Genomic DNA, 54,548 nt, shown 5'->3' on the forward strand with positions numbered 1-54,548 from the left:
TCCTCCACGATCAGCAAGACGATCACGGTATCGACGGAGGTCCTGTATACGAAGGACCAGTACGACAAGCTGTTCAAGCCGGTAGGCGGCGTATTCGGGGTCGATGCCAAGTCGGTGCTCGATATTCCGACCGTATCGTATGACTTCCACTCGGAGCCTTCCCGCTTGATCCGCAGCAACAGCCCGGAGCGCTGGACGAGCGAAGGCATCGCTTACGACGATCAGTTCTCCGGCGACATCCGCCTGCTGTTCCACAACGTGAACAATATCGGATATCCCGTCAAGATGTATCTGATCGCGACGAATGAAGGCAACTACACCGCGAAGTTCGGCGTGAAGAATTTCGGAGCCGGCGGGCCGGACCAGTACGAGGTCAATACCGGCAAAATGTCTACGGTCCGGTATTTGAACTCCGTCATCTCGCCGAGCCCGATTACGTATACGAGCATCAAGCCGGGACAGTCCGTGCAGGTGCTGAAGGAAATCTCGGCTTCCGCCATCAAGTCGAATCTGATCTACTCGGCCTACGCCGACGTGACCTCCGATCAGACGCTGCGGTTCCGTGTCGTCGTTGTCGCGGAGAAGACGGACCCGCTCAAGGTGCTCGAGAGACTGCCGCTCATGGATGCGGACGGCAAGCATACCCGGGGCTCCTTCAACAACGCGACGCGCGCGATCGACGTTCCCGGCGTGCTCGGCTACACTCCGCAGCGCATCGTGCTGGGAGACAACAAGCTGGATCCGTATCTGGACGGGTACGACAATACGACCGGCTCCCTCCAGCTCAACATCGGCAACTTCGGCGTTCTGTACAAGATGAACATCAAGCTGTCGCCGCGGACGCTGGTCGCCTTGAACCCTCGCGGAGGCTTGTACACGGGAGCGTTCGTCGTCAACGGGCAGCTGATTCCCGTGCCGGCATCCGGAGTGCTCAAGGATCAAGGCGAAGCGATGGTGCTGTACCGTTCCGGAGACAGCACGGAGACGATCAGTCTCGTCTATCTGATCGCATCCGGCAGCAACCTGCCGATCACGATGATCTTCCAGCCGCTGCCGGCGATCAAGAATTAGGCAAGAAACCGGAAATGGACTCTTTGCCGCATCTCGACTCGAGATGCGGTTTTTTTGCGGAAATTTCCAGCGGGCGGATGTACAATGGAGCCATGGAACAGGAGGAGGGACAGGAATGGAAACGACGGAAAAGGGGTACGTGTTCAGCGACAGCAAGGATCGGCTTGATCCGGCGTGCATTGAACGCTTTTTAGGCGAGAGCTATTGGGCCAACGGGAGAGACAGGGCCGCGATCGCGAAGTCGATTGAGAATTCCCTCTGTTACGGCATTTACCGGGAAGGCGCTCAAGTCGGATTTGCCCGCGTAGTGACGGATGACGCGACGATGTACTGGCTGTGCGACGTTTATATCGATTCCGGACATCGCGGCCATGGACTCGGCCGAAGGCTGGTCGAGCTGATCACGTCCTCCGACAGGCTCCGCAAGCTGAACGGAAGCCTGGCGACGAAAGACGCGCACTCCCTGTACGAGGAATACGGATTCGAACGGTCCGGGCCGATGTTCATGAGAAGGCCTGGGACGAAAGGATAAGGAAGGAGAATGACGATGACGAAGCCGATGGAAGTGTTGTTCATCCGCCATGGCCAGGGAATCCACAATACGGGTATTCCGGATCGGCTCGGGGAAGCGGGCATTCACATCATGAAGTGGACGGAGTGAATCAACTTGAAGCTTGACGGCATGAACCACATCTGCTTTTCCGTGTCCGATCTGGACAGATCGATCGCGTTCTACGCCGAGGCATTCGGGGCGAAGCTTCTGGTGAAGGGGCGGAGCCTCGCTTATTTCGATCTGGGCGGGCTGTGGATCGCTCTCAATGAAGAGAAGGAGATTCCCCGGGACGAAATCCGGCTGTCCTATACGCATCTTGCCTTTTCGATGCAGGCTGTCGAGCTGGACCATGCGGTCCGGCGCCTGGAGGCGATCGGTGCCGAAGTGCTGCCCGGCAGGGAAAGGGATGAACGGGACCGCAGGTCGGTCTACTTCCGCGACCCGGACGGCCATCTGTTCGAGTTCCACAGCGGGACGCTGCAGGACAGACTGGATTATTACCGGGAGACGAAGCCCCATATGGTCTTCGGCGAGCTGGACTATCCGGCGGAGTGAAAGGCCTATTTTTCATTGTAGCCGATCGGTTCTGTTTCATCGGCTCCACCTCGTCGAGCTCCGCAGATAGGCGCTCAGCCTCAAAAGCCCCGCAGCCGCGCTTTAGCGGCTGCGGGGCCCGTTTCGAGCCTTGCGCTCCCTTGGCGATGCCGCAAAGGCACCAGGGGCTGTTCCAAAAGCCATAGGCTTTTGGAACAGCCCCTCTTTGGCCTCAGTCGGATTCCGGATGAAGCTCATCCCTGCGGCGGCGCCGACGGCGATCCCATAGAGAGAGCAGGATGATGGACCCCGACAGAATCACATTGATCCACAGCGCCATCATGACGACGGCGTACGAGGCGGAGCCGGGCTGCACGGCCGTCAAGCTGAGCAGGCAGAGCAGCAGCAGGACAAAGGACATGGACAGGACGATGCGGCCGAGCAGGCGCAGATCGTCCATCAGCTGTCTCTGGAGGCGCGGATCGCCGCCATCCTCTCCTGCCAGCCGGCCAGCGTCTGCTCGGCCAGATGGCAGGCCGCCTCGCTGGCGCCGACGGGGCGCAGCTGCGGCTCCTCCTGCGAGCAGAGATCGATGGCATGCGGGCAGCGGGGATGGAAGCGGCAGCCGGCAGGCGGCCGGGCCGCATTCGGCATTTCGAGGCTCCGCAGAGGCAGCTCCAGCATCGCCTTGGCGATGTCGGGATCCGGCGTCGGCACCGCGGACAGCAGCGCCTGCAGGTAGGGATGCCTCGGCTGGCTCAGCACATCGTCCACGCCGCCGAGCTCCATGACGCGGCCGAGGTACATGACCGCCATGCGCCCTCGTTCGGCGATGTAGCGGGCCGTCGCGAGGTCATGGGTGATGTAGACGATGGCGATGTCCAGCTTGCGGTTCAGCTCCGCCATCAGGTTGAGGATCGAGATGCGCAGGCTGACGTCGATCATGGAGACGGGCTCGTCGGCGACGATGACCTTCGGATTCAGCGAGATGGCTCTGGCCATGAGGATCCGCTGGCGCTGTCCGCCCGACAGCTGATGCGGATACTTGTCGAGAAAGCGGTCCGGCGGCGTCAGTCCGACCGTCTCCAGCAGCTCGATGACGCGGGCTCTGGCAGCCTTGCGCCCTTTGACGATTTTGCGCTGCAGAATCGGAGCGGAGAGCGACTGATAGATCGTCCGCATCGGATTGAGCGCCGCATAGGAATCCTGCTGCACCATCTGCACGCCGCCGCGGAAATCCTGGTAACGCTCGCCCTTGAGCCCGGCAATGTCCGCCCCCTGGAACAGCACCCGTCCCGAGGTCGGCTTCGCCAGCCCCGTCAGGACGCTGCCGAGCGAAGTCTTGCCGCAGCCGCTCTCGCCGACGAGGGCGATGATCTCGCCCGGATAAATGTCGAGATCGACGTCGACGACGGCGCCGACCTGCTCGGCCGGAGCCATCATACCGCGGCGCCTCTCGTAATACAGGCTCACGCCCTCCAGGCTCATCAGCGCCTGCTGCCCGTCGGCGCGGGCCAGCTCCCGGCTGCGCCGAAGCGGCTCTCGCTCCAGCTCCAGTTCTCTGACGCTCATGATGTACGCACCTCCGCGATCGATACAGTCTGGGAATCCGGATGCAGATGGCAGGAGGCCTCATGGCCTCCTGGCCAGACGACGCGGGATGGCGAAGCTTTCCTGCACGCGTCGAAGGCATGCTCGCAGCGGGGAGCGAACGGGCAGCCCGGGGGCATGCGCAGCAGATCCGGCGGCGAGCCCGGAATCGCCTTGCGCTCCGACAGGTCGTCGTACAGGCTGGGAACCGCTTTCATCAGCTTGGCCGTATAAGGATGCTTGGGGCGCTTGAACATGTCGTAGACGCTGCCCGCCTCCACGATATTGCCGGCATACATGACCCCGACCCGGTCGGCGGCTTTGGCGACGACGCCGATATCATGGGTGAGCAGCAGCATCGTGATGTCCATTTCCTTGTGGATCTTGACCAGTATGTCGAAGATATACGCCTGCGTAATGACGTCGAGCGCGGTCGTCGGCTCGTCGAGAATGACGAGCTGCGGATCGAGCAGCAGGCTGAAGGCGATCATGACCCGCTGCTTCATGCCTCCCGACAGCTCGTGGGGGAACGCCTGCAGCACGCGGTCCGGCTCCAGCCGCACATAATCCATCAAGTCGCGGGCCTTGTCGACAATTTGCTTCTCCGAAGCGCCGCTTCGATGAGCCCGGTACGTCTCGATGATCTGATCCTTGATCCGCACGACCGGGTTCAGCGCGTTCTGCGCGGCCTGGAACACCATGGATGCTCTCTCCCACTTGTACGCCTGGAGCTGCTTACGGCTCAGCGCCAGTATGTCCTCGCCGTCGAAGCGGATCGTTCCGGCGGCGATGCGGCCGGGGCTGGTTACCGCTCGCATGACGGCGGACGCGAGCGTCGACTTACCGCTGCCGCTCTCGCCGACGAGAGCCGTGATCTGGCCGCGCGGAATGGAAAAGTCGGCTTGGTTGACAGCCTTCAGAGTACCGGCGCGCATCGGAAACTCGATCGTCAATCCTTTTATTTCGACCAGATTGTCCATAGCTGCTCCTCCTTTCTCAGGGTGTTCAGTTCGATCTCAGCCGCGGATTCAGCGCTTCCTCCAGACCGTTGCTGAAGAAGATGCAGGACATCTGGAACAGTCCGAGGCAGAGAATCGGCGAGATCAGATAGATGTATCCTTTGGGGTTGAAGATGCCGCCCGTGTTCTGCACGGCGAGCTGGATCATCATGCCCCAGTTCGTCGGCGAGTAGGGGGCGAGGCCGAGCATCATGAGGCCGACGCTGGCTACGATCGCCCCCTGCGCCGCCATGATGAAGTTGATCGCGAGGTAGGGAGTCAGGTTCGGCAGGATTTCGCGGGACAGGATGTAAGGCATGCGCAGTCCCATGATCCGGCAGGCGACGATGAATTCCCGGTTTTTCAGCGACAGCAGCTGGGAGCGGACCGCCCGGGCGAGCGGAGCCCAGGACCAGACCGCGAGAATGAAGGAGAAGGAGACGGGATTTTTGATCTGCACGAGCGCGGCCACGATCATCAGGACGGGAAAGCTCGGAATGGTGAGGAACAGGTTCGTGACGAACATGAGCGCCGTGTCCGTACGGCCTCCGGCGAAGCCGGATACCGCTCCCACGACGAAGCCGATGACGAGCGTGAACAGAGCGGCGAACAGCCCGATCGTCAGCACGTCGCGCGACCCGTAGACGAGCTGCAGGAGGGTGTCCCTGCCGCCGTAGTCCGTGCCCAGCCAATGGGACCAGGAAGGGCTTGCGTACCGGTTGTCGAACTTGACCGTCATGTCCAGGCTGGCCAGCATCGGCCCGAAAATCGCCATGAAGATGAAGACGGCGAGGATGATGACGCCGCTGAACGACTTCTTGTTGCGATAGATCGTTCTCCAGAAATCCGCGAATCCTTGGCTCATGATTTATCCCTCCTCCAGCTTGACGCGCGGATCCAGCCTGGCATAGATCAGGTCCGAGGCGAGATTGGCGACGATGACCGCGACGCTCGTCACGAGCAGCAGTCCCTGCATGAGCGTATAATCCCGCTGCTGGGTCGCCTGGCCGATATAATAGCCCATGCCGGGATAGCTGAACACGTTCTCGATCAGCGGCGAGCCGCCCAGCATGAAGCCGAAGTTGACCGCCAGCGTCGTAATGAGCGGCAGCATCGCGTTGCGCTTCACGTACTGGCTCATGAGCGTGCGCTCGGATACGCCGCGGATGCCGGCGGCGACGATGTAGTCCTCGCCGAGCACGTTGACGGCGCTGCCCTTCATCGTCAGCGCCCATGTTCCGAGCGTCGTGATGACATAGGTCAGAATCGGGAGCGCCCCGTGATAGAGCACGTTCGACAGGAAAGGCAGATTGAAGCCGGGCTCCACGACGGGATCGTAAGCTCCGTTCACGGGGAACCAGCCGAACTGGAAGGAGAACACGACGAGCAGCAGAATCGCGACGATGAAGTTCGGGACGGACGAAGTGATGATGGCGTAGATGGAGACGATCGGATCCAGCAGGCTCTTCCTGCGGAACGCCATCATCGCGCCGAGATTGATGCCGATCAGAAAGCTGATGACGAGCGAGATGCTGAGCACGAACAGCGTCCAGGGCAGCGCGTTCGCTATGATCTCATTGACCGATACGTTCTGGTAGATCATCGACATGCCGAGGTTGCCGTGCAGCAGTCCGCCGAGATATCGGCCGAGCTGAGTCAGCAGCGGTTCGTTCGGATTGTAGTTGATCATGGCGGTGATCTGGCGGTACGCCTCTTCCAGGCTCATCCCGCGCTGGGTCGCGTAATCGCGCGCCCACGAGTCGATGGCGCTGCCTGGAGTCATGCGCAGCAGCACAAAGGTGAGCAGCATCGCGAGCAGGACGGTGACGGCCGACATTCCGATTCGTTTGGCAATTCCTCTGGGGCTCATGACTTGCACCTCCGTCGTTAGTCGTCAGCGGGGCCAGTATTCTCTTGGCATGAAGGTAGAGTTGAAGCCGTGGTTCAAATGGGTGACGGCCAGCCGGTCCGCGTCGGTTTCCGGCAGCGGCATATCCCGTCCGCTCTGGACGATCTGGTCCATCATCGGATAATTGCCGGCCATCGTGCGCGTGTTGATCCAGGCGCCGGTCACGTTCTGGAAGAAGTTGACCCCCCAGCAGTTCTCGTTGGCGATCCAGGCGAGGTTGTCGATGATCGCCTTGCGCTCGCTCTCCTCCTGGACGTAGGGGAAGCGCCGCATCTCCTTGTCGACGTCCACCGTCTTTCCGTCGATGCCCGCCACTTTGAGGTCGAGGCGTCCCGTATCGATTTCGGAGCCGTCCGCGCCTGTTTTCTTGACGTTCGGGAAGCCCACCTTCTTCTTGGTGCCGTCCCAGTAGACGACCTTGAGCGAGCTCCAAGGATTTTGGAAGCCCCAGGAGACGTCTACCCAGTCCATGGACATGTCGTAGAGGCCCTTATCTGCGTTGGCGAAATAAATCGTGCTGTCGACGGCCTTAAGCTTGGTCGGGATGCCGAACCTGGTGAGCTGCTCGGCGGCGATCTGCGCGGAGTTGACTCCCGGCACCCAGTTGTTCGGCGCGCCGATGATGAACGACGGGACATGGCCGCCCGGATCCCTCCAGAGGCCGTCCGGGCCTTTGCTCCAGCCGATTTCCTGCAGCAGGGAAGCCGCCTTCTCCGGATTGTGGGTGTAGTCGGTCATTTTGCCCAGCGCCTCGGCGCTGAGCTCGCTCTCCAGAGAGGAGGGCATGATGCCGGTCATCGAGATTTTCGGATATTCCTTGCCGTAGTAGTTGCCGATCTCCCTCAGCTTGCTCTTTTCAAACACATAGGTGAGCGCCTGCCTGAACTTCACCTGCTCGAACGGCTTGCGGCGGATGTTGTACATGAGGCCGACGCTGGCGGGATCGTACATGCGGTAATGGAGCAGGTCCGGATTCAGCTTGAGCAGCGACTCCAGAATGTCCTTGGGAGGCGTGCCGTCGTACCAGTCCAGCTTGCCGGATTTGACCAGGGCATATTGGGCGCTCAGCTCGGGAACGTTCTTGATCCAGATCTTGTCGTAGTTGACCGCGTCCGGCTGCCAGTAATCCGGATTGCGGCTCAGCAGCATGTCGGTGGTCGTCACCTTTTCGAACTTGAAAGGGCCGGTTCCGACCGGAACAGCCGGTCCCGAACGGGTGAATTCATTCCAGTTGAGCGCGATCTGCTTGTTGAGCTCGTCGGGAATATCCAGATGGAAGGGGCCGTCTTTGGAGCGGTCCGGCAGCGGCTTGGCCTGCTTCAGCAGCCCGTCGGCCTTGTCGACGTATTTTTGATACAGATGGTAAGGAATCTGTCCCTGCAGGTCTTGGGCGAGCAGCAGCTTCTTGAGCTCCGGATACGGAGCGGGATCAAGCCAGCGGAATACGACCGTATAGTCGTCCGGAGTTTCAATGGAGGACAGGTACTTCGTTACGTCCGCTCCGTTGTTGAGCCGGTAGTAGGCCCACACGTCCTTGCTCGTGAACGGAGCGCCGTCATGCCATTTCACCCCTTTATGGAGATGCACGGTCGTCGTGCCCGGTCCGTCCTCGGTCGATTCGGCGAGCACGTTGTAGACGTCGTTCGTCGATCGGATGAAGACGTACAGGCCTTCGAACATGTAGCGGTTGTTCGTGTCGCCGATTCCGCCCGACCCGAACGGATTGCCCTGGTACAGCGGAGGCTTCGGCCAGCCGCCCAGCACCCGGAATATTTTCTCCTTGTTGAATTTCAGCTGATCGTCCGGCACGGGCTTCTGCGCCCCCTGCAGCTCGCCGGCTTCGATGCGCGCGGCAAGCCCTGGCGAGGAGGCACCGCAGCCTGACATCGCCGCCACGAAAACGGCCAAAGCAAGCGTGGCCCATGTTTTGCCGCTTCTCAAAAGGTTCACCTGATTCTCCTCCCATCTGGATCCACTTTCCTCCGGCTGCCCGTTGGAAGTGCTTTCATTGTATTCTTGGCCGAGGCTGGCGTGTTGATAAAAACGCTTTCATTATTCTGCCGGAATAGGGCGGAAATTGCTTGAAAGGAACGGTCGGAAACGGTTGCGGCAAAAAGGGGAATAGAAGGTGAGTTGGCGGAAAGGGAGGATGAAAAGAGGGAGAGCGGGACAGAAATTGAGACGTTGAAGTTGGGAGAGTGGAGAAACAGGAAGACGGACAATCAAAGAGAGCGGGAGAACAAAAGGGAGAATTGGGGAAATGGGGGATGCAATGAAAAGGGAGTCTGGAGAACGGGATTCCAGCCATGGCTTGGCAGGATGGGAAGGGAAGCCGCCGGAGATGCAAGTGGAGCGGAACAGACGGCAAACAGGCCGCCCGGCCAAAAGGACCGGACAGCCTGCCTGGAATATCGAAACGATCAAAACGGAGTCTGGAAGCCAAATGCGGAAAAGATGCGGGATGAATTCAAGCCTTACTGGCCTTCCTTGCGCCATTCCAGAGGAGTCATGCCGACGTTCTTGACGAACAGGTCATGGAAGCGGCTGGAGCTGCTGAAGCCTACCTCCGAGGCGATGAACTCCACCGGCTTCGCGGACAGGCGGAGCAGCCGCTTGGCTTCCTGCAGCCGCAGCGAGATCATGTACTGCTTGGGCGAGAGGCCGGTCCGCTCCGAGAATTTCTTGCGGAATATGCTTTCGGACAGATAATGGCTCGCCGCCAGATCCGAAACCTTGAGCGACGTGTGGTATTGCTGATGGATCTGCTTGATCGCATCCTTGATGAGCTGCTCCTCGCCGGTATCGCCGGACGGCTCCGCCACGGCGCTGTCAACCGCGCAGACGTGGAAGGCCAACAGCAGCGTCTCCAGGGAATTGCGCAGCAGATCCGGCAAAAATTCCTCTGAACTCGGCTCGCGGCATTCCTGCGCGAGCTGCTTCATCGCGCCGGCTGCCCGCTCGAGGTGGACACCGGTCAGCCTGGCTTTGAGGATGGGGCCGGTGCGCTGGGAGAAGGCTTGCTGGAACAGGTACTGCGGGTAAGCCGGCATCTCCAGCTCATGCAGATGCAGCGAATAGCCTTCCCAATGCTTGATGCATACGTAGCTGTGCGGGGCTGCCGAGGGGATGAGGATCATATTCCCGGCGGACACCCTTGCATTCTGCTCGCCGGAGGCATAGTACCCTTCGCCCTTGATCAGAAGCGTGATTTCTGCCTCCGGATGCCTATGGGTCTTGAACTGGCCTATTCGATCCTCTTGATTCGGCGTACGGGAGCTGAAGGCTGTGACATGATCGATAAATCCGGTTCCCATAAGAAATCCCATGCCTTTTCTTTGAAAATGGAGGCGCTATCTTCCGCTGACTGCGCATCTGCAAGGATAGGGAGACGAATGGCTTCCTCGCCGCCGCAAGCGAAAGGGCGGGGGCAGCTTTGCGCCGTCTTCATCCGGTCTCAGCTCTGCTCTTGGAAGGAAACTCTCAGACAGGCTCCGCCTGCTGGTCCTCGGGAGCTCCCCCGGCATAGTCCGGAACTTCAACGCTCACTTCCGAACGCAGCTCGGCGGAACGGATGACGCCGTCGATGATCGCCTGCTGGATCAGAATCTGCTCGCCCGGAATCGGAGCGCCGCGGCCTTCGCGGATCGCATCGACAAAGTCCCGCACCTTCTCCCGGAACAGGTCGAGCTGATGGTCGACGAGCGGAATTCTCGTGCTCGTCTGGCCGCCCATGAAATCGTGGAACATCTCGATGTTGCCGACTCGTCCGTCCCAGACGCCGGACCAGTTGCCCGAGCCGAACGGGGTGATCTTGAGTCCGGCGTCGGTGCCGAGGAAGTTGGTCGTGCCGAGAGAGTCGAGATGCATCGCCCAGCTGATCTTGAAGTGGAGCGTCAGATCGCCTTCGAAGCGGATCATCGCCGCTCCGAAGTCCTCAACGTCGAATTTGTCGGCCTCGGCGTGATAGAGAGGATTGCGGCCGAAATGGTTGAAGGTGCTGGCGGAGACGGTGAGCGGCTTCGGATAGTCAAGCGCGTTGAGCGCCATATCCAGGGAATAGCAGCCGATGTCGGCCATGGCGCCTGCGCCTGCCAGCTCCTTGCGGATGAACGTGCCTCCCGGCATGCCGCGCCTGCGGCCGCCGCCGGTCTCGACGTAATAGACCTTGCCGAGCTTGCCGGAGCGCACGATCTCCTGGATCAGCTTCATATTGGGGTCGTAGCGCGGCTGGAAGCCGATCGTGAGCATGCGTCCGCTGCTGCGCGAAGCCTTCACCATGTCCAGTCCCTCTTCCAGCGTGACGGACATCGGCTTCTCCAGCAGCACATGCTTGCCCGCGTTCAGGGAGTCGACGGTCGGCTGGCGATGGGCGGAGTTAGGCGTGCAGACGCTGATGCCGTCGAGATCCATCGCGAGCATTTCCCGATAGTCGTCGAAAGGAGCGGTGCCGATGAGGTCATGCTTGCGGATGAACTCCAGTGCCTTGCCGGGGATGGCGTCGGCGACGGCTGCGATTTCCACTCCCGGGATGGTTTTGTAGGCGGCGGCATGGGAGCCGGCGATGCCGCCGCTGCCGATGATGCCGATTCGTATGGTCGATGTGGACAAAGGTTTCTCTCCTTCCGAGTGGCGCGCCGCTAAGCAGGGCAGCGCGGACAGCCGGCTTTATACGGGCTGGCTGCGCATTTGTTCCCGGTAGCGGCTCGGGGTAAGGCCGAATTTCTTGCGGAAAACGTAATGAAGGTAGCTGCCGCTCTGGAAGCCGGTTTCGGCCGCGATCTGCTCGATGGAGCCTTGATTGCGGGCGAGCGCTTCGCATACCTGTTCGAGGCGGCAGCGTTCCAGATAATCGCTGAACGAGACGCCGCCTTGCTCCTTCATGATCCGCTGCAGCTGGCGGCTGCTGACATGGATGCGGTCGGCCGCATCCTGGAGCGACAGGGGACTGGAATAGTTGTCCCGGATGAAGCGGGTGATGAGCTGGTAGCGGTAGAGCGACATGTCCCGCTCGGGATGGGCGACCTGCGGCAGCGGCTGCAAAGGGGCGCGGGCGGCACGGAGCAGAATTTGAATGACCGCCTGCTTCACCGTCGTACCCCAGCCGGGCTCGGCCTCCTGGACGGCTTTGTAAGCCGTCAGGAACCAGGGCATCGCCTGGCAGCGGTCCGGGATAGGATGCGGTCCGAGCGCATCCAGGGCTGCGATGCAGTTCTCCGCCTCCTGGCGTTCCCATTCGTCCTCCCCGGAGGCGGCCGGCTCATCCTCGATCGGAACGATGTCGATATGCAGGCTGAGCTCCTCCGTACCGTCCGGACGGCCCGCCAGCTGCTGGTGGAGCACGCCGGGGCCGGTCAGATAGAACATGCCTTCGCGGAATTCATGATCGCTGTCCTCGAGGGACAGAGTGCCGGAGCCGCGGGCGATGAAGTGGAATTCATATTCCGAATGCTTGTGGTAGCGAATGAGGCGATCCTCCGGGAAGGAGGCGAGATGAAAATGCAGCACCCGAAGCCGGTATGCTCCCCAGCGGAACCGGAGCTCCAGCCGGTCCATGGCATCCCGCTTCTCCATCATCGGGGCATAGGGAAACGGCTTGGAACCCGGCGTTCTCATTGCGCTGCGCCGGCCAGGTCGATCCGCTTGCCTTCGGCTGCGGAGCGGTTCGCCGCTTCCAACAGCCTCGTCAGATCGGAAGCGAGAGCGATGTTCTCCTCGCCCTCGGTGCCGTTCTCGATATGTCCAACCCATTGGCTGAACGCATTCGGCAGCTTGGTCCCGAGCGGAATCTCCTTCCATTGCTCCTCGAGCTTCGTGCTGCGCACGCTGATGACGTCGTCCGGATTGCCGTACAGCAGCGTACCTTCCGTGCCGAAAAGCTCGATCTGGAAAGGAGAATGCTTGCTGGCGAAGCCGGCCTCGACGACGCCGATCGCTCCATCCGCGTAAGAGAGGACGGCAACGGCATTGTCTTCGACTTCGCGTCCGGTCACATGTCCGTACGTTGCGGTCAGGCTTTCCGGCATGCCGCCAAGGAACAGGCGGGTCAAATACATCGGATGGCAGCCGAGATCGATGAGCGCTCCGCCTGCCGTCTGCTCCGCCGAGTAGAAATGCTCCGGCAGCCAATTGGCCAAGGCGCCGTCGTGCGCAAGGCGGACGTGGACAAGCGTGAGCTTGCCGAGCAGTCCCTGCTCCAGCACTTCGCGGATGGCCGTCGTATAGCCGTCATTGAGGCGGGGGAGAGATACCGTCAGCTTGACTCCGGCTTCTTGAACCGCTTTCAAAATCTCATCCAGCTCGGCTGCCGTAGGCGCGATGACCTTCTCCGTGAAGATATGCTTGCCGGCTTTGGCCGCCTTGACCATCACTTCGGCATGCATCGTCGTCGGCGCGTCCACGATGACGGCATCCACATCCTCGCGCGCGAGAACTTCGTCCAGGCTGCTTACGAACGGAACGCCGAGCTTGTCGGCGGCTTCCTGGCCGCGTGAAGGCACTTCATCCCATACAACCGTAATTTGCGTGCCGGGATGCTCGTTTGCGTAGCCCGTGTATTCCCAAGCATGGACATGCCAGAAGCTGAGTTTTGCGATTCGAATCATAGCGGAAAGGTCCCCTTTCATAATGGAAGCAGACTGTAAGAATGCGACATGGCTTTAAGGTAACATAGGACAATGACTACGAACAGTGTACAAATATGACATCCGATATGTAAAATGGCGACATTGGTTCCGGTTTGATTTCGGAGTTGTTAGGCCTCAAAATAGAAGGAAGGCGAAATTCTCGGCCTGGAAATGGGGTCCGGGACATGCTGGCATCTGGGGAAGGGGGCGGAAGCATGAGGATGAGAAGAGCCGTGCAGGCTCCCATCCATCTCTACCGCAAGTTCATATCGCCGCTGAAGCCGCCGACCTGCCGCTTCTATCCGACCTGCTCCGCCTATGCGCTGGAGGCGGTGGAGAAGCATGGCGCGGCCAAGGGCTCCTATCTGGCGGCAAGACGCATCCTGCGCTGCCATCCGTTCCACCCGGGAGGCTACGATCCCGTGCCATGAGCTTCCTTGACATGCACAGGGTCGTTTCGGTATGATTACGACAAATACAGCTTACCCGATGAAGGGAAGAGTAGTTTCCGCAGCTGCCGCATCAGAGAGCCGGGCAAGACGGTGCAAGCCGGCCGGGGGCGGGAAACGAAGATGGTCCCGGAGGATTCCGCTCCGAACGGCAGCAGCCTGGCGCTGAAGCCGCAAGGTACGGACGCGCGCAGCCGGCGTTAGCGGCTTGCCGTTCTTCCAGGAACGGCTTCACTAGAGCTTCCCGTCCGCCTCGAGCCAGAGGCAGGGAAGGAATTTGGGTGGTACCACGAAGCGCTCTCGCTCTCGTCCCATAGCGGACGGGAGCTTTTTTGCATGTCCATATCGATCCGGAGGGATTCCCATGCCAGAGAACAACAACAGCTATTACATTACGACACCGATCTATTACCCGAGCGGCAAGCTCCATATCGGGCATGCCTACTGCACGCTCGCTGCCGACGCGATGGCGCGCTACAAGAGGGCGCAGGGCTACGACGTCAAGTTCCTGACGGGAACCGACGAGCACGGCCAGAAGATCGAGCGCACGGCCAAGGAGCTCGGCATGACGCCGATCGAGTTCCTGGACGGAACGGTCGGCGAGATTCAGAAGCTGTGGAAGAAGCTCGAGATCAGCCACGACGACTTCATCCGCACGACCGAGGAGCGCCATAAGAAATCGGTTGAGAAGATCTTCAAGCAGCTGCTCGACCAAGGCGACATTTATAAAGGAACGTACGAGGGCTGGTATTGCACGCCTTGCGAGTCTTTCTTCACGGAGCGCCAGCTTGTGGACGGCAAATGCCCCGATTGCGGACGTCCCGTGGAGCTGGTCAAGGAGGAGAGCTATTTCCTCGGGATGAGCAAGTATGCCGACCGGCTGCTGCAATATTATGAGGACAATCCGGATTTCATCCAGCCGGAATCCCGCAAGAACGAGATGATCAACAACTTCATCAAGCCCGGCCTCGAGGACCTGGCCGTGTCGCGGACGACGTTCGACTGGGGCATCAAGGTTCCCGGAGATCCCGAGCATGTCATTTATGTATGGATCGACGCGCTCTCCAACTATATCACCGCGCTTGGCTACGACTCGGAAGACGATTCCCAGTACCGCCATTTCTGGCCGGCCGACGTTCATCTGGTCGGCAAGGAGATCGTCCGCTTCCATACGATCTACTGGCCGATCATGCTGATGGCTCTCGACCTGCCGCTGCCCAAGAAGGTGTTCGGCCATGGCTGGTGGCTCGTCAAGGAAGGCAAGATGTCCAAGTCCAAGGGCAACGTCATCGATCCCGTCGTCCTTCTGGAGCGTTATGGACTTGACGCTCTCCGGTATTTCCTGCTTCGCGAGGTGCCGTTCGGGTCGGACGGAACGTTCACTCCCGAGGCTTTCGTGGAAAGGCTGAACTTCGATCTCGCCAACGACCTCGGCAACCTGCTGAGCCGCACGGTGGCGATGATCGACAAATACTTCGGAGGGGAAGTTCCGGCCTATGCCGGCGCCGTGACCGAATTCGACGGCCCGCTGCAGGCGCTCGCGGCCGAAGTCGTCTCGTCGGTAGAGGCTTCCATGGATCGCATGGAGTTCTCGGTCGCGCTGTCTTCCCTCTGGCAGCTGATCAGCCGCACGAACAAGTACATCGACGAAACCCAGCCATGGGTGCTCGCCAAGGATGAAGCCCGCCGCGGCGAGCTCGCCTCCGTCATGTACCATCTGGCGGAATCGCTGCGCATCGTCTCCATCCTGCTGACGCCGTTCATGACCCGCGCTCCGCAGGAGATCCGCCGCCAGCTCGGCGCGGAGAACGACGCTCTTGCCGCATGGGAATCGGTCCGCTCGTTCGGCAGCCTGCCGGCCGGAACCCGCGTCTCGAAGGGCAGCGCCCTGTTCCCTCGTCTGGATGCGCCGGAGGAAATCGCTTATATCGCTTCCGCCATTCTCGGCGGAGGAGACAAGAAAGAGGAGCCGGCAGCCGAAGCCAAGCCGGAATCCGCTTCTTCCGCGCCTGCCGCTGCCGTGACGGCTCCGGAGCCGAAGGAAGAGATCGGCATCGACGATTTCGCCAAGGTCGAGCTGCGCGTCGGGCAGGTGATTGCAGCCGAGCCGGTGCCGAAGGCCGACAAGCTGCTCAAGCTGAAGCTGGATCTCGGCTATGAGCAGCGGCAGGTCGTCTCCGGCATTGCCAAGTTCTACAAGCCGGAGGAGCTGGTCGGCCGCAAAGTCATCTGCGTGACGAACCTGAAGCCGGTCAAGCTGCGCGGCGAGCTGTCCCAGGGAATGATCCTCGCCGCATCCGTCGGCGACGAGCTGACGCTGGCGACGGTGCCGGATTCCATGCCGAACGGCGCCATCGTCAAATGATCCGAACCAAAAAGCAGGATGCGGGCGACAGCCCCGCATCCTGCACCTATTAAGGGAGGCTGGTTCAAACCATGTCCAGCGTGAACATCGGCTTGGCATTCGCCGCAGGCATCGCGTCCTTCGTGTCGCCATGCTGCCTGCCGCTCTACCCTTCGTATTTATCGTACATAACGGGCATATCGGTCACCGAGCTCAAAAGCGACAATCCCGGCCGCGAGGTGAGGCGCCGGACCATGAGCCATACGCTGTTCTTCATTCTCGGGTTTTCGCTTGTCTACTACACGCTCGGTTACGGAACGAACCGCTTCGCCGAGGTGTTCGCCGATTACCAGGACCTGATCCGGCAGCTGTCCGCCATCCTCATCATGCTCATGGGACTGTTCCTGATCGGGCTGTTCCAGCCGAAGGCATTGATGAGGGACTTCAAAATGCCGGTGAAGCTGCGGTCGGGCTATCTCGGATCGTTCATCTTCGGAATCGGCTTCTCCGCCGGCTGGTCGCCTTGCGTCGGTCCGATCCTGGCGGCGATTCTGGCTCTTGCGGCATCCGATCCGGGAACATGGTTCGGGCTTACGACCGCTTATGCGCTCGGCTTCGCGATTCCGTTTTTCGTGCTCGCATTTTTTATCGGCTCGACGAGATGGATCGTCCGCTACTCGTCTGTCCTGATGAAGATCGGCGGCGCCTTGATGCTGGTGATGGGCGTGCTGCTGTTCACGAACAAGATGTCCGTCATCACGATCTATCTGAATGGAATCACGCCGGAATGGCTGCGGTTCTGATCCTTGATCAAGTGAAATAATCGATCGTCGCCTCAGGGAAATGCTCGAAGATGCGCTCGGATATAAACATCCGCAGCGCATTTGCCTGTTCATCGGGGTAGACGTATTTGCCTTGGCCCCAGCGGCCCCATTTGTACTTGCGCTTTTCGATATCCATCTCTAGCTTCGTTTTCGGATAGCGTTTCTCGATCGTCGCCTTGGCGGTCTTGGTGAAGCGATGCTGGATGAGCTCGAAAGTCAGATCGGGAATTCCGGCAGGCAGCGTCTTGGCCAGGTTTTCCAGCAGCTCGGCATACCCTTCCTGCCAGCCTTCGTGCCAGATGATCGGCGCGATGATGAACCCGACGGGATATCCGGCAGCCGCGACTTTGCCGGCCGCTTCAATCCGCTGCTCGAAGCGGGATGTCGCGGGCTCGAAGTTTTTGATGACATACCTGGCGTTGACGCTGAAGCGGATGCGGGTATGGCCGTTGTGGCGCGCATCGAGCAAGGAATCGACATGGTGGAATTTGGTGACGAACCGCAGTCTGCCGTACTCCTGGTCCGCCATGAACTCGATCAGCTCGCGCAGGGAGCCGGTTATCGGCTCGAGGCCGACGGGATCGCTCGTGCACGCGGCTTCAAAACGGGTGATTTGAGGCACGCGCTCATCGATGTATCCTTTCGCCGCCTCCATGATTTCGTCGGTGTTCACATAGACGCGGATATAAGGCTTCGCGCCGAGAGTCGTCTGCAGATAGCAGTAGTGGCAATGGGCCATGCAGCCCGTCGCGATCGGAATGGCGTATTCGGCGGAAGGCTTGGACTGGTCGAACTTGAGCGTTTTGCGGATGCCGACGACGAGCGTCCGCTTGGCGATTTTATATTGCTCCAGCTCGGAATCGCCGGGCAGATTGGTGATGCGGTTGTGGGATGTCGTCATGCGGATAGGCAGTCCCTGTTTGACCGCCCATTCATGGATCCGCTTCCCCTTGGGATAGTTCAGCGAGTCCGGCTCGAAATAGACCAGCTCGGGCACGAAAACGTCGGGCCGGCCGGTGCGTGGACGTTCCATGACAGTGCTCATAACGGCAAACCTCCTCGGGAAGGATGGATGATGGCTCGGGGTTAGTTTGGCATGGAAGCAAGCTTTTCAATAAGGGAAATCCCGGCTGCGCAAGTTGCAGGAGGCCGGAGCGCGTTGTATGATACTAAAGTAGCGTGGCGCCGAGAGAGTGGAGGCGCCCAGCAGGTTAGGAGGGTTTTCATGCCTACACCGAGCATGGAAGATTATTTGGAACGGATCTACAAGCTGATTGAGGAAAAAGGATATGCCCGCGTATCGGATATCGCGGAAGGGCTGGAGGTCCATCCATCCTCGGTGACCAAAATGATTCAGAAGCTGGACAAGGACCAGTATCTGATTTATGAGAAATATCGCGGCCTCATCTTGACGGCCAAGGGCAAGAAGATGGGCAAGCGGCTGATGGAGCGCCATCATCTGCTGGAGCAGTTCCTGGAAGTCATCGGAGTCCAGGAAGCCAACATCTATCAGGATGTCGAGGGAATCGAGCATCATCTCAGCTGGGATTCCATCACGTGCATCGAGACGCTCGTGGAGTACTTCCGCCGTGACGAGACGAGGCTGGAGACGCTCCGAAGCATCCGCAGCGAGCTGGAATCCGAATAGAGCCGCCGGAATCAAATAACGGCAGGCGGGAATGGAACCATTCCGCGCCTGCCGTTATTTTTTGTTCCTGCTCCTTGTTCAATGATACTTGGGCATGCCGTCCTCGTCCTTGCCGCCGTCGATGACCCGGAAAGGAGAGGGCTTGCGGCCGCGCGCCTTTGCGGAGGCGGATTTGAAGCGGGAAGGCTCTCCGCGGCCCTTACCGGCATGGCGGGGGCTTGGCTTGACGGCGCGTTTCCTGCGGGCGGGACTGAACCAATAGAAGGCGAAGATGCCGCCGAGAATGACGGCTGGAAGGAGGAGGCTGAACGGATTGCGGGCAAGGCTGCTCCCCAGTCCAATCACAACCAGCACGGCAACGACCGCCGTCCCTATGTTGACCTTGTTGCGACGCATGCAAATCCGCCCTTTCTATTGACGATGCTCCCCTTCGGGATGCTCTCGAGACGGTCAGACAGCCGGTTGTACGTTGACTTCCCGCTCGAGCTCGCGCATCCGGTTGAAGGAGGCGATGGATACTTCGACCTGGTCGTCCGTCGGCTCCTTCGTCGTCAGCAGCTGCAGCCACAGCCCGGGATAGCCGAGATAGCGCAGCACCGGAACGTCGCGCAGGGCGTTTGTCCAGCGCAGCACCTCATAGGATGCGCCGAGCACGACGGGAAGGAGAAGGATGCGAATGTAGATCCTCTCCCATAAGTTATCCCAACTGAAGAAGGAATAGACGATGACGCCGACGATAACGGAGAAAATGATGAAGCTGCTGCCGCAGCGGTAATGCAGGCGGGTATACTTCTGGACGTTGCGGACCGTCAGCTCCGCTCCGTCCTCGTAGGCGCTGATGACCTTGTGCTCGGCGCCATGGTACTGGAACAGGCGCTTGACGAGCGGAGTCAGGGAAATCAGGTACAGGTAAGCCAGAAGCAGAATGATCTTGATTCCGCCTTCGATCAGGTTGTGCAGGAACACGCCGGTGAACATGTGGCTGAACAGCCAGCTTTCCAAAACAGCAGGCACGAGGGTGAAGATAAGCTTGCCGGCGGTGAAGCTGATTACTCCCGCGACGGCGACGCCGACGATCATGGACAGGCTCCAGCCTTCCTTTTTCGGGACTTCGTCCTTCGCCGCTCCGGCTTCCTCCGGCTGGTCCTCGGCATAGGCTTCCAGGGCGTAGTTCAGATGCTGCGAGCCTTTGGCGCTGGACTCGAGAATGCCGATAACTCCGCGTACAAACGGAATTTTCTTGAGCGGCTGGTACCAGGGCTTCTTGCCTGCGCTCGGAACTTCGTAAAAAGTAATTTCTTCGTTCTTGCGGCGTACCGCCGTGACATTGACGTTGCGGCCGCCGAACATGACGCCTTCAATGACAGCTTGTCCGCCGTAAATGGATGTGCTCGCTTCTGGCAACGGACATTCACCTTCCCTTTGTTCATACTTCCTCTCGCTTCAGGCTCGGTCGCAGCCTGCGGGGGAACTGGAATCCTGTTTCCATTGTACTTGATGGCAATGGGGAATGCCAGACTGCCTCTCACGGCAACCGCGAACCTGCGCGGAGCTGGAAGACGGTTAGCCGGCATGGAATTTGGCGCATACTAAAGGCGGACATTTCAAGGAGGCGATCGAAATGAGCGCGACAGCGGCAGCATCGAACCGGGGAAATGGGATGGACAAAAGCGAGTATGGCAAACATACGACCCATACATGGACGTACTGCCTGCAGCTCGGGTTTTGGGCCGGGCTGATATGGGGCTTCGCCCATTGGCTTCTCTATACGTTCCGGTTCACCAAGGTTCTGCCCGGCATGCTGGCGGAGCCGTTTTTCAAGCACTCCTTCCTCGTCACGGGCTGGGGGCATGCCGTCGGCATCGGGCATTTCATCGTTTTTTCCATTCTTGCCGCCTATTTGTACAAGCTTCTGCTCGGACGCTTTCCGGGTCCATGGGCGGGCTTTGTGTACGGGCTGCTGTGGTGGACGCTGCTGTTCCTGGCCTTCGGTCCGCTTCTCGGAATGGTGAAGCCGGTCACGGTTCTCGGCTGGAACAGCATTTTCACGGAGCTCAGCCTGTATGCGGTGTGGGGGCTGTTCATCGGGTACACGATCGCGTTCGAATTCACGGACGAAGCCTCGCGCGAGCCGAAGCGCAAGCCGAAGGGAGGAAGCTGACGGACACGCACTTCCAAGGGCATGTCATTTATGGTAGAATGGCAAGTAGCCTTTTGGCTTTTGGAGGTGCGGTCATGCGCAAGATTCTCGTACTTAACGGTCCTAACCTCAACATGCTGGGAATCCGGGAACCGGGCGTATACGGAACGACGACGCTGGATGGAATCAAGGATATGATGGTCGAGGAGGCTTCCCGGCTCGGCGCGGAGCTGGATTTCTTCCAGTCCAACCATGAGGGTGGATTGATTGACCGGATCCATGAGGCTTACGGCAGCGTGGACGGCATTCTGATCAACCCTGGAGCCTTCACCCATTACAGCTATGCGATCCGCGACGCGCTGGGCTCGGTGCCGGTGCCGTCGATCGAGCTGCATTTGTCCAATATCCACAAGAGGGAAGCCTTCCGGCACCAGTCGGTGACGGCGGCATCCGCCGTCGGGCAGATCGCCGGCTTCGGCGCCTACAGCTACGTGCTTGGGCTGCATGCCTTGCTGAATCATTTGGACAAGCCGTCCGGCCAAGGCAGCTAAAGGCAGTTTGATTGGATTAGAGGAGGTAGCCGCGATGACGAAGCAACGAGTGGAGAAGCTGCGGGGCAAGCTGGAAGAACAGGGATTGGAAGCGCTGCTTGTCGGCAGCCCGTACAATCGGCGATACATAAGCGGGTTTACAGGATCTTCGGGCTGGGTGCTGCTCACGTCTTCGAAGAGCTGGTTTCTGACCGACTTCCGCTACACGGAGCAGGCGGCGGAGCAGGTGCAAGGGTTCGAGATCGTCGAGCATGCAGCCGATTATATGGAGTCCGTCCGCGAGCTGCTCGCTGCGGAGGGCATAACGCGTCTGGGCTTCGAGCAGGAGCATACGGTCTACTCCAACTATGTCCGCTGGGGACAGGTTCTCGGCTCTATCGAGCTCGTGCCCGCAGCCGGCATCATCGAAAGCCTGAGGGCCGTCAAGGACGCCTCGGAGCTGGCGATCATGCAGGAAGCGGCGGATCTGGCCGATGCGACCTTCGATTATATCAAAGGGCTGATCAAGCCCGGCATGAAGGAATCCGATGTCGCGCTTGAAATGGAAGTCTTCATGAGAAGCCGCGGCGCGACATCGTCCAGCTTCGACACGATCGTCGCCTCCGGCGAGCGCTCGGCGCTCCCGCACGGAGTCGCGAGCGGACGCGTCATCGGCAGCAACGAATTTGTGAAGCTCGACTTCGGCGCCTTGTACAACGGCTACTGCTCGGACCTGACCCGCACGGTCGCCGTAGGCGAGCCTTCGGCCAAGCACCGCGAAATTTACGAGATCGTGCTGGAAGCCCAGCTGCACGCCCTGGCGAACATCCGCCCGGGAATGACCGGCATCGAGGCCGACGCGCTGGCCCGCGACGTCATCGCCAAGCATGGCTACGGCGACCAGTTCGGCCACAGCCTTGGACATGGCCTCGGCATGGAAGTGCATGAGAAGCCGAACCTGTCCAAGCGCAGCGACAACGTTTTGACCCCCGGCATGGTGGTAACGGTGGAACCCGGCATCTACATTCCCGGGTTCGGAGGCGTCCGCATCGAGGACGACATCGTCATCACCGAGAACGGGATTCAAATATTGACAGCTTCGCCGAAGGAACTTATTATCCTTAGCTAGCCCGACAGCCGAAGCGGCATGCTTCGGCTTTTGGACACTAAGTCTCCTCATCGCAGCGTCCAAGCGGAAACGTCGTTTCCGCATCACCCATTTACAGGAGGAATCACCCGTGATTTCAGTGAACGATTTCAAGACAGGCCTTACCATCGAAGTGGATACCGACATTTTCAGCGTCATCGAGTTCCAGCATGTCAAGCCGGGCAAGGGCGCTGCGTTCGTCCGCTCCAAGCTGAAGAACCTCCGCAACGGCAACATCGTGGAGAAAACCTTCCGTGCAGGCGAGTCGCTTGGCCGCGCACATGTCGAGAACCGCGAAGTCCAATACCTGTACAACTCCGGCACGGAGTACACGTTCATGGACAACGAGTCGTTCGACCAGTTCAATCTCGACAAAAAGCAGCTGGAATGGGAAATCAACTTCCTGAAAGAAAACATGAACGTCAATATTTCCAGCTACAAAGGCGAAATCATCGGCATCTCGATCCCGAACAGCGTGGATCTGAAGGTAACCGAAACCGAGCCGGGCGTGAAAGGCAACACGGCTCAAGGCGCTACGAAGAACGCAACGCTCGAAACCGGCTTCACGGTTCAGGTGCCGCTCTTCATCAACGAAGGCGACCAGCTGCTGATCGATACCCGCGAGGGCCGCTACATTTCCCGCGCGTAGTTCCATTCCACTGTCAAGGCCGCCGGAGGGCGGCCTTTTTTTTGTTTATCTTCTATCTCTTTAAAGCGTGAATGTGATATAATCGGTACTTGTATAATCAGCTAATGGTTGGGAGTGAACAGCGGTGTCGTTGATCGTGATGAAGTTCGGCGGCAGTTCGGTCGGCACGACGGAAAGGATGCAGAGAGTCGCGCGGCGGATTGTGGAGAACAGGGATGCGGGGCATAAGGTCGTCGTCGTCGTATCCGCGATGGGGGATACGACGGATGATTTGATCGACAAATCCAGGGAGCTGAATCCGAACCCGCCAGCTCGCGAGATGGATATGCTGCTCACGACGGGGGAACAGATATCGGTCGCCCTGCTGTCGATGACGATACACGGGCTTGGCCGGCAGGCTGTCTCCATGACGGGATGGCAGGCGGGAATCCGCACGGAAAGCGTCCATGCCAAGGCGCGGATTACGGATATCCGGCCGGATAAGATCCACGAGGCGCTCCATGACGGGCAGATCGTCATCGTCGCCGGCTTCCAGGGCATGACGGAGGACGGGGAGATCACGACGCTCGGCCGCGGCGGCTCCGACACGACGGCTGTCGCGCTGGCGGCCGCGGTGCAGGCCGATGTATGCGAGATTTTCACGGATGTGGACGGCATCTACTCGACCGACCCTCGCGTCGTCAAGAACGCGCGCAAGCTGGACGAGATTTCCTACGACGAGATGCTTGAGCTTGCGAACCTCGGAGCTGCGGTGCTGCATCCGAGGGCAGTCGAGTATGCGAAGCAGTACAACGTGAAGCTGGTCGTCAGATCCAGCTTCAACCACAATGAAGGAACGACGGTCAAGGAGGAAGCGGTCATGGAACAAGGAATCGTAGTGAGCGGCATCGCATTCGACAAGGATGTCGTCCGCATCAGCATTCTTGGCGTCGAGGATGTACCGGGCGTGCTTGCAGGCGTGTTCGGAGCGCTTGCCGACGGCGGCATCAATGTCGATATCATCGTGCAGAGCGGAGTCATGGGCGGCAAAGCCGACTTCAGCTTCACGATCGGCAGGGGCGACCGCGACAAGGCTCTTGCCATCATCGAGGGCAACCGTTCCGCCGTTCCTTACCGCGAGACGACTTCCGAGGACGAGCTCGTGAAGGTTTCCATCGTAGGCGCGGGCATGGTCAGCAATCCGGGCGTTGCGGCCAAGATGTTCCGCGTGATGGCCGAGCTCGGCGTCAGCATCAAGATGGTCAGCACCTCCGAGATCAAAACGTCCTGCGTCATCGAGTCGGGTCCGCTGCAGGATGTTGTCCGAGCTCTTCATACGGCTTACGGCCTCGATACGGCCGATCAGGTTTTTGTCGGCGGCCCTTCCGAGCGCCGATAGCCATCGCCAACCCGAACTCCCTCAAGCGGCCGCTTGAGGGAGTTTTTTGCGTTCAACCTTTGGATTTATCGGGCATTCGAGGCGCAAGCCCCGATCCGTCTCCCGATCGGAGCGGCCTGCCGTCTCTGCGATTCTATCGGATGGCCGTTTCCTTGAACCGCCCTGTTGAAAACCCGATCGATAGAATAGGAAATTTCCTTGCTAAACGCTTAGAATTTTCCCTTCCCAAACGCTTTGAATGCCCCTTTTTCCCTTCCCAAACGATTCCGTTCTTTCCTTCCCTATCGCTTCGAGATCTTCCTCGCAGACCGCGCCTTTCTTTCCTATCGCGGAATCATGGATAGAATCCGTCCTCCGCTCTACGCCGCAATCGCCTCCAAGCAGCCCTTGCCGTATTCTCCCTGCGCATACAGCCTCTCCAATCGCTGGCTCCGAAACGGCTGCCGCCTTCTTTCTCCTCCGAGCGCTGCTATATGTTCAACAAAGCATAGGGCTTGCCATATTTGAAGACAAGCCGGCATAGGCTTGGTTATACGATGATGGAAAGAAGGGGTCGGAATGATGAATAAAGTTGTCGCGACGATGGCTTCGCTGCGCCTGCTGTCGGGTTCCATCGAGATTATGGCGGCTCTTCTTATGCTGCGCCTCAATCAGATCGATAAAGCGCTCGTCATCAATTCCTCGCTTGCATTCGTCGGGCCGGTCGTTCTGCTGACGACGACGGCGGTCGGATTGATCGGACTGTCGGACAGGCTATCGCCTGCCAAGCTGGCCTGGATCGCGGTCGGAATCGGCTGCCTGCTGATCGGGATCTTCAAGAAATAGTCTGCAAGTCTATGAACCTTCTTGATAGCAAGCGGCATAATGCGTCCTGACAAGCATACAAATAGGGTATAGGACATGCGGAGGAAGGAGTGAACGCCAATGTTGAAGCTGATTGCGCATCTATTGCCGCCGGAGCTGTATGAGCGGCTTCGCCGGCTGCCTGATTCCGTGCATGCGGGTCTGGAAGAGATTCGAATCCGTGAGGAACGGCCGCTGGAAATCGTCAGCCTCGACAAATCGGGATTTTTGACGGAGGACGGCGGATGGAGCAGCAACCCGCAGCAGGCGTTCAGGCCTTCCGGCGAGCTATGCCGCAAGCTGCTCGGCAGGCTGACCGGGCATTCGCTGTACGCGATGGAGGAAGAGCTCAGGAAGGGCTACATCACCGTGACCGGAGGCCACCGGGTAGGATTGGCCGGCCGGACCGTCCTGGAGCGGGGCGACGTCAAGGCGATCCGGGATATCGGCGGCTTCAACATTCGGATCGCCCGCGAAGCGGTCGGCGCGGCAGACAAGCTGGCGCAGCAGCTGGCGGATGCGGCGAGACGGAGCATCCATTCCACGCTGCTGATCGGTCCGCCGAGAATGGGCAAGACGACGATGCTGAGGGATCTCGCCCGCATCGTCAGCTCGGGCGCCTGGCCCGATACCGCCATGGCCGGATGGCCGGGGAGAAGGGTGGCCATCGTGGACGAGCGGTCGGAAATCGCCGCTTCCGTCAAAGGGGTGCCTTCCTTCGATGTCGGTCCGAGGACAGACGTGATGGATGCTTGTCCGAAAGCGGAAGGGATGATGATGATGCTCCGCTCCATGTCTCCCGAAGTCATCATGGCCGACGAGATCGGCAGGCCGGAGGATGCGGCAGCCGTCCGGGAGGCGGCCCATTCCGGAGTCGCGGTCGTGGCGACCGCCCATGCCTCCAGCCTCGAAGAAGCGAGGGGCAGGCCCATTCTGAGGGAGCTGCTGCATGACGGGGCGTTCAGCCGCTGCGTCATTCTCGGGAGGAGCAGGAGCGGCTTCGAAGCTCGGGTCGTCGCGCTCCAGCACGCTGCGCCGACGGCGAGAGAGCCGACAGCGGCGCGTGCTGCGGGGGAGGCGGGAACATGATCAAGGCAGCCGGTGCCGTGCTTATCCTGCTTGCCGGCACGATGATCGGATTTCTGCAGGCGGCCCGCTTCGCCAAGCGTCCGAGGCAGCTGCGCGAGCTCATCCACGGCCTGCAGCGCCTCGAGACCGAGATCGGCTACGGCTACACGCCGCTTCCGGAAGCGATGCGCCGCACAGGCGCCCATATGGCGGAACCGGCCGCTTCCATCTTCCGCCTGACTTCGGACAGGCTGGAAAGTCCGGATGCCCCCGCTTTCGAAGCCTGCTGGGAAGAAACGCTGGCCGGCTGCTGGCCGGGCACCGCGATGCGGAAGACGGAGCTGGCGACGCTGAGGCGGCTCGGCTCCACGCTGGGAATGAGCGACCGCGAAGATCAGCTGAAGCATCTCCGGCTCGCGCAGCAGCAGATGCAGGCGGAAGAAGACGGTGCCCGGGATGACCAGGCGCGTTACGAGAAGCTGTCCCGCTCGCTAGGCATTCTCATTGCCGCACTGGTCGTCATTTTGATGGTTTAGGGGTGCCGAGTACATGACCATGGATATCAGCGCCATCTTCCAGATCGCCGGCATCGGCATCATCGTGGCCATGATCCACACGGTGCTTAAGCAGATGGGGAAGGAAGACATGGCGCACTGGGTGACATTGATCGGATTCGTCGTCGTACTGTTTATGGTCGTCCGGATGCTCAACGAGCTGTTCCAGGAAATCAAGACGATCTTCCTGTTCCAGTAGCGGCGGCATTCCGCGGGTCAGGAGAATGGATTATGGAGATTGTGCAAATCGCGGGAATCGGGCTGCTCGCCGCGATTCTCATGCTGGTGCTCAAAGAGCAGAAGCCGCTGTTCGCTTTTTTGCTCGCCATGTTCACAGGGGTATTCATCTTCCTCATGATGCTGGGCAAGATCGATGCCGTCATCGGCACGATGCAGCAGCTGGCCGAACGCTCCGGCATCCCTTCGGTGTACTTGAAGACGATCCTCAAAATGATCGGAATCGCGTATATCGCCGAATTCGCCTCTCAGATCATCCGGGATGCCGGAGCCGAGAGCGTGGCCTCGAAGGTGGAGTTCGCCGGCAAGGTGCTGATTCTCGTCATGGCCGTCCCGATCATCAACGTCATTGTGGAGACCGTGGTCGGCCTGCTGCCGGCGGGGGGGTGAAGGGGCGATGCGGCTGCTGATGCGCTGGCTTCAGGCAATCGGAATCAGTCTCGTCATCTGGCTGGCCATGCCGGGAACGGGGGCTTGGGCGGCAAGCGGTCCGGCGGAGCCGTCCTTGCAGGCAGCCCGCCAGGACGACGGCTCGCAAGCGGCCGCGGACCTCAACGACAAGCTGGCCAAGGAGCAGGCGCAAGCTTACGGGACGGATACGGTTGAAGCGTACTGGAACAAGCTGGTCACGGAGTACGGCGGTTATTTTCCGGACGGATCGATGCCGAGCTTCGTCGAGATGATCACGCCCGGCGGCGAAGGCCTCAAGCTCGGCACCGTGCTGAGCGGCTTGATGAAGATGCTGCTGCATGAGGTGCTCTACAACGGCAAGCTGCTCGTCTCCATCGTGCTGCTGGCGATATTCAGCAGCATCCTGCAGACGCTTCAATCGGCGTTCGAGCGGAACATGGTCAGCCAGGTCGCCTACTCGGTCGCCTATATGGTGCTGATCGTGCTTGCGGTGAACAGCTTCCACGTCGCGATCGGATATGCCCGGGACGCGATCGAGTCCATGATCCAGTTCATGATGGCGATGATTCCGCTGCTGCTGACGCTGATCGCCAGTACGGGAAGCGTCGCGACCGTCACTCTTCTTCATCCGGTCATCATTTTCATGGTCAACACGGTCGGAACGCTGATCTACACGATCGTTTTCCCGCTCTTCTTCTTCTCGGCTGTCCTCCATATCGCCAGCTCTTTGAGCGACCGCTTCAAAGTGACGCAGCTCGCCAATCTGCTGCGGACGACGGGCGCGGGAATACTCGGGGTCATGCTGACCATCTTTCTGGGAGTCATCTCGGTCCAGGGGGCGGCAGGAAGCGTGACGGACGGAATGACGCTGCGGACGGCCAAATTCATCAGCGGCAGCTTCGTCCCGGTCGTAGGAAGGACGTTTTCGGATGCGGCCGATACCGTCATTTCGGCATCCATGATGGCCAAAAATGCGGTCGGTCTCGCGGGAGTCATCATCCTCCTCTTCCTCTGCGCTTTCCCGGCGATCAAGATTCTGGCGCTGGCCGCCATCTACAATGTCAGCGGCGCTGTCCTGCAGCCGCTCGGCTCCAGCCCGATCACGACCTGCCTGCTGACCATCGGCAAGACGATGCTGTTCGTGTTCGGAGCTCTTGCGGCGGTAAGCCTGATGTTCTTTCTGGCTGTCACCATCATTCTCACGGCAGGCAATGCGATGATCATGATGCGTTGAGGCAGGCAGCGCGGATGAAAGGAGTCGAAGCCGATGCTGGGCTGGTTCAGCTCCTGGCTCAAGGATGTCATTTCCGTCATTCTGCTCGCCGCCATCGTGGACCTGCTGCTTCCGAACAAGTCCATGCAGCGTTACGCGAGGCTTGTAACCGGCCTGATCGTCCTGCTCGTCATTCTGACGCCTCTGCTGAAGCTGGCTCAGGGAGACATCCAGGGGAAGCTCAGCGAGACCATCAAGGACTGGGACCGCGAAGTGCGGGACTCGAATGTCAAGATGCCTTCGCTGGACGATATTCTGCGGAAGGCCGAGGAGACTTCGGGCCGTTCCAGACAGCAGGCAGCCGAGCTGGCGCGGACGAAGCTCGAATCCGAGGTGAAGGCGGCTGTCGAGCGGCAGACCGGGTTCGGCGTAGCTTCGGTGGCTGCTTCGGTATCGTGGGATGGCAGCGGCAACGGAACGGTGTCCGGCGTTGTCGTCACGCTGGCAGCGGCGGGCGGGAATTCAGCCCCGTCTTCGGCGGATAGCGGCATGGCCGCTGGAGCGGGAGAAGTCTCTCCGGTGGACATCAGGATGGACCCCCTCCGCGTTCAGGCGGGGGATGCCGCCTCCGGCGGCGCCTCCTCGGAAGCGGCGATGGCTCCTGTAGAAGAGCCGGGCGCTGAAGATGGCAGTACGATGCATTCCGGGGAAGGAACAGAGGCTGGAAACGACAGCCCGTCCGCGGCTCCGGCTCAGGCCGCTGCCGAGGTCAGGAGACTGGTCGCGGCCGGTTGGGGGCTGCAAGACCGCCAGATCCAAGTATGGCTGGAGAAGGAATGAAGAGAGGAACCGTGCATGGCGGAGAGGAGGGGCAATGGTGGGCAAATGGCTGGAAAAGCTGGAGCAGCTCGCCGGCGGCGGTCCCGCAGGGCCGGGCCGCGTCAAGGCGCTGAGATGGCTTCTGCTTCTGGGATGCATAGGAGCGGCGCTTATGATTGCCGGCAGTCTGCTGGATTTCCGCCAAGTCGGCACGACCGGCACCCATCAGGGAGCCGATCCGCCCGCTCCCGGCTCCGGCGGCGATCAGAGCGCCTTCATCGGCAAGACGTCGCCTGACGGAACAGACTTCTCGAGCATCGAGCAGCCTCTGGAGAACAGGCTGAAGGAGATCTTGGAGCAGATTGTCGGCGTCGGAACCGTGAAAGTGCTCGTCACGATCGATTCGACGGAAGAGATGGTGTGGGGCGTAGATCCGAACAACTCCCAGTCGGTGACGGATGAGAGCGACAAGAACGGCGGCAAGCGCCACATGACTCAGGTGACGAGCAGCGGCAAGATCGTCATGTATGAAGTGTCCGGGGAGCAGAAGCCGGTCGTGACCAAAATCATCAAGCCGAAAATCCGCGGAGTGCTGGTCGTCGCCAACGGGGCGGAAAATGCTGCCGTGAGGCGGATCATGACCGAGGCGGTGGAGAAGGGGATGGATGTTCCCCTCTCGGCAATTTCAATCGTTCCGCGCAAGACGGGCTGATCCATCCTGGACGGCGGGCGCAAAAATCAAAGCAAGGAATAAGAGTAGAGCCGAAGCCGAAGCCAAAAGAAGCCGTAGCAAAAGAAGCCGTAGCAAAAGAATCCGAAACCGAAGCCGAATCCAGCCCCAATGGTCAACCATTTTAAGGAGGTCAAAGACAATGAATTCGAAACGTCAAACGGTATGGCTCGTATCCATGCTCAGCCTGATGGTCATTCTCTCCGCTTACTATCTGTTTACCGACAATTCGGGACAGAGCGCGCTCAAGGACACGGCGCAAACGCAAGGCGCGTCTTCCGGCGCGACGGAAGTATCCGGCGCCGCAGGCGTTGAAGTGCAGGATATGGTCGTCACTCCCGGAGATGAAGCTCAGGCCGCCGATCCTGCGGGTAAAACGGATGCAGGCGCGGCTGCGGACGGCGTCAAGGATTCCGGCAGCAAGGCAGGCACGGATGCGGCAGGTCAAAAAACGGATGGACAAACGAAAGCCTCCGATGCGAAGGACGGAGCGAAGGAAACCTCTGCGGCAACGGGCATCAGCCCCGAGGACCAGGCGGTGCTCCAGCAGTTCGAAGCGGGATCGGCTGCCGGCCAGTTCACCGAGCTGAGCGAAAAAAGCCAGGATAAAGTGAGCAAGCTGTATGACGGCATCATGAAAAAAGTAAACGATCCGAACCAGACGGCAGACGGCTCCGCCAAGGCGCTGGCCGAGCTCGACAAGTTCGAGAGCCGCCAGGACAAGATCGAGAGCCTTCGCAAGGATCTCGGAGCGAGCTTCAAAAACGTCGTCATCGACGAGAACGACGGAGCGGTGACGGTCGTAGTCCAAAGCGAAAAGCTGCAAAGAAGCGAGGCTGCTTCCATCATTGCGAAAGTTAGCACTTCGCTGAATGTCAGCGCGGGCAGCGTGCTTGTGAAGTATCTCCCATGACGGAGCGAAAGAAGGCTTTCCGGATCGTTCCGGGAAGCCTTCTTTTTGTTTGCGGCAGGGAAGCATCGATGCCTGGCGATTGACCTCTCGTGTTCGAATAGGGCTTGTGCTATAATACACTACGTCATGGCCGCATGGAGGGCTCAGCCCCGCAGTTCCGTCCGGCAAGCAATTAGAGCCAGGGGTTATTCCGATCCCCGTACCCGCCCTAAGGAGTGAATTACATGTTCAAGCTTAGCGAAATCAAAGAACTGATCAAACTGATCGACCAAACTTCCGTGCAGGAACTTGAAATCGAGAACGAAGGAACCCGCCTGCTGATCCGCAAGCCCGGCAAAGCGGAAACGGTCGTTTATCAAAGCGCGCCCCAAATTCCTACATATACCCAGCCGCAAATGACGCCGCAGCCTGCTGCCGCAGCCGTTCAGGCTGCGCCGGACGCATCCGCGGGCTCTGCGAATGAAGGAGAGAAGCTCCACAATATCGTGTCTCCGATGGTAGGCACTTTCTACACCTCCTCTTCCCCGGACAACCCTCCATATGTGACCGTCGGCAGCAAGGTCAGCGACAAGAGCGTCGTCTGCATTCTGGAGGCGATGAAGCTGATGAACGAGCTGGAAGCCGAAGTGCGCGGCGAAATCGTCGAGGTTCTCGTCGAGAACGGCCAGCTGGTGGAATACGGCCAGCCGCTGTTCCGCGTCCGTCCGGAGTAATGACAGGTTCCGAGGAAGGAGACAGATCGCTTTGAAATTCCAGAAGATCCTCATTGCCAACCGCGGCGAGATCGCCGTGCGGATCATCAGGGCGTGCCGGGAACTCGGCATCGCCACCGTGGCTGTATATTCCGAGGCGGACCGCGAATCGCTGCATGTCCGCCTGGCCGACGAAGCGTACTGCATCGGGCCGACGCTGTCCAAGGACAGCTACTTGAATCTGACCAACATCATGAGCGTGGCGACCCTGACCGAGTGCGACGCCATCCATCCGGGCTACGGCTTCCTTGCCGAGAACGCGGACTTCGCGGAGATCTGCGAATCCTGCAACATCACGTTCATCGGCCCTTCGCCTTCCGCCATTACGAGAATGGGCGACAAGGCGATGGCGAAGCAGACGATGAAGGATGCCCGCGTGCCGATCATTCCCGGTTCGGACGGCCTGATCGAGGATCTGGACGACGCCATCCGCGTCGCCAGAGGAATCGGATACCCCGTCATCATCAAGGCGACGGCAGGGGGCGGAGGCAAGGGCATCCGGATCGCCGAGGACGAGGACACGCTGATCCAGCAGATCACGACCGCCCAGCAGGAAGCCCAGAAGGCTTTCGGCAACGCAGGCGTCTACCTGGAGAAGTACCTCACCGGCATGAAGCATGTGGAAATCCAGATCATGGCCGACCGTCACGGCAATGCCGTCCATCTGTTCGAGCGGGACTGCTCCGTGCAGCGCCGCCGCCAGAAGCTCGTCGAGGAAGCGCCTTGTCCGGTTCTAAGCCCGGAGCTCCGGGAACGGATGGGACAGGCGGCCGTGCGCGCGGCTCTCGCCGTCGAGTATTGCGGCGCCGGCACGCTTGAATTCCTGCTCGGTCCCGACGGACAGTTCTACTTCATGGAGATGAACACGAGGATTCAGGTCGAGCATCCTGTAACCGAGATGATCACGGGCGTCGACCTGATCAAGGAAATGATCTCCGTGTCGGAAGGCAATCCGCTGTCGATCCGCCAAGAGGATCTCCGCATCGACGGCTGGGCGATCGAATGCCGGATCAACGCCGAGGATTCCGAGCGCGGCTTCATGCCTTCGCCCGGCAAGATCGGCTTTTACCTGCCGCCTGGCGGCATCGGCGTCCGCGTCGACAGCTCCGCCTATCCCGGCTACACGATCTCGCCGCATTACGATTCCATGATCGCCAAGCTGATTGTCTGGGCGCCGACCCGCCAGGAAGCGGTCAGCCGGATGAAGCGCGCGCTGTCCGAATTCGCGATCGAAGGCATCAAAACGACGATTCCGTTCCATCTGAAGCTTCTCGAGCATCCGATTTTCCTTGGCGGCAGCTTCGACATCAAGTTCCTCGAGGATTACGACGTGAACAAGCCCTACGGCGACGAAGCTGCGGATGCCTGAATCCGTTTGTCATAAAACCCGTGGAATGCTATAGTATAGGAATATGAATCGGATGAGCCTCCGGTTGCGGACCGGAGGACACCTATCATCAAGCGGGAGGTGCGTCAAGGCACATGAGCATCATGGCAGCGGATTACGAGAAAACGGACATCGGCACGATCCAGATCGCGCCGGAAGTCATTGAGGTCATCGCAGGCCTTGCGACGATCGAGGTCGAAGGCGTGGCCGGCATGAGCGGCGGACTTGCGGGCGGCATCGCCGAACTGCTCGGACGCAAGAACTTGTCCAAGGGCGTCAAGGTCGAGGTCGGGCACAAGGAAGCGGCTGTCGACGTGTCCATCATCGTGGAATACGGCAATCCGATTCCCGAGATCGCAGCCGAAATCCAGCGCAATGTCAAAAAGTCGATCGAGATGATGACGGGACTTATCGTCGTTGAAGTAAACGTACATATTCATGACGTCTACTTCAAATCCGGCGAAAGCCCTGTTGAAGAGGACTCTGCCCTAAGAGTCAAATAAATAAGGAACCGTCACCCCCTTGTGATTGGGCTGCCGCTCGGCGCAAGGGGGTTTATTCCGCTTTATGAGGAGGAGCATCTGGTTGAGCCGAATTGTTGATCGTCTTCTTCTGTTTTTATTTTCCCTGGCCGTCTTGATTTTGTGCGTGCTCGCGATCGCAATCGGCACTGGAGGAGTCGGCAAGGACTCCGCCTCGAGCTTTCTGGCCGATTGGATGAAGATCGGGACGTCCGTGAACATCGCTGTCATCATCGTATCCGTCGTCCTGCTGCTCATCGGCCTCCGGCTGTTCTTCGTCTCCATCCGCGTCAAGGGAAGCAGCTCTTCGTCCATCGATCAACGCAACGACTTCGGCGACATCCGGATCTCGATCGAGACCGTAGAGAATCTCGTGCTCAAGGCAGCCGGAAGGCAGCGCGGCGTCAAGGATCTCAAAGCCCGAATCACGACGGCGGAATCCGGCCTGGATATCGCGGTGCGCGCGGTCGTGGACGGCGAGACGTCGATACCTCATCTGACGGAGGAGATTCAGCGGGCGGTCAAGGATCATGTGGAGGAAATCACGGGCATTCCGGTTGCGGCCGTCTCCGTTTTCGTCGCCAATGTCATCTCGTCTCCTTCTTTCAAGAGCCGCGTAGAATAGGAGGCAGGCAACCATGTGGAGAGAATGGTGGGAACGATACGGAGGACGGGCTGTCGGCGTCGCCGCGTCGCTGTTCCTGGGCATTATCTTTTTGATATCCGGTTTTTGGGACATGCTGTTCGTCGCCCTGCTGCTGTGGGCCGGATATACAGCCGGCTACCGCAAGGATACCGGCGGGGAACCGCTGTTTCCGTGGAGACGCCTGGCCGAATGGCTGGGAGAACGTTTCCAGCGATATCGCTGATTACTGTGGTCTCCTCCGTACTCCGGACAGCAAGCCTCTTCCAAGCGGGGCTTTTCGGAGCAGGGAGGAGATCATAGGTATTTTTGGGGGATTCCATACAAAGTCATTTCTTGCTCAGGAGGCATTATGAAACGAAGGTTAGCGCGTCAAATAGCGGTACAAGGGTTGTACCAGATGGAAATGAACGAAGTGACGGCGGAGGAAGCCGTCGTCATGCTTCTTGAAGAGGCACGCCAGGAGAACGAAATCGGCGCGGACAAGATGGAGGAAGGCGAGACCGGCGGTTTTGCGAAGGAGCTCATCCAAGGCGTCATCGAGCGCAAGGCGGCCATCGACGGCATGCTTCAGCAGTATTTGACCGGCTGGCAGGTGGAGAGGCTTTCCCGCGTCGATCTTCAGGTGCTCAGGCTTGCCTGCTACGAGCTCGTTTTCCGGACGGACGTTCCGCCCAAGGCGGCGGTCAATGAAGCGATCGAGCTGTCCAAGCATTTCGGGACGGACGAGTCCGGCAAGTTCGTCAACGGCGTGCTGGGACGGCTGATTGCGGAGCTGGACAAGCTGAAGACCGAGTAAGGAAGTTTGCGAACGGTCGGGCCGCCTAGGCATGACGGCTTGACGAGCCAAACAACCGAGGGGAGAGATCGGCGCGTGAGTGCACAAGTCATTGACGGAAAGCGCATAGCGGGAGAAGTTCGTTCGGAAGTGAAGCTGGAGGCGGAGAAGCTGAGGGCTTCCGGCATCGTGCCGGGACTGGCGGTAATTCTCGTCGGAGACGATCCTGCTTCGGCCGTGTATGTGGGCAGCAAGGAAAAGACTTGCGCGGAAATGGGCTTCCACTCCGAGGTCCATCGCTTGCCTGGGCGGACGACCCAGGAAGAGCTTCTGGAGCTGGTCGGCCAGCTCAACCGGAACGAGTTGATCCATGGCATTCTGGTCCAACTGCCGCTTCCTCCGCATATAGCGGAGAAAGCGGTCATCGACGCGATCAGCGTCGAGAAGGATGTGGACGGCTTCAGCCCGCAAAGCACGGGCAATCTCGTCATCGGAGACGAAAGCCTGCTGCCCTGCACGCCTGCAGGCATCATCGAGCTGATCAAGCGCAGCGGCCATGAGATCGCAGGCAAGCATGCCGTCGTAATCGGACGCAGCAATATCGTCGGCAAGCCGGTCGCCATGCTGCTGCTCCGCGAGAATGCGACCGTGACCGTCTGCCATTCCCGAACGGAGAATCTGGAGGCGATCGCGTCCACCGCGGATATTCTCGTCGTGGCCATCGGCAAGCCCAAGGCGATCGGGCCCGGCTGCATTAAGCCTGGAGCCGTCGTCATCGACGTCGGCGTCAACCGGCTCGACAACGGCAAGCTTGCTGGCGATGTCGATTACGAGGCTTGCCTTCCGGCGGCCGGGGCGGTCACTCCCGTGCCTGGCGGCGTAGGACCGATGACGATCGCCATGCTGATGCACAACACGCTGAAGGCTGCTCGGCGAGCGGCGGGAGTGTGACCAGCCGATGGCCGATACACCGCGGATTTATTCCATCAAAGAACTGAACCGGTATATCCGGATGAAGCTGGAAGGCGACAGGCTGCTTGGCGATGTTTGGCTGCGCGGCGAAATTTCCAACTTCACCCACCACTCCAGCGGGCATATGTATTTTACGCTCAAGGACAAGGACAGCCGGCTCAAATGCATCATGTTCGCCAGCCATAACCAGCGGCTCCCCTTCATTCCCAAAGAGGGAGCCAAAGTCATCGCCCGCGGCAACATTTCCGTGTACGAACGAGACGGCAATTATCAATTCTATGCAACCTCCATGCAGCCGGACGGACTTGGAAGCCTGTACTTGGCCTTCGAGCAGCTGAAGGCAAGGCTGGAGGAGGAGGGCCTGTTCCGCGAAGAACGGAAGCGGGCGCTTCCCCGGTATCCGGCTGTCGTCGGAGTCGTTACTTCTCCTACAGGAGCGGCGATCCGGGACGTGATCATTACGCTGCGGCGCAGATATCCTGCCGCGGCGATTCTTGTCTATCCGGCGCTTGTGCAGGGGAAAGCCGCTGCCCCGTCCATCGTGAAGGGCATCGAGGCCTTCAATCGCCATGGACAGGCGGATGTCCTCATCGTCGGCCGCGGCGGCGGCTCGCTCGAGGAATTATGGGCGTTCAACGAGGAGTCCGTAGCCCGTGCGATTTCGGCCTCCGCCATCCCGGTCATTTCAGCGGTCGGACATGAGACCGATTTCACCATTGCGGATTTCGTAGCCGACAAGCGCGCGGCTACGCCGACGGCCGCCGCAGAGCTGGCTGCGCCCAATATGGCGGAGATTGGGGAGTATTTGGGAAGGCTGAACCAGCGCCTCGCCGCAGCGGCCCGAAGCGCGGTCGGCAGCCGCAAGGAGCGGCTGCTTCGGGCAAGGAGATCGCCCTACTTCGTCCATCCGCGCCGATATCTGCTCGACCAGGCGCAGCGGCTCGACCGGCTGAGGGAGCGTCTGGAGGAGAAGATCCGCCGCCAGCCCGACAAAGCCGGGGACAGGCTGCTCCGGCTGCGCAAAGTTCTGCAGGCGCATGATCCCAGCGGAAGGGCGGCCGCTGCCGCCAAGCAGCTGGGCCGGACGAAGGCGAGGCTGGAGAAGGCGGTGCGCATGGCCGTCAAGGACAAGCGCGGCCAGGCCGCAGCTGCCGTCAGGCAGCTCGACTCGCTCAGCCCGCTCAAGGTCATGGCCCGGGGTTACGGCCTTGTGTTCGACGAGAGCGAGAACCGCATCATCCGTTCCGTCAAGGAGCTGTCGCCGGGCGATATGGTCCGGGTGAAGCTTCAGGACGGAAAAGCACAGTGCCATGTATGGGCGATAGAGGAGGAGTGAGCCGCATGAAGGCTGAAAATCAGGAACCGGCCATGAGCTTCGAGGAAGCGATGGAGAAGCTGGAATCGATCGTCGATCGTCTAGAAGGCGGGGACGTTCCGCTGGAAACGGCGATCGACCTGTTCCAGGAAGGGATGAAGCTGTCCCAATTGTGCGGAGGGAAGCTGGAGCAAGTGGAGAAACGGATTGAAACGCTGCTGGAGTCGGGGTCCGAATTCCAGACCCAGCCTTTCTCGGCTGCCCAGAACGATCGGGAGGATGTCCTGTGATCGATACGACGACGTTCAAGGAGTATTTGTCGGCATCGGCCTTGCGGGTGGAAGAAGCGCTTGCGGCCAGCCTGCCTCCTTCATGGGATGTGCCGGGCACGCTTCGCGAATCCATGGCTTACTCCCTCTCTGCCGGAGGCAAGCGGATTCGTCCCGTGCTCGTGCTGGCTGCCTCGGAGGCGGCCCGCGGAGATGCGCGCGACCAGGAGGCTGCGCTGTCCGTAGCATGCGCGGTAGAGCTTATCCATACGTATTCGCTCATCCATGACGATCTTCCGGCCATGGACAACGACGACTTTCGGCGCGGCAAGCCGACCAACCATCGGGTCTACGGCGAAGCCATGGCGATTCTGGCCGGCGACGCCCTCCTCACGCATGCTTTCTATTTGACGGCAGAGGCCAGAAGCAAGGGAGCGGATCCGGGCGTACTGCTGGACATAACCGCCGATCTGGCGCGGCTCTCCGGCGCAGCAGGAATGGTTGGCGGGCAGGCGGCCGATATGAAGGGCGAGCAAGGGGTAACGACGCTTAAGGAGCTTGAATATATCCATGAGCACAAAACCAGCGATTTGATCGTATTTTCCATTCTCGCCGGAGCGCGCCTCGGGGGCGCCGGCGAAGAGGCTTTGAAGCATCTGGGCCTGTTCGGTCGAAACATCGGGCTCGCGTTCCAGATCCAGGACGATATTCTCGACCTGATCGGCGACGAGCAAAAAATGGGTAAGAAAACAAACAGCGACACGGCCGCAGGCAAGGTCACGTATCCTTTCCTGATCGGCATGGATGAAAGCCGCCGCTTGATGGAGCAGCTGACAAGCGACGCCAAGGAGGCTCTTGGCCGCGCCGGGCTGGCGAAGCCGGCAAGGCTGCTGGAAATGGCGGACTACCTGTTGAAGCGGGACCGCTGACCTTGCTGGGTTCGTGTCGTTTTGTATGATATAATGGTGAATAATGTGTATTGACGGAGCGGCGATCGATACCCGCTCAGGAAAGCGAGGAACCTTATCGTGCTGCTTGACAACCTCAACGGACCTCAAGATCTCAAGAAGCTGGCCTTGCCGGAGCTGGATCAGCTCGCGGCCGAAATCCGCGAATTCCTTATCCGCAAGCTGTCGGCGACCGGCGGGCATCTGGCCCCCAACCTTGGCGTCGTCGAATTGACTCTTGCGCTCCACTATTTGTTCAACAGTCCGGAAGACAAGTTCCTGTTCGACGTCGGACACCAGTCTTACGTCCACAAGATCCTGACCGGCCGCATGGACCGCTTCGACAGCCTGCGCCAGCAGGGCGGGTTGTGCGGCTTCATCAAGCGCAGCGAAAGCGAGCATGACGTATGGGAGGCAGGCCACAGCAGCACCTCCCTCTCGGCCGCAATGGGCATGGCGCTGGCGCGGGATCTGCAAGGCGGCAGCAACAAGGTCGTCGCGGTCATCGGCGACGGCGCCCTTACCGGCGGCATGGCGCTCGAAGCGATGAACCATATCGGCCACGAAAAGAAAAACCTGATCGTCATCCTGAATGACAACGAGATGTCGATCGCCCCGAATGTCGGAGCGATGCATCAGTATCTCGGCCGGATCCGCACGGACCGGCATTACCAGAAAGCGAAGGAAGAGCTGCAATCCCTTCTCCAGAAAGTCCCCGCGATCGGCGGCAAGCTGGCGAAGACGGCGGAGCGGTTCAAGGACAGCGTCAAATATTTGCTGATGAGCGGCATCCTGTTCGAGCAGTTCGGATTCCATTATCTCGGTCCGGTCGACGGCCACGACATGGGCCAGCTGCTGGATGTGCTGCAGCAGGCGGGCAACGTGCAGGGACCGGTTCTCGTGCATGTCGTTACCGTCAAGGGCAAAGGCTATACGCCGGCCGAGAACGATTCGTTCAAATGGCACGGGGCTTCTCCGTACAAGATCGAATCCGGCCAAATGCTCAAGGCGGTCGGACCGCCGATGTATACCGAGGTGTTCGGCGATGCGCTCATCGAGCTGGCCGAGCGCGACGAGCGCATCGTGGCGGTCACTCCGGCGATGCCGGCAGGATCCGGGCTGATGAAGTTCGCGGCGCGCTTCCCCGGCAGGATGATCGACGTCGGCATTGCGGAGCAGCATGCGGCGACGATGTCGGCGGCGATGGCCATGGAAGGGATGAAGCCGGTGTATGCCGTGTACTCCACCTTCCTGCAGCGCGCCTACGACCAAGTCGTCCATGATATTTGCAGGCAGAACGCGAATGTCATTTTCGCCATCGACAGGGCGGGCTTTGTCGGTCCGGACGGCGAGACGCATCACGGCGTGTACGATATCGCCTACCTGCGCCATATTCCGAACATGGTGCTGATGATGCCCAAGGATGAGAACGAGCTTCGCAACATGATGAAAACGGCCGTCGATTACAACGAAGGCCCGATCGCGATCCGCTATCCGAGGGTGAACGGAACGGGAGTCGAGATGGATCCCTTCATGACGCCGATTCCGATCGGCACCTGGGAGACGGTCCGCGCAGGCGAGTCGGCGGCGGTCATTGCGGTCGGACCGATGGTCCAGGCAGCGGAAAAAGCCGCCGAGCTTCTGAAGCGGGAAGGTCTTTCCCTTCGCGTGGTCAATGCCCGCTTCATCAAGCCTCTGGATCACGCCATGCTTGATTCCTTGGCGGATGAGGGCATTCCGCTTCTCGTCATGGAGGAAGGCTCGCTCCAGGGAGGGCTTGGAAGCGCCGTGCTGGAGCATTATGCCTTGAGCGGGCGCACGGGCGTCCAGGTCCGGCTGATCGGCATACCGGATGAATTCATTGAGCATGCTTCCATTGAGGAGCAGCGCGCGGAAGTAGGGTTGACGCCGGAGCGTCTGGCGGCCGAGGTCTTGGGACTGCAGCCGAAGCGCAAGCGGGCGACGAACCAGCTATGACGGCAATGGCCTGCGGCGTTCTCACGCTGCAGGCCATTTTTTTGGTCAGGGAAACGAATGCGAGCCCATAATCATAACAAGCAGAGGAGAAAGCGATGTCTTCCAAAGAACGAATCGATGTGCTGCTCGTGGAGCTGGGATTTTTCCCGAGCAGGGAAAAGGCGAAGGCGGCTCTGATGGCCGGCCTTGTGCTGGTGGACAACGAACCGGTGGACAAGAGCGGGATGAAGGTGGACCGCGAATCCGATATCAAAGTCAAGGGAAGCGTCCATCCTTACGTCAGCCGCGGAGGTCTGAAGCTGGAGAAGGCGATCCGTGAATTCGGGCTTGATCTCGCCGGCCGCACGATGCTCGATATCGGGGCTTCGACAGGAGGGTTCACGGACTGCGCGCTTCAGCATGGAGCCGGGCACGTCTATGCGATCGACGTCGGGTACAATCAGCTCGATTGGTCGCTTCGCCAGGACTCGAGAGTGACCGTGATGGAAAGGGTCAATTTCCGTTTCATGACTCCCGAGGACATCCAGGGAGCCCGGCCGGATTTCGCTTCCATCGATGTATCCTTCATTTCCCTCAAGCTCATCCTGCCTCCGCTGTCGCAGCTGCTGGCTGCCGGAGCCGATGTCGTGGCGCTGATCAAGCCTCAGTTCGAAGCCGGCCGCGAGAAGGTCGGCAAAGCGGGCATCGTCCGGGAGCCTTCCGTGCACAGGGAAGTGCTGCATTCGGTGCTGGAAGCTGCGGACGCATCCGGCTTCGCTCTCGTCGGCCTGACGTATTCGCCGATAACCGGCGGAGAGGGCAACATTGAGTTTCTGGCGCGCTGGAAGCGGGCCGGCGGCGGGGAAATGGACGTTGAAGGAGCGGCCGGATGGTCGAGCGAGCAGATCGCCCAAGTCGTCCAGGAAGCCGGGGAGAGATTCGGCACGGGCAAATAAATTTCTTCCAGCCCCACTTTACAGACAAACGCATGTTCTGGTATTCTGGAAACAACAAACAAATGTTCGGGGATAATTCTCACTCTCCATGAAGGAAATGCGGCAGAAAAATCGAATTCATCCCTCACCGCCGCTTGCGGGAGGAGGGAAGATCGTGGATCTGTTCGTCATGGTTGCGGCAGCTCTGCTAATCGTCTATTGGGGGTACCGCGCCTTCTACAATTGGCTCCATCAGCCGCGAGGAATGAAGCGGCTTGTGCTGGGAAGAGGAGAACTGCTTGAACCTGACGATGCCCATGTGCTCTTTCTGGAATCACGGGGATATGAAGTGTTGTCCGGCAAGCACAAGGTTCCTATCGCCGTGGAATTGGACGGTCAGGAATTGTACAGCCGCCTCTACATCGATTATGTGGCGGAATGTGATGGACTTATGTACGCGGTTAAGATCAGCCGCGAGCGCCAGCCTATGGATTGGACGGGCAGCGGCCTGCGCGATCGGCTGCTGGTTTTCAGCCTGCTGATGCCGGAGCTGGAAGGCATTCTGGTCGTGGATCCGGCGGAGCGCTCGATAAGAACGGTCAAGTTCGATTTAGAAGATACCAAGAGGCCAAGAACAAGGGAGGCATAAGGGATGAAAGGTCTTCGTCATGTCAAGATCAGGGAGATCATCGGCAGGAGCGTCATCGAAACCCAGGACGAGCTGGTGGAAGCCCTGCGAGCGACCGGGCTGCAGGTGACCCAGGCAACCGTGTCGAGGGATATCAAGGAGCTGCAGCTCATCAAGGTGCCTGCCGAGGACGGCAGGTACAAGTATTCATTGCCGCAGGAGCAGCGCTTCGTACCCGTCAACAAGCTCAAGCGTTCCATGCTGGACAACTTCCTCGGGGTGGATCAGGCTGACAATCTGGTCGTCATGAAGTGCTTGCCCGGAACAGCCAACGGAATCGCTTCCCTGCTGGACGGCATGGAATGGCCGGAGATCATGGGAACGATTTCCGGCGACGATACGATTTTGATCATATGCCGCAAGAAAGAAGGCGGCAGCAAGATCGTCGATCTGCTGCTCGGCATGATGAACTAATACCAACTTTTACGGAACGAGGAGTGTGTCTTTATGCTTCGCGAATTGTCCATCCGCAATTTAGCCGTTATTGAAGAAGTCACGGTCGGTTTCCATGATGGTTTCCATGTATTGACCGGCGAGACGGGGGCCGGGAAGTCCATTTTGATCGATGCGCTCATTCTTTTGATCGGCGGCAGAGGATCGTCGGATATGGTCCGTTACGGATGCGACAAGGCGGAGATGGAGGCGACATTCGATCTTCCGGCCGGCCATCCGGTATGGAGGGCGATCGAGCGGCTTGGGCTCCAGGGCAGCTCGGAGGACCTGCTCATCATCCGCAGAGAGCTCTCCGCTCAAGGAAAGAGCTCTTGCCGGATCAACGGCAGCATAGCGAATCTGACGATGCTGCGCGAGGTCGGAGAGTGCCTGGTCAACGTTCATGGCCAGCATGAGCATCAATCCCTTTTGAAGAGCGAGCATCATCTCGAATGGCTCGACCTGTTCGCAGGCGAGAAGGTGGCCGGCTTGAAGCGCGAGTACCAGGCCGCCTTCTCCCGCTACGGCGAAGTCCGGCAGGCGCTCAAGAACGCCCAGGATACAAGCCGCCACAACATGCAGATGCTCGACCTCTACAAGTTCCAGCTCCAGGAGATCCGTTCCGCCGGGCTCAAGAAGGATGAATGGGATCAGCTGCAGGAAGAGAAGGAGAAGCTTTCGCACTCGGAAAAGCTGATGTCCCATGCATCGGCTGCATACGGACTGCTGTTCGATGGCGGGTCGCTTGAGGGCATCAGCTCGGCAATCGCTAAGCTTGAAGACATCAAGGCTTACGATTCGGCTGTGCTGGAGCCGCTGCTGGAACAGCTGAAGGGAGCGTTCTACCAAGCCGAAGACGCTGCGCATCAGCTTCGAGGCTATCGCGATTCCGTCCAGAGCGATCCGGAGCGGCTTGACGTCATCGAGGACAGGCTTACGGTCATCGGCGGCCTACGGCGCAAGTACGGCGACACCGTTGCCGATATTCTGGCTTATTACAAGAAAATTAAACATGAAGCGGATCTGATCGAGAACAGGGATGAGCATATCCGGCAGCTGGAGGCGTCGCTCCAAAGCGCGCATGCGGAAGCGTCGGCGCTTGGAGAAAGCCTCTCGCAGCAGCGCTTGGCCGCCGCTGAGCTGCTGTCGGCATCGGTCGAGCTTCAATTGAAGGATCTCGGCATGAGCCGAACCGTTTTCCGCGCTTCCCTGCAAAGACAGCCGCAGGGCGACGGCTACCGTCTCGGCCTCAACGGCATCGACGAAGCTGATTTCCTGTTGGCTCCCAACCCGGGAGAGCCGCTCAAGCCGCTCAGCAAAATCGCTTCCGGAGGCGAGATGTCCAGAATCATGCTGGCGCTCAAAAGCATCTTCGCGGAGATCGATCAAGTGCCCGTACTTATCTTCGATGAGGTGGATACCGGCGTAAGCGGCAGGGCAGCGCAAGCAATAGCGGAAAAGATGTCGCAATTATCCGGCAAATGCCAGGTGTTCTCGATCACCCATCTGCCGCAAGTCGCCTGCATGGCGGATTACCATTATGAGATCAGCAAGGATGTCGTGCGCGACAGGACAGTCACATCCGTCAAGGAGCTGAGCGACCGCGAGCGAATCGAAGAGCTCGCCCGCATGCTCGGAGGCGTAGAGGTGACGGACAAAACCCGTCATCATGCACAGGAAATGCTGGTGCTGGCAGATCGTCAAAAAGGGGCCTGATCAAGGTATTCAGGGAATGTTTTATCGGACATAAATCAGGGGGGGCGGGGTACCTTATAGGTACGCAATTGGCGATTACCTTTCTCGTCAAGCGATGGAACTACAGGGAGCGTGAGATCATTGAGCGCCAACCAGCGGAAGCGGTGGTTCGGGTTAGTTCTTGTATTCTTCGTTTGCATGATCGGCATCTCCAGTCCGTTCCTGAATTATGCCTCATTCCCGAATGAGCTGCGATTATTCTCCGGGCAGATGAAACGACTGGATTACAACATGCCCGTTCGTGCGGACATGACCGTGGACTCCAACCTCATTCATGTGAACGGAAAATCCGAAGGAAGGCAATCGCTTGATTTGAATCGGCCTATATCCATTGCCGCTTCCAAAGAAACCGGCAAAGCCACGATGTCGTTGAAGCTGTTCGGCGCTATTCCCTTCAAGACGGTTCATGTCGATGTCGTTCCCGATCTGAAGGTCATTCCAGGAGGACAGACGATCGGAGTCAAAGTAAAATCCTCAGGCATTCTTGTTGTCGGCCATCATCTCGTTAAGGAAAGTCCGCAATCCAAAGTTTCTCCTGGAGAGCTTGCAGGCATTCGTTTGGGCGATTTGATCATGGAAATCAACGGCAAGCGCGTACGTGAAGTCAAGCAGGTCGCGGAATTTACCGAGACAGCCGGAGTCAGCAAGGAACCGATGAAACTGAAAGTCAAAAGGGCTGGAAAAATGATGGACATCGAGCTTAAGCCGGCTTACGACGCGGATGACCGCTCCTGGCGAATCGGGCTTTATATCCGCGATTCCGCTGCAGGCGTAGGGACGCTGACGTTCTACGCGCCGGATCAAGGCGTATATGGCGCTCTGGGACATGTCATTACCGATCTGGATACCGGCACGGCCATTGAAGTCGGGGACGGCCAGATCCTACAGTCCAATGTGACTTCCATCAACAAAAGCTTGAGCGGCGAACCGGGGGAGAAAAGAGCCCATTTCGTGAACGAAAGCCAGATTCTTGGCAACATTGAGCGCAATACGCCTTTCGGCATCTTCGGCAAGATGAAAGAAATGCCCGGCCATAGCTATCAATCCGAAGCGGTTCCAGTCGCTTTTTCGGAAGAAGTGGCCGAAGGGCCGGCCGAAATTCTGACCGTGCTGAGCGGACAGAAGGTCGAGCGGTTCAAGGTCGAGATTTCGCATGTGAGCAGGCAGAAAAGTCCGGCGACTAAGGGCATGGTCATCAAGGTTACAGACAAAAGGCTACTGGATTTGACGGGCGGCATCGTTCAAGGCATGTCGGGAAGTCCGATCATGCAGAACGGCAAGCTGATCGGAGCGGTGACGCATGTATTCGTAAATGATCCTTCTTCCGGATACGGATGTTTTATCGAGTGGATGCTTCAAGACGCAGGTGTTCTTCTTCAAACCTCGAACAGAGACCTTAAGGCAGCTTGATGCCTTGAGGTCTCTGTTTTTGTCGAATGATAAGGAACGGGGTCGCTAAATGTAGTAAAATAATTATTATACATTTATCGTTAGGAAAAATAAAGAAAAATAATATTCGACAGAAGGAATTCTATCGAAACTGTCGAAACGTTATAAGAGCAAAATGAGCAGCCGACCATCTCAGTTCAATTTGGAGGAGGACCAATCTTGGCTAAAATTGAAGTTTTGTTAGCGGATGACAATAGGGAATTTACGAACCTGCTTTCGGAGTACATATCGGAGCAGGATGATATGGAAGTGTCCGGCATCGCTTACAATGGCGAAGAAGTATTGCGTTTGCTCAGCGAAATGGAACGTATTCCGGATGTGCTTATTCTCGACATCATCATGCCTCATCTTGATGGTCTCGGCGTATTGGAACGTCTGCGCGAGGCCGGAATTCAACCGATGCCTAAAATTATCATGCTGACAGCTTTCGGCCAAGAGAACATCACGCAAAAGGCCGTACAGCTGGGAGCATCCTATTATATCCTCAAACCGTTTGACATGGAGATGCTGGCCAACCGCGTTCGTCAGCTTGTAGGCAATTCGGCGGTCATGGCATCATCCGGCTCTTCGTTCTCCGCATCTTCGGTCATCAAGTCCAACGTAGTGCCGATTGCAAAAGGGAAAAATCTGGACGCCAATATCACCAGCATCATTCATGAAATCGGCGTTCCTGCACATATTAAAGGATATCAGTATTTGCGCGAGGCCATCACGATGGTGTACAACAACATCGAAATTCTCGGCGCCATCACCAAAACGCTGTATCCTGCCATTGCGGAAAAGTTCAAAACGACTCCTTCCCGCGTCGAGCGCGCTATTCGCCATGCGATCGAAGTCGCCTGGACACGCGGCAACATCGACAGCATCAGCCACTTGTTCGGCTACACAATCAACATCAGCAAGTCGAAGCCGACGAACTCCGAGTTCATCGCGATGGTGGCGGACAAGCTGCGGATCGAGCATAAGGTCTCGTAATTGGCGTAGTGGCGCGGTCTAGAGCGCTCTGAGATCGGTCGTGAAGCGAGAATTTATCGGTCATTGGACGATGAGATTCCGATAAACTGTCGCGTAGAAGTCCCGCAAACTACGGTAAGATTCACCTCCGTAGGCTGCGTATTTATCGGCGTATTCTGCGCAAACTAAGTGTAGCATGTACGAGAACGTTCGTATACTTACGCTTAAACTCGTTTATAAGCGTCATCCCTTCGTTGGGGTGGCGCTTATTTTTTTGTTCGAAAGTGTGCGAAATCGGAGGAGGGCGGTGTCATCGTTAGTGAGGGCGAAAAAAGTTAGCGCCAGAGTGTACTACATTCGAACGGGCGGCGTCATTGACGGTAAGAGGCGCGATAACAACGGAAGGAGGCGGGGACAAGTGCCGGACGGACCGCAGGCACCGGACATATTCGTTAAATTCTACGTTGACGCGGTGCGCTCCGGCATGGTCCGAGATATGGGCGCGGAGAAGCTGCAGACGCTACTCGTTCTCGCCTCGTTTATGGACGCTGACGGCCGCTGCTATCCGAGCCAATACAAGATAGCGGAGTTGCTCGGCGTGGCGCGAGAGACGGCGAATAGGCGGGTCAACGCGCTTCTTAAATACCGCTGGCATGGCGAACCGATCGTAACGGCAGTTAAGACTCGCGATCCAACGATACAGACGTGGGCGAACACGGTGTATACGATACTGCCGGCGAGCGGCGTGCGGATGGGCAGCGGATGAAAACGAGGATCTATACAATGTATACACCCCTTCAAACGTCACATGGCTCGCGTCACACGGCTACCGTCACACTAAGAAGAACCAACGTAAGAAGAACCATAATAACGAGAACCATAAACATTTCGCGTCGTCACTAGCGTTCCTAGCGGACAATTTTTCATCGCGAAAAATAACTAATGGAAAGGAGAAGCGCGCCAAATGACTACGAATATAGAAGCGAAGTTGTCAACGGATCTTAACGTAATTACAGCCGAAATTAATGCGTATAAGCGCGTTGCAGGCGAAGCGATATTCGAAATAGGGAGGCGGTTAAAGGACGTTAGAGACGCGAAGGTTGACGCAGATAAAGAAGATGAGCGCGAGTTGGCACGACAGCGCGAGGCGTGCGGCGGATGGATACGGTGGCTGGAAAGTCATGTCGACTTTAAGCGGAGGCACGCGCATCGGTTAATAACTGTGGTTGAGCAATTTGGTGACGATGTGTCCACGTGGACACATTTGGGGTTGCGGGTTCTTGACGAAATTGCAACGCTCCCCCCCGAAGAGCGCGAACGTCCGCACAATATCCCGTCATCTGGCGCGACGAAAACGGTAGACGAAATGACAGTCCGCGAGCTACGAGAGGTTAAGGCGGAATTAAAGAAGGCGGAAGAGGCGCGTAAGAAAGCGGAAGATGATTACGAAGTCATACGAGACACTTTAGACGCACGTGTCTCCATTCCGCCAGAAGTCGTAGCCGATCCGGTTATAAGTGACCGCCTGGCGCGATATGAAGCGCGATACGGAGACATCGACGGGGAGGTGACGGAGAGGATTTCGAACCATACGGAGGTTGACGGTGCCGCAGCGCACTTTGCCGACGACACACAGTCGTTTCTTATGGAGTATGCGCATCTTACGACGTTTAAGTCGGTGTTCACCGGCATCACAGACGAAGCATATGACGCATACCGAACGAGTCTGGACGCTCTGAAGACGTTCGTAGACGGAATGGAGCGCGCTATGAGCGAGGCGCCGAAGGGTAAGGTTGTCGTAATTGATATAACGGACTATCGCGCAATCTAAAAAACTAAAGGAGTGGTAGAGATGCAGGTCTTATTTCAAGGGGTTAGGACTACTGAGGGTAATTTCGCTATCGTTTTCGGAAAAGGCGCTGAGGGACTAGCGTTTGGCGCGCAGTCTTTCTCTGCATTGATTTCAGGGACGGGCGCTCTTAATTGGGCTGACGCAGAGGGCGTGCAAATCAAAGAGGAGACGTCATCAGAAGAACAGCGCGCTAAGAAGAGAGGGCGCCCAAGATCAAAGAAAGCAGAAGTTATAGAGGAAGAACTTCCTGCATACGCGGTCGAGTGGGAGAGGTTAAGAGCGGATATTACTCGATTAGTTCGGCAGTTAGGTAATCGAGACTACAAGGATTGCGAAAGAAATATTCGTGAATCTAGGGCATGGGATGACGCGTACGAAATTCTCCGCCAGAAGACCGGATACGTAGTCGGGTACCCTTCTCACGTGTTTTATAAGAAAGCTAAACACCCGTCGAAAATTAACACAGTTCTGAAAGCCGGCCGTGGGGACGATCTTTTGAAGTGCCTTGAGGCGGAGATGAAGCCGGCCAAGACTTCAAAACGCTCAGCTAAGAAGGAGGTAATGACGAATGTCTAACGAAACATGCCGCAAAACTACGCTAGTTCCAACGATTCCGCGCGGGGTTGCCGCCGCCATCGAAAACCTGCACGTAAGACATGGTTACGCAATTATCGCTGGTCTGGCGCTAATTCAGCCGTCCGATGGCGGAAGCTGTACGTCAGACGTAGCTATTTTGCGTGATTATACGAAGTCCTCGAAAGAAGCCGCTGAAACGCTGCTGGCCGCGCTGGTCAACGGATACGAAATCGAGAAGACGGCAGAGGAAGCCGCGCATGATCGCATTCGAGCAGTCTACAGGCGAAAAATTTATAGCACGTTTTTCGCAGATCCAACGAAGTTTTCGCGCGATAAAGGTTTCGCAGAGGGCATCAAATACACGCTGAACGAACTCGGCGTAAAAATCGAAGGGGTGAACGCGTAATGACGGAACAACAGGCCCGCGCTCTTGCTCGCCAACAAGCGGAAGACCAAGCCCGCCGTCTCAAGCAGCAACGCGCATATGGCGTAACGGAAGTCTCGATTGATCTCGCCATTCAGGCGATGGAACTGGCGGCCATGCTCGCGGCACAATACGAAAAGGTCGCGAACGAGAAGGCGCAGATTTACGCGGCAATGGCGGACGCGACAGACCGCTTGGATCGCGCAGAACGAGCGTTTGAAAGGGCGGTGCGTTACGTATGACGCAAGAAAAAGCGAAGCAAATCGTATCCATCTCGCCCGACCTGCGCCTGGAACTCGACGACCACAACTATACGCTGAAGCGCCGCCACCTCGTCGACCCTACGCGAGCTCCCGGTTACAAGGCGCCGGCTGACGGTTCCATTCCGCCAACATCCGAAAAGTGGCTGGACATCGGATACTATCCGGTATCTCCGCGCGGGTTCGTCGCGGCGGTGCAGGCGGCCGTCCTGCGCGTTGATACGGAGGGCGTCGATACACTGGCGGGACTGGTCGCGGCTTATAAGGCGGAGGCCGAGCGGCTTAGCGCGCTGATTGAGCGGGAGGTGAGCGTATGAACTGGGAAATGTTCATCGCGACAATTACGTGGGTCGTAACGGTTCTCGCCGTAGGTACCGCGTTGATCGGCTTCGTAAACTGGATCGGAGACGAAGGTAGTGCTTCGCGTAAAGGATTCGTAACCATGACCGTAGCCGTGCCAATCGCCGCGCTGTGCGTCGCGACTATCGCCGGAATGGGGTGGGGCGGATGAAGAAACGAAAATACCCGGTCACAGCGCCAAGCGGGCGCCAATACGAGGTCACGGTCAAACGGAATTACGCCGTCCTCGGAGCGTACAGTCTCGACTTCGAAGTCGCCCGTTTTGAGGAGCGAAAGTCCTTCCGGCGAATGAAAAGCGTTCGTATTATCGAAGAGTCCACGCGTTACTGGGAGCGTGCGGTTATAGACGTAGTTGAAACGGCAAAGGCGCTTGTAGAACGTGTCGATGAGCGGCTAGATGCGGACGCTCGTCGCAATGAATCGTTCGACGCGTTCGACCGTTGGGACGGCGTTATATGACGCTAGTAACCGCCATCCACGCCGCCAGCCGCGGCCATGCGATCATCTCCGCTATCACCGACCGCCGGATCACGCCGGACATGCTCGCGCCAATTACGCTGATGGGACCGGCTGCCGCAGCGCATCGATCCGTTGAGATGACGAAAGCCGAGCGCGAAGGAGAGTGGGAAATCTGCATTACGTCCTAATCGTAGTCCAGACGCGAGAAAAGGCGGACGCTCTCAACGCCACCCTACCGCTAGCAAGCGATGTCCTGAAGATTCAGGCGGTCTTCTACGGGCAAGCGATCTGCGGACTCCACCACCGTGGACAGCGGCCGAACATCATCGTCGAGCATTACACGGACATATTCGCTGGTGGCGGCTGGAGGAACGAAGTTCTGCTCGCAAATGCCGCTCATGATGCGGTGTGGGTATGAAACGATCCCCGCGCTATGACTACGTTCGCCGTCCGTGCTTCGACCGCCTGAGCAAGCGGAGCCGTCGCAAACTGCACAAGACGTTCCGGGCGTATGAGAAGCGCGTCGTCCGCCTGAATGACGAATTTGAACCGATGCCTCGGCGGAGCAGTTGGGGCTAATAATGAGAGGAGACTGAAACTATGAGCAAGCAAGCTATTTTGGACGTATTGAACAGCCTACCAGTTATCGACCAACAAGGAGGAGACGACGCATATATACTGGTTCAAAACACCCAAGAAGTACGCGAACGGTTGGCGGCTGCAGGTGACGTCTCAGCATCGCTTGACCCTCACACTCTTGGGCGATACGGCGACGAAGAGGAATTCTGTATTCTTGCGTACGCCTTCGGTGAAGAGTACGCCAACGATTACCGAGGTGGAATTCTGATATGGGACGAGGAGGGCGCGCAATGACCAAACGTGACTTAATCGAAGACGTAGTATACCTCGCGGTTGTGTGGGCGCTTATCCTAGCGATTCCGGCCGCGTTCCTACTGACGGCGTATACCGGTAATCCGCGGTGGCTTCTCGGCGCGATCGTAAGTGGTACGTTATTACAATTCGGACCGGGAAGTCCGGAAGGGGCGTAGTTATGACCAAGCGTAATTTTGCCGCCGATCGGGCGGTCTGTGACGCTGCGACGCCTGGTCCGTTTGCCTACATCCGTCAGTACAACGGTATACATTCAGTTAAGGGGCCGCAGGGCGTAACAATCGCATCTTGCGGTGCCAATAGCATCTACTCGTCCGGAGGATCATACCGAATCGAGTCGAGTGAAGCAGAGGCTAATGCAGTATTCATCGCCGAAGCCCGCACCGGCTGGCCCGCGGCATTAGACGAGATCGCGCGGTTGAGGGCGGCGCTGGAATGGTACGCAAATGCGGAGAATTATCCCGTGACAGTGGGGGCGTACCGAACATACGCGAGTAGTATGGAAAGGGACGAAGGACAACGTGCAAGGGAGGCGCTGCGATGAATACGGTGATTCTTGCGGACAGCCCACGCCCATGTATTGAATGCGGAACCGCGACTAGGTTTGTAGATATCCTGAGCGAGCAATCGGTCTGCGGAGATGTCTGCCGGACAGCGCTTCATGCGTGGATTGACGCGAAGACTGAGCGGATGATGGAAGGGGATACGTTAGAATGAGCCGGGTACTTGACGCCTGCTGTGGAAGCCGGATGTTCTGGTTCGACCGCGAACACGATGACGTCGACTTCATGGATATCCGGAAGATTGAGACGCGATTATCCGACGGACGCGTACTTTCGGTAGACCCCGATATTTTAGCTGACTTCCGAGACATGCCGTTCGATGACGAGTCGTACAATCTGGTCGTATTCGATCCGCCGCACTTACTCCGCGCAGGCGATAAATCGTGGCTTGCGCTCAAATACGGCAAGCTCGGCGAAGACTGGCGCGAAGATATTGCGAAGGGGTTTCGCGAATGTATGCGCGTATTAAAGCCGAATGGAGTCCTTGTATTCAAGTGGAACGAGGATCCGAACGAAAGCTCGCCGAAATTCTGCGAGTTACTGAGTTCCGCCCGCTTTTCGGTAACAAGCGCGACAAGACGCATTGGCTCGTATTTATGAAGGAGGACGACGAATGAGAGCGAATAGTCGAGCGGAATATCTATTTATCCGAGCCAGTTGCGAAGCCGTCGCACCTGAACGCTATCCCGCGCCAGAATACCGCACCCTATCCACCGGCGTCCGCAGCCTGACGGAGTACGCTGAATCGCGCTCAGATTACGAGGCGGCCAAGACTGCATATCGACAAGGCATGGCGGCGGCCTACGGTGATATGGCGCGCAAGCTCGATGCGGCGTGGAGTGGGCGCGATTATATGACGAAGGAGGGAGCGGATGGCACGCGCAACGAAACCGAAGATTGACCGTAAGGCATGGCGCGACCTACCGTATGAGCACTGGAATGTCGCGACAATTCACGCTTATTTTATCGACCAAACGCACGAACTCTATGGAATGGATTACGCGCCAATGCGAAACTGGAAATTTGAACAGGCGCTAATCAAGCGCGCATTAACGGATCATGGCGCCGAGTTGCTTCATCGCGCTTTTGACGAGTGTTTCCGCGTCTACCGGCCGACTCCGCAATTTCCGATATTGACGGCGGGCTTCTGCGTTGCGTACCGGTTGAACACCGTGATCCCCGCGCTCAAGGCGTCCGACGCGATTATGGCCGAGGTGGCGCGGCCTGAACGGATGACGGCGGGTGAGCTGCGCGATTGGTTTTGAATACCGTGCGATATTGGCACATAAACGTTTCAGAACGTGCCAAGTTGTCACATCGCGAGACAGACGTAGGGTTGGCATGTTACATTCGCATTAACGGAGGTGAACGAAATAACCAACGCGAAAAATTGCGTACTCGCCGGAATCTGCACGCTGGCGGACGGCCCGAAATGCACCCGGCTGTGCGCGCCATATATCGGTATGCACGGCGCAGATGGGCGAGGCGGACGCAACGGAACGGCGGATCTACCACAAGAGTACCGCTTAGTAACGCTTGATAACGCAGCTCCTGCGAAAGATCAAGCGGAGGCTTACGAAATAATACGAAGGTACGTCGCGTCATTCAAACGGCAATTTGAAGACGGCGGCGAACGCTTGAAATCGTTGTACCTCGTATCCATCTCGCCCGGCACCGGAAAGACAACGACGGCTGCCGCGATTCTTAACGAATGGCTGCGCGTATCGTTCGTGGGGGCTCTCGGACGCAACAGGCAAGCGCCCGACCTTCTCGCGTACTTTCTCGACGTTAACGCGTGGCAGACGGACTATAACGCGTTTAACCGCGCGCGGGTTCCGGACTCGATCGCAGGGCCGGCGGCCGAACGATACTATCGCGCGTTTAAAGCCGTGCAAGAGGCGCCGTTTGCGGTCCTGGACGATATAGGGGTACGCGACGTAACGGACGGATTTCGCGGCGATCTACACGCGGTAATCAACGCGCGGGTGACGAATGCACTGCCGACCGTGTATACGAGTAACGTTCCCATCGAGGAACTAGCGCGCGTCTTTAACGACCGGAGGCTGCCGGACCGAATTCGTGATCAATGCGCGGTGATTAAGTTTGAGGGCGGAAGCAAGCGCGGAATACGAAAAACGGAGTAAAACAGCGCTAGCGTGTAAAATTTGGAGTTTTCTCTCTCAGGGGAATTTTTAAGAAAAATCGACGAAAACAAACGAATATAACCAGATTTAA

The 54,548-nt window shown here is 58.6% G+C and carries 65 protein-coding genes and 1 pseudogene (1 of these 66 running past the window's edge); 53 read left to right on the plus strand and 13 right to left on the minus strand.

Annotated features, from left to right (window positions below; genetic code table 11):
* The 3 genes from PHU01S_RS06935 to fosB all read left to right on the plus strand — a co-directional run.
* On the plus strand, nt 1-1,071 hold the 3' portion of the coding sequence (locus PHU01S_RS06935; RefSeq protein WP_127506796.1) for a stalk domain-containing protein. 879 nt of this gene lie to the left of the window's left edge; the window shows 1,071 of its 1,950 coding nt (coding positions 880-1,950); its start codon lies beyond the left edge, outside the window; the stop codon is at nt 1,069-1,071.
* 115 nt (nt 1,072-1,186) lie between these two features.
* Nucleotides 1,187-1,603: a GNAT family N-acetyltransferase gene (locus PHU01S_RS06940; protein ID WP_127506798.1), complete on the plus strand. Its 417-nt coding sequence runs from the start codon at nt 1,187-1,189 to the stop codon at nt 1,601-1,603.
* 150 nt (nt 1,604-1,753) lie between these two features.
* The gene (fosB, locus tag PHU01S_RS06945; RefSeq protein ID WP_373864525.1) at nt 1,754-2,179 is read left to right on the plus strand and encodes a metallothiol transferase FosB; all 426 of its coding nucleotides are present in this window, start codon (nt 1,754-1,756) and stop codon (nt 2,177-2,179) included.
* A gap of 211 nt (nt 2,180-2,390) precedes the next feature.
* Here fosB and PHU01S_RS06950 read toward each other — a convergent pair whose 3' ends face one another.
* The 10 genes from PHU01S_RS06950 to PHU01S_RS06995 all read right to left on the minus strand — a co-directional run bounded on the left by PHU01S_RS06950 (nt 2,391) and on the right by PHU01S_RS06995 (nt 13,257).
* Nucleotides 2,391-2,618 carry a hypothetical protein gene (locus PHU01S_RS06950; protein WP_049867179.1) on the minus strand — a complete coding sequence of 76 codons (228 nt, stop codon included), beginning with the start codon at nt 2,616-2,618 and terminating at the stop codon, nt 2,391-2,393.
* Nucleotides 2,618-3,730, minus strand: coding sequence for an ABC transporter ATP-binding protein (locus PHU01S_RS06955; RefSeq protein WP_084781227.1), 1,113 nt, complete (start codon nt 3,728-3,730; stop codon nt 2,618-2,620). Before PHU01S_RS06955 ends, PHU01S_RS06950 begins: the two co-directional genes overlap by 1 nt.
* On the minus strand, nt 3,727-4,728 hold the full coding sequence (locus PHU01S_RS06960) for an ABC transporter ATP-binding protein (RefSeq protein ID WP_127506802.1): 1,002 nt from the start codon (nt 4,726-4,728) through the stop codon (nt 3,727-3,729). The genes PHU01S_RS06955 and PHU01S_RS06960 overlap by 4 nt, the downstream gene beginning before the upstream one ends.
* 25 nt (nt 4,729-4,753) lie before the next feature.
* Entirely contained in the window at nt 4,754-5,611 is an 858-nt protein-coding gene (locus tag PHU01S_RS06965) for an ABC transporter permease (RefSeq protein WP_127506804.1), read from the minus strand.
* A gap of 3 nt (nt 5,612-5,614) precedes the next feature.
* Complete coding sequence (locus tag PHU01S_RS06970; RefSeq protein ID WP_048748461.1) at nt 5,615-6,616, minus strand: ABC transporter permease; 1,002 nt, start codon at nt 6,614-6,616, stop codon at nt 5,615-5,617.
* A gap of 24 nt (nt 6,617-6,640) precedes the next feature.
* Nucleotides 6,641-8,605, minus strand: coding sequence for an ABC transporter substrate-binding protein (locus tag PHU01S_RS06975; RefSeq protein ID WP_127506806.1), 1,965 nt, complete (start codon nt 8,603-8,605; stop codon nt 6,641-6,643).
* Nucleotides 8,606-9,129: 524 nt separating this feature from the next.
* Nucleotides 9,130-9,981 (minus strand): helix-turn-helix domain-containing protein, encoded by an 852-nt coding sequence (locus PHU01S_RS06980; RefSeq protein WP_127506808.1) that lies wholly within the window; start codon nt 9,979-9,981, stop codon nt 9,130-9,132.
* A 154-nt stretch (nt 9,982-10,135) separates the two neighbouring features.
* Nucleotides 10,136-11,263, minus strand: a complete 1,128-nt coding sequence (locus tag PHU01S_RS06985; RefSeq protein WP_048748463.1) for a Gfo/Idh/MocA family protein — start codon at nt 11,261-11,263, stop codon at nt 10,136-10,138.
* A gap of 57 nt (nt 11,264-11,320) precedes the next feature.
* Nucleotides 11,321-12,229: a helix-turn-helix transcriptional regulator gene (locus tag PHU01S_RS06990; protein ID WP_246029162.1), complete on the minus strand. Its 909-nt coding sequence runs from the start codon at nt 12,227-12,229 to the stop codon at nt 11,321-11,323.
* Nucleotides 12,230-12,264: 35 nt separating this feature from the next.
* Nucleotides 12,265-13,257 carry a Gfo/Idh/MocA family protein gene (locus PHU01S_RS06995; protein ID WP_127506810.1) on the minus strand — a complete coding sequence of 331 codons (993 nt, stop codon included), beginning with the start codon at nt 13,255-13,257 and terminating at the stop codon, nt 12,265-12,267.
* A gap of 242 nt (nt 13,258-13,499) precedes the next feature.
* Between PHU01S_RS06995 and yidD the strand changes: the two genes are divergently transcribed.
* The 3 genes from yidD to PHU01S_RS07010 all read left to right on the plus strand — a co-directional run bounded on the left by yidD (nt 13,500) and on the right by PHU01S_RS07010 (nt 16,874).
* The gene (gene yidD, locus PHU01S_RS07000) at nt 13,500-13,709 is read left to right on the plus strand and encodes a membrane protein insertion efficiency factor YidD (protein WP_048748473.1); all 210 of its coding nucleotides are present in this window, start codon (nt 13,500-13,502) and stop codon (nt 13,707-13,709) included.
* Between the two features lie 382 nt (nt 13,710-14,091).
* Nucleotides 14,092-16,092, plus strand: coding sequence for a methionine--tRNA ligase (metG, locus tag PHU01S_RS07005; protein ID WP_049867182.1), 2,001 nt, complete (start codon nt 14,092-14,094; stop codon nt 16,090-16,092).
* Nucleotides 16,093-16,163: 71 nt separating this feature from the next.
* Nucleotides 16,164-16,874: a cytochrome c biogenesis CcdA family protein gene (locus tag PHU01S_RS07010; protein WP_049867183.1), complete on the plus strand. Its 711-nt coding sequence runs from the start codon at nt 16,164-16,166 to the stop codon at nt 16,872-16,874.
* A gap of 7 nt (nt 16,875-16,881) precedes the next feature.
* On the opposite strand, the gene splB is transcribed toward PHU01S_RS07010, so the two are convergent.
* The gene (gene splB, locus PHU01S_RS07015) at nt 16,882-17,940 is read right to left on the minus strand and encodes a spore photoproduct lyase (protein WP_021878228.1); all 1,059 of its coding nucleotides are present in this window, start codon (nt 17,938-17,940) and stop codon (nt 16,882-16,884) included.
* Nucleotides 17,941-18,120: 180 nt separating this feature from the next.
* Between splB and mntR the strand changes: the two genes are divergently transcribed.
* On the plus strand, nt 18,121-18,543 hold the full coding sequence (gene mntR / locus PHU01S_RS07020) for a transcriptional regulator MntR (protein ID WP_048748466.1): 423 nt from the start codon (nt 18,121-18,123) through the stop codon (nt 18,541-18,543).
* A 78-nt stretch (nt 18,544-18,621) separates the two neighbouring features.
* Here the strand turns inward: mntR and PHU01S_RS07025 are convergent, their stop codons facing one another.
* Both PHU01S_RS07025 and PHU01S_RS07030 read right to left on the minus strand, forming a co-directional pair.
* Complete coding sequence (locus tag PHU01S_RS07025) at nt 18,622-18,939, minus strand: Na/Pi cotransporter family protein (RefSeq protein WP_021878230.1); 318 nt, start codon at nt 18,937-18,939, stop codon at nt 18,622-18,624.
* 54 nt (nt 18,940-18,993) lie between these two features.
* On the minus strand, nt 18,994-19,947 hold the full coding sequence (locus PHU01S_RS07030; protein WP_127506812.1) for a DUF1385 domain-containing protein: 954 nt from the start codon (nt 19,945-19,947) through the stop codon (nt 18,994-18,996).
* 217 nt (nt 19,948-20,164) lie between these two features.
* On the opposite strand from PHU01S_RS07030, the gene PHU01S_RS07035 reads away from it, so the two are divergent.
* The 46 genes and pseudogenes from PHU01S_RS07035 (at nt 20,165) to PHU01S_RS07255 (ending at nt 54,457) form a co-directional block, all read left to right on the plus strand.
* Nucleotides 20,165-20,704, plus strand: a complete 540-nt coding sequence (locus PHU01S_RS07035; protein WP_127506814.1) for a YqhR family membrane protein — start codon at nt 20,165-20,167, stop codon at nt 20,702-20,704.
* A 74-nt stretch (nt 20,705-20,778) separates the two neighbouring features.
* Nucleotides 20,779-21,234 (plus strand): type II 3-dehydroquinate dehydratase, encoded by a 456-nt coding sequence (gene aroQ, locus PHU01S_RS07040; RefSeq protein ID WP_048748443.1) that lies wholly within the window; start codon nt 20,779-20,781, stop codon nt 21,232-21,234.
* Nucleotides 21,235-21,268: 34 nt separating this feature from the next.
* Nucleotides 21,269-22,342, plus strand: a complete 1,074-nt coding sequence (locus tag PHU01S_RS07045) for a M24 family metallopeptidase (RefSeq protein WP_049867184.1) — start codon at nt 21,269-21,271, stop codon at nt 22,340-22,342.
* A 109-nt stretch (nt 22,343-22,451) separates the two neighbouring features.
* On the plus strand, nt 22,452-23,009 hold the full coding sequence (gene efp / locus PHU01S_RS07050; RefSeq protein ID WP_048748441.1) for an elongation factor P: 558 nt from the start codon (nt 22,452-22,454) through the stop codon (nt 23,007-23,009).
* 124 nt (nt 23,010-23,133) lie between these two features.
* Nucleotides 23,134-24,387 carry an aspartate kinase gene (locus PHU01S_RS07055; protein ID WP_021878235.1) on the plus strand — a complete coding sequence of 418 codons (1,254 nt, stop codon included), beginning with the start codon at nt 23,134-23,136 and terminating at the stop codon, nt 24,385-24,387.
* Nucleotides 24,388-24,945: 558 nt separating this feature from the next.
* A complete protein-coding gene (locus tag PHU01S_RS07060; protein ID WP_021878237.1) occupies nt 24,946-25,212 on the plus strand; it encodes a YqhV family protein in 267 nt (88 codons plus the stop codon).
* A 99-nt stretch (nt 25,213-25,311) separates the two neighbouring features.
* Nucleotides 25,312-26,319 (plus strand): stage III sporulation protein AA, encoded by a 1,008-nt coding sequence (gene spoIIIAA, locus PHU01S_RS07065; RefSeq protein ID WP_021878238.1) that lies wholly within the window; start codon nt 25,312-25,314, stop codon nt 26,317-26,319.
* Nucleotides 26,316-26,834, plus strand: coding sequence for a stage III sporulation protein SpoIIIAB (gene spoIIIAB, locus PHU01S_RS07070; RefSeq protein WP_048748440.1), 519 nt, complete (start codon nt 26,316-26,318; stop codon nt 26,832-26,834). Before spoIIIAA ends, spoIIIAB begins: the two co-directional genes overlap by 4 nt.
* Nucleotides 26,835-26,847: 13 nt before the next feature.
* A complete protein-coding gene (gene spoIIIAC, locus PHU01S_RS07075) occupies nt 26,848-27,051 on the plus strand; it encodes a stage III sporulation protein AC (RefSeq protein ID WP_048748439.1) in 204 nt (67 codons plus the stop codon).
* Between the two features lie 32 nt (nt 27,052-27,083).
* The gene (spoIIIAD, locus tag PHU01S_RS07080; protein ID WP_127506816.1) at nt 27,084-27,479 is read left to right on the plus strand and encodes a stage III sporulation protein AD; all 396 of its coding nucleotides are present in this window, start codon (nt 27,084-27,086) and stop codon (nt 27,477-27,479) included.
* Nucleotides 27,480-27,486: 7 nt separating this feature from the next.
* Nucleotides 27,487-28,734 (plus strand): stage III sporulation protein AE, encoded by a 1,248-nt coding sequence (gene spoIIIAE / locus PHU01S_RS07085; protein WP_049867188.1) that lies wholly within the window; start codon nt 27,487-27,489, stop codon nt 28,732-28,734.
* 33 nt (nt 28,735-28,767) lie between these two features.
* Nucleotides 28,768-29,553 carry a stage III sporulation protein AF gene (spoIIIAF, locus tag PHU01S_RS07090; protein ID WP_048746876.1) on the plus strand — a complete coding sequence of 262 codons (786 nt, stop codon included), beginning with the start codon at nt 28,768-28,770 and terminating at the stop codon, nt 29,551-29,553.
* A 34-nt stretch (nt 29,554-29,587) separates the two neighbouring features.
* Nucleotides 29,588-30,244, plus strand: a complete 657-nt coding sequence (gene spoIIIAG / locus PHU01S_RS07095) for a stage III sporulation protein AG (protein ID WP_307721785.1) — start codon at nt 29,588-29,590, stop codon at nt 30,242-30,244.
* A gap of 160 nt (nt 30,245-30,404) precedes the next feature.
* On the plus strand, nt 30,405-31,175 hold the full coding sequence (locus PHU01S_RS07100; protein ID WP_049867190.1) for a SpoIIIAH-like family protein: 771 nt from the start codon (nt 30,405-30,407) through the stop codon (nt 31,173-31,175).
* Between the two features lie 224 nt (nt 31,176-31,399).
* Complete coding sequence (accB, locus tag PHU01S_RS07105; protein WP_048746877.1) at nt 31,400-31,888, plus strand: acetyl-CoA carboxylase biotin carboxyl carrier protein; 489 nt, start codon at nt 31,400-31,402, stop codon at nt 31,886-31,888.
* Between the two features lie 31 nt (nt 31,889-31,919).
* Nucleotides 31,920-33,296, plus strand: a complete 1,377-nt coding sequence (gene accC / locus PHU01S_RS07110; protein ID WP_048746879.1) for an acetyl-CoA carboxylase biotin carboxylase subunit — start codon at nt 31,920-31,922, stop codon at nt 33,294-33,296.
* A gap of 113 nt (nt 33,297-33,409) precedes the next feature.
* The gene (locus tag PHU01S_RS07115; protein WP_021880408.1) at nt 33,410-33,817 is read left to right on the plus strand and encodes an Asp23/Gls24 family envelope stress response protein; all 408 of its coding nucleotides are present in this window, start codon (nt 33,410-33,412) and stop codon (nt 33,815-33,817) included.
* 82 nt (nt 33,818-33,899) lie between these two features.
* Complete coding sequence (gene amaP / locus PHU01S_RS07120) at nt 33,900-34,460, plus strand: alkaline shock response membrane anchor protein AmaP (RefSeq protein WP_127506820.1); 561 nt, start codon at nt 33,900-33,902, stop codon at nt 34,458-34,460.
* A 13-nt stretch (nt 34,461-34,473) separates the two neighbouring features.
* The gene (locus PHU01S_RS07125) at nt 34,474-34,704 is read left to right on the plus strand and encodes a DUF2273 domain-containing protein (RefSeq protein ID WP_021880410.1); all 231 of its coding nucleotides are present in this window, start codon (nt 34,474-34,476) and stop codon (nt 34,702-34,704) included.
* Between the two features lie 126 nt (nt 34,705-34,830).
* Complete coding sequence (gene nusB / locus PHU01S_RS07130; RefSeq protein WP_048746884.1) at nt 34,831-35,277, plus strand: transcription antitermination factor NusB; 447 nt, start codon at nt 34,831-34,833, stop codon at nt 35,275-35,277.
* Between the two features lie 75 nt (nt 35,278-35,352).
* A complete protein-coding gene (gene folD, locus PHU01S_RS07135) occupies nt 35,353-36,207 on the plus strand; it encodes a bifunctional methylenetetrahydrofolate dehydrogenase/methenyltetrahydrofolate cyclohydrolase FolD (RefSeq protein ID WP_127506821.1) in 855 nt (284 codons plus the stop codon).
* Between the two features lie 7 nt (nt 36,208-36,214).
* Nucleotides 36,215-37,564, plus strand: coding sequence for an exodeoxyribonuclease VII large subunit (xseA, locus tag PHU01S_RS07140; protein WP_048746889.1), 1,350 nt, complete (start codon nt 36,215-36,217; stop codon nt 37,562-37,564).
* Between the two features lie 5 nt (nt 37,565-37,569).
* Nucleotides 37,570-37,833: an exodeoxyribonuclease VII small subunit gene (gene xseB, locus PHU01S_RS07145; protein ID WP_048746890.1), complete on the plus strand. Its 264-nt coding sequence runs from the start codon at nt 37,570-37,572 to the stop codon at nt 37,831-37,833.
* The gene (locus PHU01S_RS07150) at nt 37,830-38,741 is read left to right on the plus strand and encodes a polyprenyl synthetase family protein (protein WP_048746893.1); all 912 of its coding nucleotides are present in this window, start codon (nt 37,830-37,832) and stop codon (nt 38,739-38,741) included. The genes xseB and PHU01S_RS07150 overlap by 4 nt, the downstream gene beginning before the upstream one ends.
* 99 nt (nt 38,742-38,840) lie before the next feature.
* Nucleotides 38,841-40,736, plus strand: coding sequence for a 1-deoxy-D-xylulose-5-phosphate synthase (dxs, locus tag PHU01S_RS07155; RefSeq protein ID WP_048746895.1), 1,896 nt, complete (start codon nt 38,841-38,843; stop codon nt 40,734-40,736).
* Between the two features lie 95 nt (nt 40,737-40,831).
* Nucleotides 40,832-41,671 (plus strand): TlyA family RNA methyltransferase, encoded by an 840-nt coding sequence (locus tag PHU01S_RS07160; protein WP_127506824.1) that lies wholly within the window; start codon nt 40,832-40,834, stop codon nt 41,669-41,671.
* Between the two features lie 154 nt (nt 41,672-41,825).
* Nucleotides 41,826-42,299 (plus strand): hypothetical protein, encoded by a 474-nt coding sequence (locus tag PHU01S_RS07165; RefSeq protein ID WP_232312998.1) that lies wholly within the window; start codon nt 41,826-41,828, stop codon nt 42,297-42,299.
* 3 nt (nt 42,300-42,302) lie between these two features.
* Nucleotides 42,303-42,752 (plus strand): transcriptional regulator AhrC/ArgR, encoded by a 450-nt coding sequence (ahrC, locus tag PHU01S_RS07170; protein WP_021882313.1) that lies wholly within the window; start codon nt 42,303-42,305, stop codon nt 42,750-42,752.
* 33 nt (nt 42,753-42,785) lie between these two features.
* Nucleotides 42,786-44,486, plus strand: coding sequence for a DNA repair protein RecN (recN, locus tag PHU01S_RS07175; RefSeq protein WP_049867194.1), 1,701 nt, complete (start codon nt 42,786-42,788; stop codon nt 44,484-44,486).
* Between the two features lie 120 nt (nt 44,487-44,606).
* Nucleotides 44,607-45,935 (plus strand): SpoIVB peptidase, encoded by a 1,329-nt coding sequence (spoIVB, locus tag PHU01S_RS07180; protein WP_048746284.1) that lies wholly within the window; start codon nt 44,607-44,609, stop codon nt 45,933-45,935.
* Nucleotides 45,936-46,133: 198 nt separating this feature from the next.
* Nucleotides 46,134-46,949: a sporulation transcription factor Spo0A gene (spo0A, locus tag PHU01S_RS07185; protein WP_048746286.1), complete on the plus strand. Its 816-nt coding sequence runs from the start codon at nt 46,134-46,136 to the stop codon at nt 46,947-46,949.
* 463 nt (nt 46,950-47,412) lie between these two features.
* On the plus strand, nt 47,413-47,694 hold the full coding sequence (locus PHU01S_RS07190) for a helix-turn-helix domain-containing protein (RefSeq protein ID WP_127506829.1): 282 nt from the start codon (nt 47,413-47,415) through the stop codon (nt 47,692-47,694).
* A gap of 198 nt (nt 47,695-47,892) precedes the next feature.
* Nucleotides 47,893-48,759 (plus strand): DUF3102 domain-containing protein, encoded by an 867-nt coding sequence (locus PHU01S_RS07195; RefSeq protein ID WP_127506831.1) that lies wholly within the window; start codon nt 47,893-47,895, stop codon nt 48,757-48,759.
* A gap of 21 nt (nt 48,760-48,780) precedes the next feature.
* Nucleotides 48,781-49,356: a hypothetical protein gene (locus PHU01S_RS07200; protein WP_127506834.1), complete on the plus strand. Its 576-nt coding sequence runs from the start codon at nt 48,781-48,783 to the stop codon at nt 49,354-49,356.
* Entirely contained in the window at nt 49,349-49,762 is a 414-nt protein-coding gene (locus PHU01S_RS07205; protein ID WP_021877056.1) for a hypothetical protein, read from the plus strand. The genes PHU01S_RS07200 and PHU01S_RS07205 overlap by 8 nt, the downstream gene beginning before the upstream one ends.
* Nucleotides 49,762-50,022, plus strand: coding sequence for a hypothetical protein (locus PHU01S_RS07210; RefSeq protein ID WP_021877057.1), 261 nt, complete (start codon nt 49,762-49,764; stop codon nt 50,020-50,022). Before PHU01S_RS07205 ends, PHU01S_RS07210 begins: the two co-directional genes overlap by 1 nt.
* A complete protein-coding gene (locus tag PHU01S_RS07215; protein ID WP_021877058.1) occupies nt 50,019-50,357 on the plus strand; it encodes a hypothetical protein in 339 nt (112 codons plus the stop codon). Before PHU01S_RS07210 ends, PHU01S_RS07215 begins: the two co-directional genes overlap by 4 nt.
* Nucleotides 50,354-50,551 carry a hypothetical protein gene (locus PHU01S_RS07220; protein WP_127506836.1) on the plus strand — a complete coding sequence of 66 codons (198 nt, stop codon included), beginning with the start codon at nt 50,354-50,356 and terminating at the stop codon, nt 50,549-50,551. Before PHU01S_RS07215 ends, PHU01S_RS07220 begins: the two co-directional genes overlap by 4 nt.
* Entirely contained in the window at nt 50,548-50,859 is a 312-nt protein-coding gene (locus PHU01S_RS07225; RefSeq protein ID WP_021877060.1) for a hypothetical protein, read from the plus strand. Before PHU01S_RS07220 ends, PHU01S_RS07225 begins: the two co-directional genes overlap by 4 nt.
* Nucleotides 50,856-51,047 (plus strand): hypothetical protein, encoded by a 192-nt coding sequence (locus tag PHU01S_RS07230; protein WP_021877061.1) that lies wholly within the window; start codon nt 50,856-50,858, stop codon nt 51,045-51,047. The genes PHU01S_RS07225 and PHU01S_RS07230 overlap by 4 nt, the downstream gene beginning before the upstream one ends.
* Before the next feature lie 412 nt (nt 51,048-51,459).
* Entirely contained in the window at nt 51,460-51,732 is a 273-nt protein-coding gene (locus tag PHU01S_RS07235) for a hypothetical protein (protein WP_021877064.1), read from the plus strand.
* Between the two features lie 558 nt (nt 51,733-52,290).
* The gene (locus PHU01S_RS25665; protein ID WP_164763002.1) at nt 52,291-52,467 is read left to right on the plus strand and encodes a hypothetical protein; all 177 of its coding nucleotides are present in this window, start codon (nt 52,291-52,293) and stop codon (nt 52,465-52,467) included.
* Nucleotides 52,464-52,930: pseudogene (locus tag PHU01S_RS07240) on the plus strand (class I SAM-dependent methyltransferase). The gene PHU01S_RS25665 and the pseudogene PHU01S_RS07240 overlap by 4 nt, the downstream one beginning before the upstream one ends.
* The gene (locus tag PHU01S_RS07245; protein ID WP_127506838.1) at nt 52,927-53,214 is read left to right on the plus strand and encodes a hypothetical protein; all 288 of its coding nucleotides are present in this window, start codon (nt 52,927-52,929) and stop codon (nt 53,212-53,214) included. Before PHU01S_RS07240 ends, PHU01S_RS07245 begins: the two are co-directional and overlap by 4 nt.
* Entirely contained in the window at nt 53,186-53,578 is a 393-nt protein-coding gene (locus tag PHU01S_RS07250; protein WP_127506840.1) for a hypothetical protein, read from the plus strand. The genes PHU01S_RS07245 and PHU01S_RS07250 overlap by 29 nt, the downstream gene beginning before the upstream one ends.
* A 108-nt stretch (nt 53,579-53,686) precedes the next feature.
* Complete coding sequence (locus PHU01S_RS07255) at nt 53,687-54,457, plus strand: ATP-binding protein (RefSeq protein WP_127506945.1); 771 nt, start codon at nt 53,687-53,689, stop codon at nt 54,455-54,457.
* Nucleotides 54,458-54,548 lie beyond the last annotated feature (91 nt).

The organism is Paenibacillus humicus NBRC 102415 (assembly GCF_004000905.1).
Classification (GTDB): Bacteria; Bacillota; Bacilli; order Paenibacillales; family Paenibacillaceae; genus Paenibacillus_O; species Paenibacillus_O humicus.

What these genes read in the sequence shown, in the direction of transcription:
- spoIIIAE (WP_049867188.1), top strand. Translation starts at nt 27,487, where the DNA reads ATGCGGCTGCTGATGCGCTGGCTTCAGGCAATCGGAATCAGTCTCGTC.
- PHU01S_RS06980 (WP_127506808.1), bottom strand. Translation starts at nt 9,981, where the DNA reads ATGGGATTTCTTATGGGAACCGGATTTATCGATCATGTCACAGCCTTC.
- PHU01S_RS07045 (WP_049867184.1), top strand. Translation starts at nt 21,269, where the DNA reads ATGACGAAGCAACGAGTGGAGAAGCTGCGGGGCAAGCTGGAAGAACAG.
- PHU01S_RS06950 (WP_049867179.1), bottom strand. Translation starts at nt 2,618, where the DNA reads ATGGACGATCTGCGCCTGCTCGGCCGCATCGTCCTGTCCATGTCCTTT.
- PHU01S_RS07220 (WP_127506836.1), top strand. Translation starts at nt 50,354, where the DNA reads ATGAACTGGGAAATGTTCATCGCGACAATTACGTGGGTCGTAACGGTT.
- PHU01S_RS06940 (WP_127506798.1), top strand. Translation starts at nt 1,187, where the DNA reads ATGGAAACGACGGAAAAGGGGTACGTGTTCAGCGACAGCAAGGATCGG.
- PHU01S_RS07190 (WP_127506829.1), top strand. Translation starts at nt 47,413, where the DNA reads ATGGTCCGAGATATGGGCGCGGAGAAGCTGCAGACGCTACTCGTTCTC.
- metG (WP_049867182.1), top strand. Translation starts at nt 14,092, where the DNA reads ATGCCAGAGAACAACAACAGCTATTACATTACGACACCGATCTATTAC.
- PHU01S_RS07245 (WP_127506838.1), top strand. Translation starts at nt 52,927, where the DNA reads ATGAGAGCGAATAGTCGAGCGGAATATCTATTTATCCGAGCCAGTTGC.
- xseA (WP_048746889.1), top strand. Translation starts at nt 36,215, where the DNA reads ATGGCCGATACACCGCGGATTTATTCCATCAAAGAACTGAACCGGTAT.
- xseB (WP_048746890.1), top strand. Translation starts at nt 37,570, where the DNA reads ATGAAGGCTGAAAATCAGGAACCGGCCATGAGCTTCGAGGAAGCGATG.
- aroQ (WP_048748443.1), top strand. Translation starts at nt 20,779, where the DNA reads ATGCGCAAGATTCTCGTACTTAACGGTCCTAACCTCAACATGCTGGGA.
- PHU01S_RS07235 (WP_021877064.1), top strand. Translation starts at nt 51,460, where the DNA reads ATGAGCAAGCAAGCTATTTTGGACGTATTGAACAGCCTACCAGTTATC.
- mntR (WP_048748466.1), top strand. Translation starts at nt 18,121, where the DNA reads ATGCCTACACCGAGCATGGAAGATTATTTGGAACGGATCTACAAGCTG.
- PHU01S_RS07225 (WP_021877060.1), top strand. Translation starts at nt 50,548, where the DNA reads ATGAAGAAACGAAAATACCCGGTCACAGCGCCAAGCGGGCGCCAATAC.
- spoIIIAC (WP_048748439.1), top strand. Translation starts at nt 26,848, where the DNA reads ATGACCATGGATATCAGCGCCATCTTCCAGATCGCCGGCATCGGCATC.
- PHU01S_RS07195 (WP_127506831.1), top strand. Translation starts at nt 47,893, where the DNA reads ATGACTACGAATATAGAAGCGAAGTTGTCAACGGATCTTAACGTAATT.
- PHU01S_RS07125 (WP_021880410.1), top strand. Translation starts at nt 34,474, where the DNA reads ATGTGGAGAGAATGGTGGGAACGATACGGAGGACGGGCTGTCGGCGTC.
- yidD (WP_048748473.1), top strand. Translation starts at nt 13,500, where the DNA reads ATGAGAAGAGCCGTGCAGGCTCCCATCCATCTCTACCGCAAGTTCATA.
- PHU01S_RS25665 (WP_164763002.1), top strand. Translation starts at nt 52,291, where the DNA reads ATGAATACGGTGATTCTTGCGGACAGCCCACGCCCATGTATTGAATGC.
- nusB (WP_048746884.1), top strand. Translation starts at nt 34,831, where the DNA reads ATGAAACGAAGGTTAGCGCGTCAAATAGCGGTACAAGGGTTGTACCAG.
- PHU01S_RS07250 (WP_127506840.1), top strand. Translation starts at nt 53,186, where the DNA reads ATGGCACGCGCAACGAAACCGAAGATTGACCGTAAGGCATGGCGCGAC.
- spoIIIAG (WP_307721785.1), top strand. Translation starts at nt 29,588, where the DNA reads ATGGTGGGCAAATGGCTGGAAAAGCTGGAGCAGCTCGCCGGCGGCGGT.
- PHU01S_RS06965 (WP_127506804.1), bottom strand. Translation starts at nt 5,611, where the DNA reads ATGAGCCAAGGATTCGCGGATTTCTGGAGAACGATCTATCGCAACAAG.
- spoIIIAD (WP_127506816.1), top strand. Translation starts at nt 27,084, where the DNA reads ATGGAGATTGTGCAAATCGCGGGAATCGGGCTGCTCGCCGCGATTCTC.
- PHU01S_RS07060 (WP_021878237.1), top strand. Translation starts at nt 24,946, where the DNA reads ATGATGAATAAAGTTGTCGCGACGATGGCTTCGCTGCGCCTGCTGTCG.
- PHU01S_RS07215 (WP_021877058.1), top strand. Translation starts at nt 50,019, where the DNA reads ATGACGCAAGAAAAAGCGAAGCAAATCGTATCCATCTCGCCCGACCTG.
- PHU01S_RS07025 (WP_021878230.1), bottom strand. Translation starts at nt 18,939, where the DNA reads ATGCGTCGCAACAAGGTCAACATAGGGACGGCGGTCGTTGCCGTGCTG.
- spoIIIAA (WP_021878238.1), top strand. Translation starts at nt 25,312, where the DNA reads ATGTTGAAGCTGATTGCGCATCTATTGCCGCCGGAGCTGTATGAGCGG.
- PHU01S_RS06960 (WP_127506802.1), bottom strand. Translation starts at nt 4,728, where the DNA reads ATGGACAATCTGGTCGAAATAAAAGGATTGACGATCGAGTTTCCGATG.
- PHU01S_RS07230 (WP_021877061.1), top strand. Translation starts at nt 50,856, where the DNA reads ATGACGCTAGTAACCGCCATCCACGCCGCCAGCCGCGGCCATGCGATC.
- splB (WP_021878228.1), bottom strand. Translation starts at nt 17,940, where the DNA reads ATGAGCACTGTCATGGAACGTCCACGCACCGGCCGGCCCGACGTTTTC.
- PHU01S_RS07160 (WP_127506824.1), top strand. Translation starts at nt 40,832, where the DNA reads ATGTCTTCCAAAGAACGAATCGATGTGCTGCTCGTGGAGCTGGGATTT.
- PHU01S_RS07200 (WP_127506834.1), top strand. Translation starts at nt 48,781, where the DNA reads ATGCAGGTCTTATTTCAAGGGGTTAGGACTACTGAGGGTAATTTCGCT.
- PHU01S_RS06995 (WP_127506810.1), bottom strand. Translation starts at nt 13,257, where the DNA reads ATGATTCGAATCGCAAAACTCAGCTTCTGGCATGTCCATGCTTGGGAA.
- fosB (WP_373864525.1), top strand. Translation starts at nt 1,754, where the DNA reads ATGAACCACATCTGCTTTTCCGTGTCCGATCTGGACAGATCGATCGCG.
- PHU01S_RS07210 (WP_021877057.1), top strand. Translation starts at nt 49,762, where the DNA reads ATGACGGAACAACAGGCCCGCGCTCTTGCTCGCCAACAAGCGGAAGAC.
- spoIIIAF (WP_048746876.1), top strand. Translation starts at nt 28,768, where the DNA reads ATGCTGGGCTGGTTCAGCTCCTGGCTCAAGGATGTCATTTCCGTCATT.
- accB (WP_048746877.1), top strand. Translation starts at nt 31,400, where the DNA reads ATGTTCAAGCTTAGCGAAATCAAAGAACTGATCAAACTGATCGACCAA.
- PHU01S_RS07115 (WP_021880408.1), top strand. Translation starts at nt 33,410, where the DNA reads ATGAGCATCATGGCAGCGGATTACGAGAAAACGGACATCGGCACGATC.
- PHU01S_RS06970 (WP_048748461.1), bottom strand. Translation starts at nt 6,616, where the DNA reads ATGAGCCCCAGAGGAATTGCCAAACGAATCGGAATGTCGGCCGTCACC.
- PHU01S_RS07035 (WP_127506814.1), top strand. Translation starts at nt 20,165, where the DNA reads ATGAGCGCGACAGCGGCAGCATCGAACCGGGGAAATGGGATGGACAAA.
- ahrC (WP_021882313.1), top strand. Translation starts at nt 42,303, where the DNA reads ATGAAAGGTCTTCGTCATGTCAAGATCAGGGAGATCATCGGCAGGAGC.
- PHU01S_RS07205 (WP_021877056.1), top strand. Translation starts at nt 49,349, where the DNA reads ATGTCTAACGAAACATGCCGCAAAACTACGCTAGTTCCAACGATTCCG.
- spoIIIAB (WP_048748440.1), top strand. Translation starts at nt 26,316, where the DNA reads ATGATCAAGGCAGCCGGTGCCGTGCTTATCCTGCTTGCCGGCACGATG.
- PHU01S_RS07010 (WP_049867183.1), top strand. Translation starts at nt 16,164, where the DNA reads ATGTCCAGCGTGAACATCGGCTTGGCATTCGCCGCAGGCATCGCGTCC.
- PHU01S_RS06990 (WP_246029162.1), bottom strand. Translation starts at nt 12,229, where the DNA reads ATGATGGAGAAGCGGGATGCCATGGACCGGCTGGAGCTCCGGTTCCGC.
- PHU01S_RS06955 (WP_084781227.1), bottom strand. Translation starts at nt 3,730, where the DNA reads ATGAGCGTCAGAGAACTGGAGCTGGAGCGAGAGCCGCTTCGGCGCAGC.
- PHU01S_RS07100 (WP_049867190.1), top strand. Translation starts at nt 30,405, where the DNA reads ATGAATTCGAAACGTCAAACGGTATGGCTCGTATCCATGCTCAGCCTG.
- recN (WP_049867194.1), top strand. Translation starts at nt 42,786, where the DNA reads ATGCTTCGCGAATTGTCCATCCGCAATTTAGCCGTTATTGAAGAAGTC.